The sequence below is a fragment of the Streptomyces sp. NPDC091279 genome, from assembly GCF_044757465.1.
Taxonomy (GTDB): Bacteria; Actinomycetota; Actinomycetes; order Streptomycetales; family Streptomycetaceae; genus Streptomyces.
On the sequence record NZ_JBIVVA010000004.1, the window covers coordinates 89462 to 144822 of the forward strand.

Consider the following 55361-nt stretch of genomic DNA (forward strand, 5'->3'; position numbering starts at 1 on the left):
CGACGCCGATGGGGGCGCGGGGCTGTATCGATTTGCGGCTCCGCCGCGCGGGCGCGCCCGGCCTCTGAGGAACGCGGCCCACCTTCCAACGAGGGCCGCCAGCGACGCCGATGGGGGCGCGGGGCTGTATCGATTTGCGGCTCCGCCGCGCGGGCGCGCCCGGCCTCTGAGGAACGCGGCCCACCTTCCAACGAGGGCCACCGGCAACGCCGATGGGGGCGCGGGGAACTGCGCGACCAGCCCCCACGCACCCGCACCCCGCAACGCACCGATCCCCCCGCCCCTCCCCGGAGGGCCCCGCACCCCGCAACGCACCGATCCCCCCGCCCCTCCCCGGAGGGCCCCGCACCCCGCAACGCACCGATCCCCCCCCACCCCTCCCCGGAGGACCCCGCACCCCGCAACGTGCAAGTCCTCCCCACCCCCCACCCCTCCCCGGAGGGGACCCGCACCCGGTGCCTGACTGGTACCGCGAGTCCCAGGACAGGCCCTCTACTGGCCCCGCCCGCCACCCCGCAGCAAGCTGGACCCCATGACCACCACACTCATCACCGGCGCGAACAAGGGCCTCGGCTACGAAACCGCCCGCCAACTCACCGCAGCAGGTCACACCGTGTACCTCGGCGCCCGGGACGCGACCCGAGGCCACCACGCCGCCGAAACCCTGGGCACCAGATTCGTCCAGCTCGACGTCACCGACGACGCCTCCGTCCAGGCCGCGGCCGAGCAGATCGAGGCCGACGGCGGCCTGGACGTCCTGATCAACAACGCCGGCATCGAGACCCGCGCCACCGACGGCACAGTCGTCAGCGCGGCGGACGCCACCGCCGACGACGTCCGCGCCACCTTCGAGACGAACGTCATCGGCGTCGTCCGCGTCACCCACGCCTTCATCCCGCTGCTGCGCCGCTCACCCGCCCCGGTCGTGGTGAACGTCAGCAGCGGACTCGCCTCGCTGACGCACCTGTCCGACCCGGACCACTTCGCGCACTTCTACCCGGGCCTCGCCTACCCGACGTCCAAGACGGCCGTGAACATGCTGACCGTGCAGTACGCGAAGGCACTCCCGCAGCTGCGGATCAACGCGGTCGAACCGGGGTTCACCAAGACCGACCTGAACGGCAACACCGGGACCCAGACGGTCGAGGAGGGCGCCCGGATCATCGTCAGGATGGCGCAGCTCGGCCCGGACGGACCGACCGGCGGCTACTTCGACATCAACGGGCCGCTGCCCTGGTGAACCGGGGCCGCACCGGTCGTCGTCGCACCGGTCAGCCCGGCGCGGGGACGGACCCGGACCCGGACCCGGACTCGGACCCGGGCTCGGACTCGACGATCCGGTCCCCGCGCGGCAGCAGCAGCGGCGTCGCCAGCAGCAGCACCCCGGCCAGGCCGATCGCCGTCCGGGGGCCGAGGAACCCGGCCAGCACACCCCACGCCGCGGTCGCCGCCGCCGTTGTCACCTTGCTGGTGACCGTCCAGGCCGACAGGGTGCGGGCGACCCGGTCCGGCGCCGTCCGCTCCAGGCGGTAGGCGGCGTACACCGGGTTGAACACCCCGCAGCAGGTGATCAGCGCCAGCTCGACGGCCATGACCAGCACGAGCCCGCCGACCCCGGCCCCGGTGAAGGCCAGCCCCACGGACCAGCAGGCGCGCAGCGCCCCCGCGCCGAGCAGCACCCGGCGCCGCCCGAACCGCGCGACCAGCGGCCCGGCCAGCCGGGAACCGACCAGCCCGCCCAGGCACGGCACGGCGAACGCCAGCCCGTACTGCCAGGGCGCGAACCCGAGATCGTCGACCATCAGGATGAGCAACGGCGGCGCGCTCGCCATGATCAGGGCGTTCACCAGGATCACGTTGAAGAAGAGCGGCCGCAGCTCGGCGTGGGCCAGGAGGTGGCGCCAGCCGTCGAGCAGCGAACCCGCGCCCCGCCCACCGGTCCGCACCGGCGGCTTCTCGGTGCCGCCGATCGCCCCGATGCCCGCCGCCGACAGCAGAAAGCTGACCGCGTTCGCCAGCACCGTCAGGACCGGTCCGAAGAGCCCGATCACGGCTCCGCCGAGCGGTGGCCCCACCACGGAGGCCGTCCACATCGTGGCCTCGAAACGGGCACCGGCCGCGAGCAGGTCGCCCCGGGGCACCAGCGACTTGAGGTACGCCCCGCTCGCCGCCGTGAACCCGATGTCGGCCGCCCCGACGACCACGGCCACAACCAGGAGTTGTACAAAGCTGAGCCCGTCGAACGCGAAGGCGACCGGGACCGTCAGCAGCGCCGCGCACCGCACCAGGTCCATGCCCACCATCACGGGCCGCTTGCTCCGGAACTCCACCCACGGCCCGAGCGGCACCGCCACCACCGCGCCGACCGCGAGCCCGGCGGCGGCCAGCACCGCCACCCGCGTCGGCCCCGCGTGCAGCACCAGCACCGCGATCAAGGGAAACGCGTCGAACGCCAGCCAGGTCCCGAACGTACTGACCGCGAACGCCGCCCACAGCCATCCGAACCGCCGCCCCAGCGGCCGCCCGGCCCCCCACGACCGTCTGGCCCCCATCACCCACGCACCTCCCGCACCCGCCGCCGACCGGCCCCCATCCAAGCCGCCGACCGGCACCGGGATCAAACAACCGACGAGGTCGGCAACCGACAACCGGACGTTGTAGAAAGAGGTCCGTGGATCTCGACGCCGTACGCACGTTTGTCGCCGTCGCCGACGCCGGACAGTTCCGGGAGGCGGCCCTCGCCCTGGAGGTCACCCAGCAGGCGGTGTCCAAACGCGTCGCCGCCCTGGAACGGGATCTCGGCGTCCGGCTCTTCACCCGGACCGCGCGCGGCGCCGTGCTCACCGTCGACGGACAGGTCTTCCTGCCGCACGCCCGCGACCTGCTCGGGGCCGAGGAACGGGCCGCCGCCTCGGTGGGGGCCGGCCGGCGGGCGCTGCGCGTCGACGTGATCGGACGCCGGCTCGCCCCCGCCGACCTGCTGCGCGACTTCCACCGCGCGCACCCCGACCTCGCCCTCGACGTCGTCACCCTCTTCGACGCCGACGCGGCGATCGCGGCCGTACGCTCCGGCACCATCGACGCGTCCTTCCGCGCCCTCACCCGGCAGCCGCCCGACGGCATCCGGGCGGCCCGCGTCCACCACGAGCCGGTCCAGCTCCTGACCGGACCGCGCCACGCCCTCGCCGCCGCCCGCCAGGTCACCCCCGGCGAACTGGCCGGGCACCGCATCTGGATGCCCGGCAACGTCGACGGCACCGAATGGGCCGCGTTCTACAGCGACTTGGCCGCGGCCTTCGGGCTGACCATCGAGGTCACCGGGCCCGACTTCGGCACCGAACCGCTCCTGGACACCGTCGCCGACTCGCCGCACCTGGCGACCCTGGTCGGCGACCGCACCCGGATGGTCTGGCCGGCCGACCACGACCTGCGCCGCATCCCGGTCCACGGCCCGACCCCGGCCTACCCGCACTCGCTGCTCTGGCGCGCCGACAACCCGCACCCGGTGCTGGCCCTGCTCCGCACCCACCTCGGCACGGTCCGCCCGGGCCACGACCTCTGGACGCCGACCTGGGCGCGCTGACCAACCGCCGTGAACGGCAGGTCAGTTGAAGGTGTCCGGGTCCGGGCCGGTGCGCAGGCCCCGGTCGAGACCAGCGATCGCCGTCAACTCCTCGTCCGTCAGGGTGAAGTCGAAGACGTCGATGTTCTCGCGGATGCGAACGGGCGTCACCGACTTGGGAATCACGACGTTCCCGAGCTGAAGGTGCCAGCGCAGCACCACCTGCGCGGGCGACTTGCCGTGCCGCTCGGCGATCCCCGTCAGCACCGGGTCACCGAGGACCGCGCCCTGCGCCAGCGGGCTCCACGCCTCGGTGACGATCCCCGACTCGGCGTGCAGGGCGCGCAGTTCACGCTGCTGGAGGCCGGGGTGCAGCTCGATCTGGTTGACGGCGGGCACCAGCGCGCTGTCCTCGGTGAGCCGACTCAGGTGCGCGGGCTGGAAGTTGGAGACACCGGCCGCCCTGATCCGCCCGTCGGCGGCCAGCTTTTCGAGCGCCCGCCAGGAGTCGCGGTAGCGGTCCTGGGCCGGGGTCGGCCAGTGGATCAGGTACAGGTCGACGTGGTCGAGGCCGAGCTTGGCGAGGCTCGCGTCGAACGCCCGGAGGGTGGCGTCGTGGCCCTGGTCGGCGTTCCACAGCTTGGTGGTGATGAACAGGTCCTCGCGGGCGATCCCCGAACCGGCGAGCGCGGCGCCGACCCCGGCCTCGTTGCCGTAGATCGCGGCCGTGTCGATGCTCCGGTAACCGGCTTCGAGGGCGTGGGTGACGGCGGCCGTCGTCTCCGCGTCCGGTACCTGGAAGACACCGAAGCCGAGCTGGGGGATCTGGACGCCGTTGTTGAGCGTGACGGTGGGGACATGGACGTTCATGTGCGGTGCTTTCCTTGCGAGTTGAGAGATGGGGGAGGGGTTTCGAAAGGGGGTCAGGGCCGCGCGGCGACGGGTGCTTCCGGTGCCCGTTCGGTCACCGCGGGCCGGGAGCGGCGGTCGAGGGACGCGGCCAGGATGGACAGCAGCAGGGCCGTGCCGGAGAGCAGGGCGCCGATCCAGTTGGGCGCCGTGTAGCCGAGCCCGGCCGAGATGACGACCCCGCCCAGCCAGGCGGCCAGCGCGTTGCCGAGGTTGAAGGCGCCGATGTTGGCGGCGGATGCCAGCGTCGGAGCGGCCGACGCCTGGTCCAGCACCCACTTCTGCAACGGCGGAACGGTGGCGAAGCCCAGGGCGCCGACAAGGGTCAGGGTGAGCGCGGCCAGCACCTTGTGATGCGCGGTCGCCGTGAACAGCAGCAGCGTCAGGGACAGGGCGCCGAGCGTCGTGAACAGCATCGGCATCAGCGCCCGGTCGGCGAACCGCCCGCCCACCAGGTTCCCGAGGAACATCCCGGCGCCGAACAGTACAAGCAGCCAGGTCACCGCGCCCGCCGAGTACCCGGCGACCTCGGTCATCATCGGCGTGATGTAGGTGATGGCGGCGAAGACACCGCCGTATCCGAGGACCGTCATGGCGAGCGCCAGCCAGACCTGGACGTTGCGGAAGGCGGCGAACTCGGCGCGGACGTCGGGGGATTCGGGCCGGCCCGTCTCGGGGATCAGCCGGGCCACGCCCAGCAGTCCGACCACGCCGAGCGCGGCGACCAGGACGAACGTGACCCGCCAGCCGGCCGCCTGCCCGACGTAGGTGCCCAGCGGCACGCCGACGATGTTGGCGACCGTCAGTCCCATGAACATCAGGGAGATCGCGGAGGCCTTCTTGTGCGGGGCGACCAGGTTCGCGGCCACCACGGACCCGATGCCGAAGAAGGCGCCGTGCGCGAGCGAGGCGATCACCCGGCCGGTCAGCATGAGACCGAAGGTCGGGGCGAAGGCCGACAGCGCGTTGCCCACGACGAACAGGCCCATGAGGGACATGAGCATCTTCTTGCGGGAGACCCGGGTGCCCAGGACGGTCAGCAGGGGTGCGCCGAGGACGACCCCGAGGGCATAGCCGGAGACCAGCCAGCCCGCGGTGGGGATGGAGACGCCGAAGTCGGCGGCGACCTCGGGCAGCACGCCCATGATGACGAACTCGGTGGTCCCGATCCCGAAGGCCCCGATGGCGAGGGCCAGAAGGGCGAGAGGCATGGAAGGCACCTTCCAGGAGATTGTGTGGGGCGGTTACAGGCGTAAACAATAGTTGCAGACGCGGGATAAGTGCAAGCGCGGTGAGTGGTGGAGGCCGGTAGTGCTCGCCTGCAAGCAGCGGGTCGGGGGTGTGGACGGGCATGCGAAAGCCCCCGTCGGCGAGGCGGCGGGGGCCCGGCGGGGCAGCGGTCGGCGCAGGTCAGGCGGGGGTGCGGAGGGCCTCGACGGTGCGGACCAGCGGGGTCAGTTCCGGGTTCTCGGCGGCCTCGTCCAGGGCTTCGCGCAGGGCGGCCTCGTTGGTCGGACGGGCCTTCTCCAGCAGGGTGAGGCCGGCGTCGGTGACGTTGGTGTAGATGCCGCGCCGGTCGGTGGGGCAGAGGTAACGGGTGAGCAGTCCCCGGTCCTCCAGGCGGGTGACCAGCCGGGTCGTCGCGCTCTGGCTGAGCACGACCGCGTCGGCGACCTGCTTCATCTGGAGGTGGCCGCCCTCGCCGTCGTGCTGTCGGCTCAACACGTCGAGCAGCGAGTACTCGCGCACGCTCAGTCCGTGTCCGGCCTGCAAGGCGCGCTCGATGTGGGCCTCGATCCGGCCGTGCAGCAGGGAGAGCGCGTGCCAGCTCTGTGCGAGGGCGGTGAGTGCCGGGTCTGTCGCGGTCATGGGGCCTGAGTCCTCCGTCCCGGGGTGACTGGCGTCCAGGATAGGGCATCGATGAAATAGTCAGCGTGAGCGGGTAAACGGTGCCTGCAAGCAGTGTCGCCGTCGCGCACGTCCGTCGGCCTCGCCCGACGGGCGCCGGGGCTGATAGACACGGCGGATGGCTGACAACACCATCGACTCCTCCAACGGGTCCAACGGGTCCGGCGGGTCCGGCGGGTCCGGCGGATTCCGGGCCGGGCTCTCCGGGCTCGTCGTGCCGGTGCCCGAGGCGGACCCCGTCGTCGGGCCCTGGCGTGACCGGCTCGACCCGCACGCCCAAGCCGGCGTCCCCGCCCACGTCACCGTGCTCTTCCCGTTCCTCGACGGAAGCCTCGTCGACGACGACGTCCTGGCCGCGCTCACCGGCGAGTTCGCCCGGCACGCCTGCTTCGACGCGCGCTTCGAGAGGTGCGGGCGCTTCCCCGGCCTCCTCTACCTCGCGCCGACCCCGGACGCCCCGTTCCGCCGCCTCACCGAGGCCGTCGTCGCACACTGGCCCCACATCCAGCCGTACGGCGGCAAGTTCGGTGACCCCGCCCCGCATCTCACCCTCGCGCAGGGGCAGCAGGACGCCGTCCTGGACGAGGCCGAGGCCGCCCTGCGCGACGCCCTGCCCGTCGCGACCCGGGTGCGCGCCGTCGACCTCGTGGTCCACGACGGCACCGCCTGGCGCCACCGCGCCTCCTTCGCCCTCGGTACCTGAAATGCCCTGACCCGTAAGAGGGTTGGGAGAGTCCAACGGCCAGGTCGGCGCCGGGATCGAGAGGGCCCCCGAGCCCCGCCGACCCGGACCGGCGAGGCTCCGGCGTTACGCGCGGGCCAAGTTCCGCATGGTCAGGGCGAGATGGAGTCTGAGTCGGCCCTGCGGGGTGCGCAGCTGCCACCCCAGCACCTGCTCCGCATGGGTCAACCGGCCCTGGAGCGTGGAGTGATGGACGTTCAGCTCGGCGGCCGCGGCCCGCTGGCTCGGCGTCGACGACACGGCGTACAGCGTCGCCAGCAGCCAGGGCGTCGCCGTCGCCGCCGTGTCGAGGGCCCGCACATCGGGCGGCGGCGGGGCACCCGGCGCGACCAGTCCCGCGAGCAGCGCGATGCCGCCCAACTCCTCCGCGTACACGACCCGTTGGCCCGGGTCCCGGGCGGTGCCTTCGGCCGTGAAGCGCAGGGCGGTGCGGGCCTCGGACCAGGAACGGGGCAGCTCAAGCACAGGCACCGCGGGGCCCACGCCGAGGCGTCCGGCGGGGAGCGGGTCGGTGTCGCAGGTCAGCACGCGGGGGCGGCCGTCGGCCGATGCCAGGGCCCGCGCCCGGGGCCCGAGGCCGAGGCGGCCGGCCGCGTGCAGCCGGGTCGGCTCCGGGGCCGCCCGGTCCAACAACGTCTCCAGCAGGGCCGGATCGTCGGCGGGGGAGAGCGGGGCGCGACCCCGGGTGCGGTCCAGGACGAGCCGGATCGCGGCGGCGGCCCGCTCCAGGATCACCGCGTCCACGACACTCGGCTCACCCGCAGCCCGCTCCAGCCACAACGCCGGTACGCCACCCGGCTCCAGCGCGGCGCACGGCCAACCGGCGTCCACGGGTGCGTCGTTCTCCTCGCGCACCCCGTCCGTGCGGACCCGCACCCGCACCCGGCGCTCCGCGTCGACGAGCCGCGCCGGGCAGCCGGCCAGCACGGCCGTGCCCCGCACCAGCGCCTCAAGACCGGCCCGCCCCTCGGCGAGCCGGTCGAAGTAGGAGATGACCCGCACGGCGGCGCCCGCGTCCGGGTCCACCGAGGTCAGCCGTCCGGCCAGCTCTTTCATACGTTCATGGTGCGCCATGCGCGGAGCGAACGGGAGCCTCGGCGGCGGTGCGAGGCCCGGCCCGTCCGGGCCGGACTCACTCGCCCAGCAGCCGCCGGACCCACTCGGTCTGGGCCCGCCTGGCCGTCTGGGACAGCGCCGCCTGCGGAGCGGAGCTCTCGAAGCCGTGGAAGCCGCCCGGCCAGACGTGGAGTTCGGCCACGCCGCCCGCCTGCCAGATGCGGGAGGCGTAGGCGACGGTCTCGTCGCGGAAGGTCTCCGCCGAGCCGACGTCCAGGAAGGCGGGCGGCAGCCCGGAGAGGTCCGTCGCGCGGGCCGGTGCCGTGTACGGGGAGACGTCGGGGCCGCCGCGCCGGTCGCCGAGGAGGGCCGTCCAGCCGGTGTGGTTGGCACTGCGATCCCAGATGTCGAGGCCCGTCATCTGGAGGGCGGACGGGGTGTCGTTGCGGTCGTCCAGCATCGGGCTGAGCAGCACCTGCCCGATCAGCGCGGGGCCCCGCCGGTCCCGGGCGAGGAGGGTGAGCCCCGCGCACAGGCCGCCGCCCGCGCTGGTGCCCGCGACGAGGATGCGCCCGGCGTCGGCGCCGAGTTCGGCGGCGTGCTCGGCCGTCCAGAGCAGCCCCGCGTAGGCGTCCTCGATGGGCGCGGGGTCCGGATGCTCGGGGGCCAGCCGGTACGCGACGGAGACGACGACCGCGTCCCGCTCCTTCGCCCACGCCAGCGGCACGGTCACCCCGGACCGGTTGGTGCCGACGATCATGCCGCCGCCGTGCACGTAGTAGACGACCGGCAGCGGGCCCGCGGTGCGCGGTGCCGTCGGGCGGCAGATCAGGAGGGAGAGCGCGGGGGCGCCCGGGGGGCCTGGCACCTCCCGGTCCTCGATCGTGAAGTGGCCGTCCAGGGTCAGGTCCGGATCGGAGAGCCTCTCACTGGCCACGAGCTGCCGGACGGTCGGGATGTGCGTCAGGTCGAGCCCCGGCGGGATCGCGGCCTTGATCAGTTCCAGGGCGGCGCCGAGTTCGGGGTCGAACGGAGGCGGTACGGGGGTCATGGCTTCTCCTCACACGGGCTCACACCGACCATGGTCCACGCCCCGCTCCCGCCCGGCGCCCCGCCGGACGGCGGAACCTCCCCGCCGAACGGCGGGTCGCGCCCGACTCACTCCGGCTGCGGCGCCGCCTGCGCGCGCATCATCACGCAGTCGAACTCGACCACCCGCCCGGTGGCCGCCTCCCGCGTCACCGGATACATCCCGGTCGTCTCGAACCCGCCGCCCTCGTACACGGACACCGCCTCGCTCATCCGCGGACTGCCCTCGTACAGCCGCAGCACCGCCACCTCCGACTGGAGTCCGACCAGATCGGCCACCCGCTCCCCGGCCCCGGCGAACACCTCCAGGTCATAGCCCTGCGTGTCCATCTTGAGGAACGTACGCGGCGCGTCCAGTCCGTCCAGCGCCTCGTCGAGAACGGCGTCCAGGCGCCGCACCCGGATCTCCTCGGTCCGCGTCCGCGTGAAGCGCTGGTAGCGGCCCCGGCCGTAATCGCTGGGCGGCAGCAGGGAGTTCATGGTGTTCCAGCCCGTGTGGATGGCGGCGACGGTGTCCTCGCGGCCCAGACCGAGGTGGTGGACATGCCAGTCGGGATCGTCGGCCGCCGCCTCGGCCAGCCGCGCGAACGCGTCCGCGGTCGGCTCGAACGACACGATCCGGCCCGTGTAACCGAGCCGCCGCAGCCGACGCCCGTACTGCCCGGCGTTGGCCCCGACGTCCAGGACACAGTTCACGCCGTACAGGTCGAGCATCGCGGTGACGTGCTGGGCGCACAGATACTCGGCCGCCGCCAGCTGAAGCCGCCGTTCGTCCCCGCCCTGGCGTTCGTCGACCAGGAGCCGCGCGCCGCTGTCGCCGAGCCGGGCGGTACGCCAGCTGCCGACGCTCTTGCCCCGCGTCACCACCCAGGCGTCCTTGCCCGCGCCGGTCACCGCGAAGCCGCCTCGGGTGAGCAGATCCGCGCCCGGCGCCAGCGCGGTCCTGGTGCGCGCGCCGCGCCGTGAGACCACGGCGTCGCCCGGTCCGAGGTCGGTCACGTGTACGCCCAGTCGGGGCATCAGCCTGAGCAGTCGTCGGTAGAGGGTCTGCATCCGGCCACCTTGCCAGAAGTGGTCTAAAGCGACGGTCGGTTTGTCTGATCTTTATGAGGAAGGTGAGGTTCCGCTGTCCGGCGCGGAACGCCCGTCCGGCCGAAGAGCCTTGACCTGGAGCGCGCTCGAAGGCCTAGCGTCACGAGTGACGAAGAGGACCGGTGGACGGAGTCGGGCATGCGGGTCGGCGTACACATCAACCAGTTCGGCATCAAGGGGGGAGCACCCGCCCTGGGCGCCGAACTCGCCGCCACGGGCCGGGCGGCCGAGGCCGCCGGGGTCAGCTGGCTCTCGGTGATGGACCACTACTTCCAGATGGAGTTCAACGGCGGCGCCGAGCAGCCCATGCTGGAGGCCTACACGACCCTCGGCTATCTCGCCGGGCAGACCTCGACGCTCCAGCTGGGCGCCCTGGTCACCGGCGTGACCTACCGCCACCCGGGGCTGCTCGCCAAGATCGCCACCACGCTGGACGTGCTCTCCGGCGGGCGGGCCACCCTCGGGATCGGCGCCGCCTGGTACGACCGCGAGCACGCCGGGCTCGGGGTGACGTTCCCGCCGTTGGCCGAGCGGTTCGAGCGGCTGGAGGAGACGCTGCGGATCTGCTTGCAGATGTGGGACCCGCAGGCCGACGGCCCGTTCGAGGGGCGGCACTACCGGCTCGCCGAGACGCTCTGCGTACCGGCGCCGGTCAGCCGCCCGCGCCCCGAGATCATGATCGGCGGCAGCGGCGAGAAGAAGACGCTGCGCCTGGTCGCCCGGTACGGCGACGCCTGCAACCTGTTCGCGACCTCGCCCGAGGAGGTCCGGCACAAGATCGACGTGCTGCGCCGCCACTGCGACACCGAGAACCGCGACTTCGGCGACCTCCGGGTGACCGTGACCCATCAGGCCCAGGGCGACCTCGACACCGTCGTGCGGGACGTGGCCGGGTATACGAACCTCGGCATCGACACCGTCATCTTCGGGCCGCGCACCGGTGAAACGGCCGTCTGGATCGAGGAGTTCGCGGCGCCTGCGGTGCGCAGGCTGGCCGAGCTGGAGTGAGCCGGGCACGCCGAAGGGGCCGGGCCGTCGAGCGGCCGCGGCCCCTTCCGCGCGGGTGCGCGGCTGCCGGGCGTCAGGCGGCGACGGCCTCGGTGGTGTGGCCGTGCAGACGGGCGATGACCTCGGTCACCTGGGCGGCGACCTCGGCGTCGTCGGCCGGGTGGGTCTCGGCGAAGCGGGTCACCGAGCCGGGGATGGACAGCTTGATGTCCTCGATGACCTTGGCGCCGGCGATGCCGACGGCCTTGCGGGTCTCGTCCTGCGCCCACACGCCGCCGAACTGGCCGAACGCGGTGCCGACCACGGCGGTCGGCTTGCCGCCGAAGGCACCGGCGCCGTAGGGGCGGGACAGCCAGTCGATGGCGTTCTTCAGGACGGCCGGTATCGTGCCGTTGTACTCGGGGGAGAACAGCAGGAACGCGTCGGCGGACTGGGCGGCGGCGCGCAGTCGGGCGGCGGCGGCCGGGACCGAGCCCTCGACGTCGATGTCCTCGTTGTAGAACGGGATCTCTCCCAGACCCTCGTACAGCTCGACGTCCGCGCCCTCGGGAGCGAGCTTGACGGCGGCCTCGGCGAGCTGGCGGTTGTGCGAGCCGGCGCGAAGGCTGCCGACGAGCGCAAGGATGCGAACAGACATGCGAACTCCAAGAAGATGAAACAGTGCCGTAACGATCCGGACCGGGGTCCGTTTAAAGTTGTACCACTCTAAGCGGACCCCGGTCCAGTTTCCTCCCCGGTACTTTATGCTGTGTTCATGTCCGCCTCATTGCCGTCCTTCCCGGAGCCCGAAGGCTTCGCGGGGGAGCCCGAGTTGCTCCAGGTCAGCACGGTCGGGGACGAACCCGGTCTGCGGGCCGACGCCGCGCGCAACCGGGCCCGGCTGCTGGAGGCCGCCGCCCGCCTGATCGCCGAGCACGGGGCGGCCGGGGTCACCATGGAAGCGGTGGCGGCAGCCGCCAACGTCGGTAAAGGGACCGTCTTCCGACGGTTCGGCGACCGCACCGGGCTGCTGATGGCGCTGCTCGACCACTCGGCGCGCAACCTCCAGGCCGACTTCCTCGGCGGCCCGCCTCCGCTGGGCCCCGGCGCACCCCCGTTGGACCGGCTGCGGGCGTTCGGGGTGGCGGTGCTGTACCGCTCCGCCGAGCAGCTCGACCTGCATCTCGCCGCCCAGCCGGAGGCCCTGCGCCGGTTCGCGCACCCCTCGACGCGGGCGCTCACCACCCATGTCACCGTCCTGCTGCGGCAGATCGTGCCGGACGCCGACGGCGAACTGCTCGCGCGGACCCTGATGAGCTACCTCGACCCGGCCCTCGTCCACCATCTGACCCGGCAGTGCGGGATGCCGTTGGAGCGCCTTGAGGTCGGCTGGATCGACCTCGTCGCCCGGATCACCTGCACTCAATCCCCGCCCCGCTGACGGTCGTTGGGGCGTGCTCGCCGGTCAGCTGTAGCGGGCGAACATGTCCAGCAGGCCCTGCGGGGCGTCGGCGTCGAAGAGCATCTCGCCGTTGTCCGCGGACTCGGCCGCCGAGGCCTCGCTGCGCGGGAACATTTCCTTCTCGTACGCGGTCAGCGCCGCCTCCGGGTCGCCCGGGTGGGCGACGAGCGCCAGCGCCAGTTCGGCGCCGTCGAGCAGCGCGAGGTTCGCGCCCTCGCCCGCGAACGGTGACATCAGGTGGGCCGCGTCGCCGAGCAGCGTGACGCCGGGGACCCGGTCCCAGCGGTGTCCCACCGGCAGGGCGTGGATGCGCCGGGGCACCAGGGGGCCGTCGGCGTCCGCGAGCAGGGCGCGCAGGCTCGGGTCCCAGTCCGCGAACTCCGTGAGCACCGACGCCTTGGCCGCCTCCGGGTCGGTGAAGTCGATGCCGTCGAGCCACGCCTCGGGCGCCCGCACGGCCGTGTACACATGCAGGCTGCCGTCGGGTTCCCGGTGCGCCAGAAAGCCGCGTCCGGCGCCGAGCGCGAAGAGGGCACCGCCGCCGACCACTCCGGCGCACGCCGGATGCCGGGTGTCCGCCTCCAGAAGGTCCGCCTCGACGAACGACACGCCCACATAACGGGGTTGAGCCGGTGAGAGCAGCGGCCGCACCCGGGACCAGGCGCCGTCCGCGCCGATCAGCAGGTCCGTGCCGAGAACGGTGCCGTCGGCGAGCGTGACCTCGTGCCGGGCGCCGCTCAGCGCACGCGCCCCGGTGACCTGGGCGCCCCAGCGGACGGTGCCCTCGGGCAGCGCCTCCAGGAGCAGGTCGCGCAGGGCGCCCCGGTCGACCTCGGGCCGGTCGCCCGAGCCGTCGTCGGACGCCTCGCTGCGGACCACGGCGTCGCGGTCGAGGACCCGCGTCGACTCGCCGTCGGGCAGGACCAGCGCCCGGAACCGCGCGTGCAGCCCGGCCGCCCGCAGCGCCGCCTGGCCGGAGTCGCCGTGGATGTCGAGCATGCCGCCCTGGGTGCGGATGGCGGGGGAGGCCTCCCGCTCCAGGACGGCCGACGTGATCCCGTGCACGTGCAGCACACGGGCGAGCATGAGGCCGCCGAGACCGGCGCCGACGATCAGAACGGGGTGGTGCGTGGTCATGACGGTCTCCTTGACGAGGGGTTCGGGTGTCGGTCGGGGACGGCGGTCCGCTCGATGCCCAAGATCAGCGCCCGCAGCCCCCACGAGAGGCGCTGGCCCGGCTCACCGGACAGCAACTCCTCTGCCACGGCGGCGATATGGGGGTGGTGGTCCGCGTCGATGTCACGGACGGCCCGGCGCAGCGCGTCCCAGTCCTCCGACGGCGCCTGGGTCGCGTGCTCGGCGGCCGTCGCGGTGGCGTGCTGGAGCAGCAGGTCCACGCCCCACGCCGCCCGCGCGGGCGCCACCCCGCCCTCGTCGAGCAGGGCGAGCAGCGTCTCGATCAGCCGCAGATAGTGCGGTCCGCTGGGCCAGGTGGTGAGCGCGGAGCGGGCCAGCGTCGGATGCGCGAGCAGCATCACGGTGTACGCGCTGAGCACCCGTTCCAGCCGCTCCCGCCAGGGGCCGTCGGCCGGGGCCGGGCCGATCTCCCCGAGCAGCTCGTCCAGGACGGCCGCGTGCAGCTCCGCCGTGTTGCGGACGTAGACGTAGAGCGAGGCGGGACCGGTGTCCAGCTCCTGCGCCAGACGGCGCATCGTCACCTTCGCCAGCCCCTCGGCACGCAGCACGGCAACGGCCGCGCCCACGATGGAATCCCTGGTCAGGGCGGGCTTGGCGGGCCGCTCACGGCGGCTGCGCGGGGTGTCGGGTCGGTCGGTCATGCCCCCACGGTAACGAACATGTTCGTTACGAACAAGTTCGGGACGAACGTGTTCGTCCGTGGATGCGCCCAGCCACCGGGAGACCCGCTCACGCACGTCTTCGTCACGGAGCTTCCCCCGCCCGACGCCCCGGGTACAGGTTCTGCAAAGATGCGAGGCGTCATGGTGCAGATACCGAAAACGCCCGCGTCCTCGTCTCCCGCACCGCGCTCCGTGCCCACGAGCGCCGATGTGGCCCGCCTGGCCGGCGTCTCGCGCGCGACCGTCTCCTACGTCCTCAACAACACCAGCACCGTCCGGATCAGCGAGCCCACGCGCCGCCGGGTGCGCGAGGCCGCCGAAGAACTCGGGTACGTGCCGCACGCCGCCGCCCGCACCCTGCGCGCCGGACACAGCCGCCTGGTCCTGATGCCCGCCCCGGCCTTCCCGGTCGGCCCGCTGTACACCCGGTTCATCGGCGAACTCCAGGGGGCGCTGGGCCGCCTCGACTACACCGTGGTGCAGTTCGGCACGGTCGGACTGCACGGCGACGACGCCGCCCGCGCCTGGGCCGAGCTACGCCCCGTCGCCGTCCTGGTGGCCGGCCATGAACTCGGCACCCGGGGCGTCGCCGTCCTGCGCCGCTCCGGCGCCCGCGCCATCGTCACCTTCGGCACCGAGGCCGTCGACGGCACCCACGCGCTGCTCCTGGACCACACCGCCGTCGGCCGCAGCGCCGGGCGGCACCTCTACGACGTCGGACGCCGCCGGATCGGGGTCGTCGTGCCCGAGGAGAGCGGCCTTGAGTCGTTCTCGCAGCCCCGGCTGCACGGCGTGCGGGACGCCCTCGCGGACACCGACGCGACCGTGACCGCGCTGCCGCTCGCCTACGAGGAGGAGTCCGCCGCCCGGCTCGCCGCCCGCTGGCGGGGGCTCGGCCTGGACGCGGTGTTCGCCTACAACGACGAGTACGCGATGCTGCTGATGCGGGCCCTCCAGGACGAGGGCGTGCGTATCCCCGAGGACACCGCCATGATCGGCGCGGACGATCTGATGCTGGGGCGCCTGCTGCGGCCCCGCCTCAGCACTGTCCATCTGGAGGTGCCCTCCGGACGCGACCTCGCCGAACTCGTCGACCGCGTGGTCCGCGCCCCCGGCCGCGCCCCCGAGCAGCACGAGATCCTGGGCGCCGCGGTCATCCACCGCGACTCCACCTGAACGACGGACAGCGCACCGGACACGGCATCCCGCAGGCCCGGAAACGGGACGACGGCGGCGGTGCCGCCCGTCCCCGGGCCCACCGCCACCGTCGTCGCACCGCTGACCGGCCGCCCTGCTGTCGGGCGCCGCGGCCCTGCTGCCGGGCGCCGCGCTACTGGCCGTTCTGCTCGGCCTGCTCCTGCGCCTGCTGCTCGGCGACGGACTTGCGGACCTCGTCCATGTCCAGGTCACGGGCCTGCTTGATGACGTCCGTCAGCGCGGTCTCGGGCAGCGCGCCCGGCTGCGCGAACACGGCGACCTGGTCGCGGACGATCATCAGGGTCGGGATCGACTGGATGTTGAACGCCGCCGCCAACTCCGGCTGGGCCTCCGTGTCGATCTTGCCGAAGACCAGGTCGGGGTTGGCCTCGGCGGCCTTCTCGTAGACCGGCGCGAACTGACGGCACGGCCCGCACCAGGACGCCCAGAAGTCGATCAGGACGAACCCGTTGTCCAGGACCGTCTGGTCGAAGTTGTCCTTGGTCAGTTCCACGGTGCTGCTCATGGTGGTGCATCCCTGCTTCCTCGTCCGATGGTGACGCTGTCGGCTCCAACGCGGCCGTCCGGCCGCGTATTCCGCGCCCCTACCCGTGTGGCCCCACGCCACACCACCCACCAGACTGACCCCATGACGGATACCGAAACCATCGCCTACGACGTCGTGGTGCTCGGCGCCGGACCCGTGGGCGAGAACGTCGCCGACCGCACCCGCGCGGCCGGTCTCACCACCGCGATCGTGGAGAGCGAACTGGTCGGCGGCGAGTGCTCCTACTGGGCCTGCATGCCCAGCAAGGCCCTGCTGCGCCCGGTGATCGCCCAGGCCGACGCGCGCCGCCTGCCCGGCCTCGACCAGGCCGTCCAGGGCCCCCTCCGCACCGCCGCCGTCCTCGCCCGCCGGGACGACTACACCGCGCACTGGAAGGACGACGGCCAGGTCAGCTGGGTCGACGGCATCGGCGCCGACCTCTACCGCGGCCACGGCCGCCTCACCGGCGAGCGCACGGTCACCGTGACCGGACCCGACGGCACCGAAACGGCGCTCACCGCCCGGCACGCGGTCGCCGTCTGCACCGGCACCGGCGCCGCCCTGCCCGACCTGCCGGGACTCGCCGACGTCCGCCCCTGGACCAGCCGCGAGGCCACCAGCGCACAGTCCGCACCCGGCCGGCTCCTGGTGGTCGGCGGCGGGGTCGTCGCCGTCGAGATGGCCACCGCCTGGCAGGCCCTCGGCTCCCACGTCACCCTCCTGGGGCGCGGCAAGGGGCTCCTGGACCGGATGGAGCCGTTCGCCGGGGAACTGGTCGCAGGCGCCCTCACCGCGGCCGGCGCCGACGTCCGCACCGGCACCTCCGTCACCGCCGTGACCCGCGAGAACGGCACCGTCGTCGCCACCACCGACACCGGCGAGCGCGTCGAGGCCGACGAGATCCTCTTCGCCGTCGGACGGACCCCGCGCACCGGCGACATCGGCCTGGAGACCGTCGGCCTGGCACCGGGCTCCTGGCTCACCGTCGACGACAGCCTCCGCGTCACCGGCACCGACTGGCTCTACGCCGTCGGCGACGTCAACCACCGCGCGCTCCTCACCCACCAGGGCAAGTACCAGGCCCGCATCGCCGGTGCCGCCATCGCCGCCCGGGCCTCCGGCGCGACCCCGGGCACCGAACCGTGGGGCGCGCACGCCGCGACCGCCGACCACGGGGCCGTCCCGCAGGTCGTCTTCACCGACCCGGAGGCCGCGTCCGTCGGCCTCTCCCTCGCCGAGGCGGAACGGGCCGGACACCGGGTCCGCGCCGTCGACGTCGACCTCGCCTCGGTCGCGGGCGCCGGTCTCTACGGCGACGGCTACCGGGGCCGCGCCCGCATGGTCGTCGACCTGGAACGCGAACTCCTGCTCGGCGTCACCTTCGTCGGACCCGGCGTCGGCGAACTGATCCACTCGGCCACCGTCGCCGTCGCGGGCCAGGTCCCGATCGGCCGCCTCTGGCACGCGGTCCCGTCCTACCCGACGATCAGCGAGGTCTGGCTCCGCCTGCTGGAGGCGTACCGGGACAACTGAGCTGGGGAGCACGGGAGTCGGCGGGGGCGACGGCAGCCCTGATCTCCGGGGCGGGCCGCGCGGTCACGGCAGGTCGAAGCCGAGTTCCTCGGCGGCCGTCTCCGGGGTGGGCTGGGCCCAGCGGGCCGCCAGGACCTCGTTCAGGGTGAGGGAGCGGGGTTCGGCACGGTCGAGGTAGAGGGTGCCGTCGAGGTGGTCCGTCTCGTGCTGCACGATCCGCGCGGGCCAGCCGTGGAACACCTCGTCGACGGCGCGCCCGGTCTCGTCCTCGCAGCGCAGCCGCACCGAGGCCGCCCGGGCCACCACCGCCTGATAGCCCGGCACGCTCAGGCACCCCTCGAAGAACGCCGCCCGCGCGTCACCGACCGCCTCGTACACCGGATTGACCAGCACCCGGAACGGCTGCGGCACCCGCCCGCGCGCCTCACGCACCTCGTCGGGGACCGTCGCCGGGTCCTCGATCACCGCGATCCGCAGACCCACCCCGACCTGCGGCGCGGCCACGCCCACCCCCGGCGCCGCGTGCATGGTGAGCCGCAGCGCCTCGACGAACCGGGCGAGCAACGCCGGCTCCAGCTGCCCGGTGAAGGGCTCGGCCGGCGTCCGCAGCACCGGTTGACCGGCCGCGACGATGGGCAACGGACCGTCGGCGGCGAGGAGTTCCTCGACCCGCTGGGCAAGAGGCGCGACAGCGCGGGGAGATGACATCGGGCCAGCATGACACGGGCCGACGACGCCACCGAGCACCCCTGTGACGCACACCACGGTCACCCTCGGGAACTCGACGGCCTCCGCCCCCGACTACTGGACCGCACCCGCTCGTCCGACGCCCCCGTCCCCCGGAGACCGCCGATGTCCACCGCTTCCTCGACCACCACGGACGAGGCCCCGCAACCCGCCGCCCCGGCGCCGACCCCCGGCATCTGGCCCGCGCTGCGCCCCCTGGTCCTGCGTCTGCACTTCTACGCGGGCGTCGTCGTCGCGCCGTTCCTCCTGGTCGCCGCCGTCACCGGCCTCCTCTACGCGGGGTCCTTCCAGGCGGAGAAGTGGGTGTACGCCCATGAGTTGACGGTCCCCGTCGGTACGACGCAGGTGCCCCTCTCCGTACAGGTGACCGCCGCTCGAAAGGCGTACCCCGACGGCACCGTCTCCGCCGTCCGGCCGTCCCCGCAGGCCGGTGCCACCACCCGGGTGCTGCTCGCCGGGGTGCCGGGCGTCGACGCGGGCCACACCCTCGCCGTGTTCGTCGACCCCTACACCGGCACCGTGCGCGGCGCGCTCGAACAGTACGGTTCCACCGGCGCGCTCCCGCTGCGCACCTGGATCGACGAGTTCCACCGCGACCTGCGCCTCGGCGAAACCGGCCGTCTCTACAGCGAGTTCGCGGCGAGCTGGCTGTGGGTGATCGCGGGCGGCGGCCTGGTGCTGTGGCTCTCCCGCCCTCGCGCCCGGCGCACGATCCGGGGCACCCAGGGCCGTCGCCGCACCCTCGGAGTGCACGGCACCGTCGGAGTGTGGGCGGCGGCCGGGCTCTTCTTCCTGTCCGCGACCGGCCTGACCTGGTCGACCTACGCCGGCGCGAACATCGACGAGCTGCGCGCCGCCCTCGGCCAGGCCACCCCGTCGGTCTCGGCGGCCGCGAGCGGCGACCACGCGGGCCACGGCACCGCTGCCTCCGCCGGGGACGCCGAACACGGGGTCGGCCTCGACACGGTGCTCGCGGCCGCCCGCGCCCAGGGTCTGGGCGACCCGGTCGAGATCGTGCCGCCCGCCGACGCGACCTCCGGGTACGTGGTCCGGCAGATCCAGCGCAGCTGGCCCGAGAAACAGGACGCCGTCGCCGTCGACCCGACCAGCGGCGAGGTCACCGACGTCCTGCGCTTCGACGACTATCCGCTGCTGGCCAAGCTCACCCGCTGGGGCATCGACCTGCACACCGGCGTCCTGTTCGGCCTCGCCAACCAACTCGCCCTGATGGCCCTCGCGTTCGGCCTGATCCTGCTGATCCTGTGGGGCTACCGGATGTGGTGGCAGCGCGGCCGGGGCAGCTCCTTCGGCCGCCCGGTCCCGCGCGGCGCCTGGCAGCAGGTGCCCCCACAGCTCCTCGTCCCGCTGGTCGCGCTGATCGCCGTCGTCGGCTACTTCCTCCCCCTCTTCGGCATCCCGCTGGCCGCCTTCCTCGTCACCGACATCGCCCTCGGCGAGATCGCCCACCGACGCGCCGCCTCGGCCAAGTAGGGCCAAGCGAAGGGGCGTTGAGGAAGCGGGCGGTTCGCGAGCCGGTGGGGCAACGGCCGCGAGCCGCCCGTTCACCGGTGGGTCAGGCTCGCCCGGTCCCGTCGTCGATGTCGTCGATGTCGTCGAAGTCGCCGGAGAGCGCGGAGGCGATCCGCAGGTGGGTGCGGGCCTCGGCGTGCCGGTTCTGCCGTTCCAGGGTGCGGCCCAGCATCAGACGGGCGTAGGCCTCGACCGGGTCGCGCTCCACGATGACCCGCAACTCACGCTCCGCGCGCCCCAGTTGGGCCGAGTGGTAGTAGGAGCGGGCCAGCAGCAGGCGCGGTCCTGTCTGCTCCGGCACCTCCTCGACCAGCGCGTCGAGCACCCGGGCGGCGGTCGTGTACTCCTTGGCGTCGAAGAACAGCCGCGCACGCTCCCAGCGCTCCGCCGGACTCCCGTGGGCGTAGTAGGCCGCGTCGAATGTGGTGTTCACGAGGAACCTCCTTCGTCCGGTCAGAACCCGCCCAGGTCGTTGAATATTCCAGCAGTCGGGTGGGGGCCGCTCGGAGGACCCGCTGACGCGGTGGCCCCGGCAGGGCTAGGTTGTCGCCCATGAGCAACCTTGATCGCGAGGCCGTGCCCGCCGTGTGCGGTGGCCGCGGCTTCGTCGTGGCGGAACCTGTGCGGGAACTCCTCAGCCCGCGCCACGTCAAGCTCGGCGAGTCCACCGAGGTCCGCCGCCTGCTGCCCAACCTGGGCCGGCGCATGGTCGGCGCCTGGTGCTTCGTCGACCACTACGGACCCGACGACATCGCCGACGAGCCCGGCATGCAGGTCCCGCCGCACCCGCACATGGGCCTCCAGACGGTGAGTTGGCTGCACCAGGGCGAGGTGCTGCACCGCGACTCCACCGGCAGCCTCCAGACCATCCGGCCACGCGAACTGGGCCTGATGACCTCCGGGCGGGCGATCAGCCACTCCGAGGAGACGCCCGCGACCCACGCCCGCTTCCTGCACGGCGCCCAGCTGTGGGTCGCCCTGCCCGACGCTCACCGGCACACCGACGCGCACTTCGAGCACCACGGCGCGCTCCCGCTCGTCACCGCGCCCGGCCTCAAGGCCACCCTCATGCTGGGCACCCTCGACGGGACGACCTCGCCGGGCACGACGTACTCCCCGATCGTCGGCGCCGACCTCGCGCTCACCGGCGGCACCGAGGTACGCGTCCCGCTGGAGCCGGACTTCGAGTACGCCGTCCTGTCCATGTCCGGCGAGGCCCACGTCGACGGGGTGCCGCTGCTGCCGGGTTCGATGCTCTACCTCGGCTGCGGCAGGACCGAACTGCCGCTGCGGGCCGGGTCGGACGCGGATCTGATGCTGCTGGGCGGCGAGCCGTTCGAGGAGGAGCTGATCATGTTCTGGAACTGGATCGGCCGCACCCAGGAAGAGATCGAGCAGGCCCGCGAGGACTGGATGACGGGCTCACGCTTCGGCGAGGTCAAGGGGTACGACGGGGCGCCCCTGCCGGCCCCGGCCCTGCCGCCCGGGACGCTGAAGCCACGCGGGCGGGTGCGCTGACCTGGAGGAACGCCCGCGTGTGACGTCGGGCGATGGCACCTGTGGTCCACCGCTGCTGGCGGTCGACCGCGTTGCCGTCCTGGGCTGGGCCGGGCCGGGGCTCCACGGCCCGGCCGTCTGTGGGCAGTCGCGGCGGGGCTCTCGCCGAGTTGGTGGGCATTGCGCCATCCACGGTCCGTGGGCACGCGCCCTTTTACCAGCCCTGTCAAGGTCTCTCGTCACGTCAACCTCCCGATGAGACCTGGCCCGTGAACAGCAGAGAAGTTAGCGTTCCCCGGGTGGCCATGGATGACCGTCGGGCGGCGGGCGGCTCTTCAACGCGGGAGAGCCCTGGGCGTCTGAAGGCGACGGCCCGACGCGCCACGGGCGACCGCTCCCTCGTCGTCCGGCCGACGCGGAAGCTCTGACAGCTCACCCCTCGGGTCGGCTCCGTGTCTTCTGCGAGCGGAGTCGGCCCCGAACCGGGAGCACTCACGTGATGCGATCCCTTGACTGGCATGACGGGCGCCTCCTCCTGATCGACCAGCGGAAACTGCCCGAGCATCATCACCAGCTCCACATCACCACGGTCGACGAACTCATCGACGCCATCACCTCCCTCGCCGTGCGCGGAGCCCCGGCCCTCGGTATCGCCGGTGCCTTCGGCGTCGCGCTGTCCGCGTTCCGGCACGCCGACTCCGGCCGACCGGGCGCCGATGCCGTGCGGGCGGACGCGGACCGTATCGCCCGGTCGAGGCCGACGGCCGTGAACCTTTCCAGAGGCGTCGCGCGTGCCCTGTCCGCTCTCGATCGCGGGGCGGACGCCGTTCTCGCCGCAGCGCGGGCGTTGCTGGAGGAAGACGAACGGATCAACCGCGCTGCCGCGCGCCACGCCGCGGACTACCTCCTGGAGACGACGTCCCGGCGCCCGCTGCGCGTCCTGACCCACTGCAACACCGGCAGCCTGGCGACCGGTGCGTGGGGTACCGCACTCGGCGCCATCCGTGACCTTCACGGCCGGGGGCTGATCGACGAGGTACTGGCCACGGAGACCCGGCCGCTGCTCCAGGGCGCCAGGCTGACCGTCTGGGAGCTACAGCGGGACGGCATACCCGTGCGGCTCTGCCCGGACGGGGCCGCGGCATCCGCTGTGCAGAACGGCGCTGTCGACTGCGTCGTGGTCGGCGCCGATCGCGTGACGCGCAACGGCGACGTGGCCAACAAGATCGGTACGTACCCGCTGGCTCTGGCCGCGGCCCGGCACGGTGTGCCGTTCGTCGTCGTGGCCCCGCGGTCCAGTGTCGACGAGACGACGGCCACCGGCGCCGGAATCCCCATCGAACAGCGCAGTCCGGACGAGGTCACCTCGCTCGCCGGGACCCGGACCGCCCCGCCCGGGACCTCCGTGTACAACCCTGCTTTCGACGTCACCCCGCACGCGTTGGTGAGCGCGGTCGTCACCGAGTGCGGGGTGCGCGAACCCGGGGCCCCGGCACGGGAGTTGGCGGAGCTTCTGGGCTCCCGCACCGCCGTGGTGGCGGACTTCCCCTTTCTCGGTGTCGCCTTCCAGGACCTCGCGGGCGTCTACCGTCACCCCGGGCTGCTGCGGACAGCGGCGCGTGAGATCGCCGGGCGGGCCCGTGGCCGGTGCAACGTCGTGGTCGGCGTCGAAGCCGGCGGTTTCGTGCTGGCCGCCGTGGTCGCCGCCGAAGCCGGACTGCCGCTCGTCCTCGCGCGTAAGCCCGGCAAGACACCGGGCAAGACCCACTCCGTCAGCTACCGCACCGCCTACTCCTCCGACGCCCTGGACGTACCGGCCGGTGCGCTGGGCGCCGGGCACCGGGTGCTCGTCGTCGACGACGTCCTCGCGACCGGGGGGACCCTGGCCGCAGCCCGCTCGGTGGTGGAGGCGTGCGGCGCCACCGTCACGCGCTGTGCCGTCCTCACCGAGATCGCAGAGTTGAAGGGGGCCGCCCGGCTGGCTCCGACACCCGTCGACGCGCTGCGCACCGCCACCGCAGCGACGCACACCGTTCCAGGAGGAGAACCGTCGTGAAGCCTGCGACCATCCACGAAGACCTCGACCTGCAACGCGGGCACCTCGCTGCCGCCTGCCGCGCCCTGTACCGACTCGGCTGGATGCCAGGAACATCGGGCAACGTCTCGATACGGTCCGGCGAGGGCGTGATGATCACGGCCAGTGGCCGCAGCAAGGGAACGATGGCCCCCGAGGACACCGTGATCGTCGACCCCGTCGACGGGCGGCCGCTGGTCGGCGAGACGGAGCGGCCCTCGGCCGAGACATCCATCCACCTGGCGGTCTACCGGCAGGTGTCCGGTTGCGGGGCGGTCGTCCATGCCCACGCGCCTTACTCCACGGCCCTGGCCACCCTGACCGGCACCGGCACCGGCACCGGCACCGGCACCGGCGGCTCGGTCGGCCGGGTGGTCTTCAGAGAACTGGAGCTGGCGAAGGGCCTCGGCGTGGCCGCCCCCCGCCTGGTCGAGGTGCCCGTCTTCGCCAACTGGCCCGACGTGTCCCGTATCGCCGACGACGTGACGGTGTGCCTCCGCGAGACGCCGGACGTGCCACCCGCCCTGCTCATCGACCGACACGGCGTGACGACCTGGGGAGGCGATCTCGACGAGGCACGCAATCGCCTGGAGTGTGTCGAGGAACTGAGCCGTCTGACCCTGCTGACCGGTGCCTTCGGGCCCGCAGTCGCGAAGGAGACTGCCCGATGACGTTGTTGCAGATCATGCCGGAGGACGCGCCGGGCACCGTGGAACTCCGCACCGGAGACCTGGACGTCATCCGCAAGGAACTGCTCGGGATCGGCGTGCGCCTCGAACGCTGGTACGCCGCCCGCCCACTTGAGGCCGGTGCCGACGACACCGCCGTCATGGCGGCCTACCGGAGCCACATCGACCGCATGAAGGCCGAGGGCGGATACCGGCTCGTCGACATCGCGCGGATGACACCCGCGCCCGCCGACCCCGACTGGCCCGAGCGGGCACGCCCAGCGCGCGAAAAGTTCCTGGAGGAACACTTCCACGACGAGGACGAGGTGCGCTTCTTCGCCGCTGGAACCGGCTGCTTCTACCTCCACACCGCCGGCAAGGTGTACGCGATGGTGTGCACCGAAGGGGACCTGCTGTCCGTACCCGGCCGGACGGTGCACTGGTTCGACATGGGCGAGCGACCGGACTTCACCGCGATCCGCTTCTTCCAGGAGGAGGACGGCTGGATCGGCAGGTTCCTGCCGGACAGCATCGCCTCCCGCTTCCCCACGCTCGACGCCCTGCTGGCAACGCCATGACCGGGGCCGTTGTCCTGGACATCGAGGGCACCACCAGCTCCGCGGCTCACGTCCACGAGGTGCTGTTCCCCTACGCCCGGAAACGACTGGCTCCATGGGTCGCCGCGCATCGCGCCGACCCCGAGGTACGGCAGGTCCTCGCGGAGGTCGGCCGGTTCCTGGGCGCGGGGACAGCCGTCAGCGAGGCCGAGGCCGTTCGGGTACTGGAGACGTGGTCCGACGAGGACCGCAAAGCATCTCCGTTGAAGAAGGTGCAGGGCATGATCTGGTCCGAGGGATATGAGAGGAAGGAACTCAGGGGGCACGTCTACCCCGACACCGTCGAGGCCCTGGACATCTGGCGCAGCCGCGGCACGGACATCCATATCTATTCCTCCGGTTCGGTGCAGGCACAGCAGCAGTGGTTCCAGCACAGTCCGTACGGCGACCTGCGGAACCGGCTCGCGCGTTACTTCGACACCTCCAACGCCGGTCCGAAGAAGTCGGCCGACGCGTACCGGACGATCGCCACCGCCCTCTCCCTCCGGCCCACCGACCTCCTGTTCGCCTCCGACACTCCGGCGGAGCTCGACGCGGCGTCGGCCGCGGGCTGGCGCACGGTGCTGATCCTCCGGACGGCCGAGGGCACACCGCCGACGCCGACCGACGGGCACCACCCCGTCTCCGCCGACCTGGCATCTGTCGCGCGGCTGGAACCGGCATGACGACGGCAGCCGTTCCGCACCTGCCGCGAGCTGCGCCCCACCACGCCGCGAACGCCTCTCGCTCGCCCGCCCGGCTGTCCGGAAAGCACAGGTGAGTGTGGCGTACGTCCTTATGCTGCCTCGGTACTTGATGGTTGACGCAACCATTGCTGGAGCCGGCGAACCGGGGGAGACGTGGACGCTCAGGGCACGCAGGCGGACGTCATCGCGGCGGGCGACGGGCAGGGCGCAGCGGCGCACTCGGTGGGCAGACTCAGGGCCACGGGGATCGGTGCCGTGGCCGTGTTGCTGTGGGCGTCGCTGGCACTGCTGACCACGCTGACCGGGCGGATACCGCCGTTGCAGCTCACCGCGATGGCGTTCGCGGTCGGTGGGCTCGTCGGGCTGCCCCGGGTGGTCCGTGGCGGTGGAGCACTCGCCCGTGGGCTGCCCGGTGGCGCCTGGGTACTCGGCATCTGCGGCCTGTTCGGCTACCACTTCTTCTACTTCCTGGCCCTGCGCAACGCCCCTGCGGTCGACGCCGGGCTCATCGCCTATCTGTGGCCGTTGCTGATCGTCGTCTTCTCCGCGCTGCTGCCGGGCGAGCGGCTGCGCTGGTGGCACGTGGCAGGCGCGCTGGTCGGGCTCGGCGGCACCTTCCTGCTGGTCACCGGTGGGCAAGGCGTGCATTTCCGGGGTGAGTACCTGCTGGGGTACGTGGCAGCGGCGGTCTGTGCGCTGGTGTGGTCGACGTACTCGGTGGCGAACCGCCGGTACCCCCAGGTGCCCACGGACATGGTCGCGTTCTTCTGCCTGGCCACCGCGGCGCTCGCCGCCGTGTGCCATCTGCTGTTCGAAACGACGGTCTGGCCCGACGGCTGGCAGTGGCTCGCGGTGCTGGGCTTGGGTCTCGGCCCGGTCGGAGGCGCTTTCTACGTCTGGGACCACGGCACCAAACACGGTGACATCCAGCTCCTCGGCACCCTGTCGTATTTCGCCCCGCTGCTGTCCACCGCCCTGCTGGTCGCGACGGGACGGGCCGACGCGAGCTGGCCCGTCGTCGGCGCCTGCGTGCTGATTGCCGGCGGCGCCATGCTGGCCTCGGCGGACGCTCTGCGCTCGGTGCGCCGCCGGGAATGAGTCGGTGCTCCGTACGTAATTGTGTGTTCAGCCATCACATTGCGCCAACATGTTGATGCGGTATGGCGCCTGCGACGGGAAATCGGTTAGCGTCGTGCAGGTGGCCATTCCATGGGTATGGGAACTCGGCGTATGCCAGGAGGTTATGTGAGCGTAGAGGCTCACTTATCCGGTCAAGAAACCGAGGCGACGGCCCGCCGTGTGCTGAGCTGTGAACGCTATTTCCCTGATGAGGCCCAGACTTTTCCAGAGCGTGGCATTCCATAGCAGGGCCTGGTTGTGTCCCTCGCGGCCAGCGAACAGGACTTTGTAAGCGCACCGATATGGCCTGAATCTTTCACGTGGCAGTCGCGCCGCTGCGCCGTCCCTCATTCCACGGCATCGTCCGGTGAATCGGTATGCGCCGACCCGGACGAGCCGATCGAAGAAATCGACGTGCTCACTTCTCGCCGACGAGAAGCGCAGGCGGCCGAGTATTTCTCCGGGATCGGCTGAACACAGGCCGGACTCCTGCCACTCCATTCGTCTAACCAAGGGCGATACGTCATGAGTTTACGCGTCATAGCCGTTGCCCCTCCCGGACTCCCTGAAGGCGGACTGGGAAGACATACGTTGAAAAGCGCGGACCCGGCCAGTCTGTTCAACGCGTGCAGGGTCGCCGCGCAGCGCGCCGACGAGGGCGTCGGCGCCTGGGGAAGGTCGAACTGGGCGGTGCCCCGGCAACAGCGTCGCAACCTGCTGCTCCTCATGCACAGCCTCAAGGAGGACCTTCCGGAGTTCGAAGCGCTCCTGGAGCGGGAACGGCCCCACCTGCTCCTGTTGGGGGCCATGACCATGTGCCTGCCGGGCGCGGTGGCCTGCGCGGCGAAGGCCAAGGAGATCCTCGGGGACGAGGTGTGCGTCGTCCTCGGCGGACGGCACGCTTCCGAGACGATCCACCAGAGCGGGGACACGGTCAGACACGAGGTCTCCTCGCCGTGCCGCCTCATGGCCGAGGCCCATGTGCCGGCGGTCTTCGACCTGGTGGTCTCCGGTGAGGGAGAACACCTGATCGCGGAGATCGGCGAGGCGGTGGAAACGCTGATGGAACGCGGGCTTTTGGCCGCCGACCTGCGCAGACGCCTCGACGAGATCAAACAGGCGCCCGGTACCTGGGTGCTGAGCCGGTACACGGACGGCCTGATCGACGACCTCGTCGGACGGAGCGGGGCGATCGACCGGAACCTCCTGCCGCCACCCGCCCGGGTGTTCGGGGTACGGACCGCCTTCGATGTCTTCGACGGCAGACTCACCGGGCACGTCTTCAGCGACACGGGCAACGGCTGCGTGTTCGACTGCGATTTCTGTAGCGAACGGAAGTCCGTCACGGGCGGGCTGCTTCAGTTCGGTACCGGCGCCGACCGCCTGATGCGCCAACTTCAGGCCGTCGTCGATGCCGTCGAGGAGGATTTCCCCGGCCGGGGTGCCAGCGCCTTCGTCGAGGACTCCACTCTGCTGGGTGGCTCCCCGCAGCAGATCGACCGCCTGGCAGGGCTGCTGTCCCGGGCTGAACTCGACATCCGCTTCGGCGGGCAGTTCACGATCGACCAGATCAGGCACCGCGCCGACGACATACGGAAGCTGAGCGAAGTGGGCTTCGACTATGTGTTCATCGGCGTCGAAACCCTGGACCCGTCCATCATCGGAGGGATGAGCAAGGATCGCCGTTCCCGGGCGGGCCAGTGGATGAGCCGAACGGAACAGGCAGTCGAGTCTCTCGCCGACATGGGGGTGCGGGCCGGCTCGGCCGTGCTCTTCGGGCTCGGTGAACGTCAGGAACATCGACTGGCCCTTCTCCAGCAATTGGCCCAGTGGAAAGAGCAATACGGGTCACCCTCCCCGATCAGCCTCAACTGGGCCGCCCAACACCCGCTCCGGAACAGCGATCTCGGCTACCGCTACCATGAGTGGTCGGTTCCGGCGGGGGAGTGGATCGACCTGTTCGAGGATTTCGGGGAAGCCTCGGCTATTTACCCGCTCAAGGGCGTGGAACCCCCTGTGAAGGAAGAGGTCGGTGAAGTGCGCGCGGCCTTCCAGGAACTGTTCGTCAACACATGAGGCGGCGACGATGGAGCTGACATCGATCCGCGAATCCACCACACGGGCACCTACGGGGTCGACCGGACGGGAGTGCGATGATTGATCAATTCTATGCCAGTGGCCGGGGTGACCGGCTGGTCGATGAGTCTTTGCTTCCCGTGGTGATCAGGGACTTCCTGGAACAGGAAGAGCGGCTCCTCGCGGACATCTGCCAGGATTTCGACTGCCTGGTCGAGCTCGGGAGCATGTACGGACTCCATCTGGAGTTCGCGGTGAACAGCGACAAGAAATATCTCGGCCTGGACGTCGTGGACAGGTATGTGGTGGAGGGGAACCGCCGTGTCGCGGCCCTCGATCTCGACCAGGAGGACCACAGATTCCTGACCTGCGGCATTGAAGACATGGGCACCATCGATATTCCGGGAGCGCGGGCGCTGGCCTTCTCCCCGTTCAACTGCCTGGGCAACATCACCGATCTCCCCGGGGCGCTGAACGGCCTGGTCGGCAGCGGACTGCCGTTCCTGCTGAGCTCCTACCGCACTGACGCCCAGGCCACCCATGGCCGCGAGGAGTACTACGACGGCTGCGGCTACACCGAGATCCGGGTCCGCCGCGAGCCCCGCGGAGTCCGGTTCACCGCAGCCGAGGGACTCGACACCGTGGCCTACGAACCCGACCACATGCTCGCCCTGCTCTCCGACGCCGGGACCGAGGCGGACGTGGTGTTCTTCGGCGACATAGGAGCCTGCTACGTCCGCTCCGACCTCGCCCCGCGCGCCCGCGAAGCCGCGGGGAAGCTCCCAGCCGACCACTGACCACCGGGGACGCGGCCCGGCCAGGTCGGGTCGCCGTCCGGGGGCCGTTCGAGAAGGAGGCCGCCAGTCCTTCGACGGTCTGCTCGTGGTCCCCGCCGACCGGAACGGGGTTCGAGGCCGCGCCGGCCCCCCAGTCGGTGCGCAGCCCGCCGGGCACGCGGCGGAGCCGGAACCGGAGCCTGCGAGGCGGCTTTCGCTGGCGGCATGAGCTTCCTTCCGTAGCGGCCGCTGGGGCCGTCAGGCCGGGACCGTGATCGTCTTGTGCTCGACGTACCCGGCCAGGCCGACGGCTCCGTACTCGCGCCCGGTGCCGCTCGTCTTGTAGCCGCCGAACGGGCCGTCGAAGCCGATCGGCGCGCCGTTGACGGTGAACGTGCCGGTCCGGATCAGGCGGGCGAACTCCAGGCCGTGCTGCACGTCGGCCGTCCACACGCCGCCGCTGAGGCCGTACTCGGAGTCGTTGGCGATGCGCACGGCGTCGGCCTCGTCCTCGAACGGGATGACCACCAGGACCGGGCCGAAGATCTCCTCGCGCGCGATCCGCATGCTGTTGTCGACGTCGGCGAACAGGGTCGGTCTGATGTAGTTGCCCCGCTCCAGCCCGGCCGGTGACTCGGGCCCTCCGGTGACCAGCCGGGCGCCCTCCTCGATGCCGAGCCTGATGTAGGACCGCACGCGCTCCTGCTGATCGGCGCGGACCAGCGGCCCGATGAAGGTGTCCTCCTCGGACGGATCGCCCACTTTCAGCCCGTCGAGCAGGTCCTTGAGGGCGGTCACCACCTCGTCGTACCGGCTGCGCGGCGCCAGCACCCGGGTCTGCGCGATGCACGCCTCGCCGTTGTTCGCCAGTGAGGCAAACCGCAGCGCGGGCACGGCCTTGTCGAGGTCCGCGTCGGGCAGGATGATCGCCGCGGACTTGCCGCCCAGCTCCAGGCCGACCCGCTTGAGCTGTCGGCCCGCGACGGCCGCTATGGAGCGGCCCGCGCCGGTCGAGCCGGTGAAGGACACCTTGTCGACGCCGGGATGCGCGACCAGGTACTCGCTGGTCTCCCGGCCGGCCGGGAGGACGCTGACCACGCCCTCGGGCAGCCCCAGTTCGTCGAAGAGGTCGGCCAGCAGCAGCATGCTCAGGGAGTTCTCCGGCGACGCCTTCAGGACCACGGTGTTGCCCGCGAGCAGTGCCGGGATCATCTTCGCCAGCGCCGCGGAGAACGGCGAGTTCCATGGAATGACGGCGGCCACGACTCCGATCGCCTCGCGGCGTACGACGCTGCGGAACGCGGCGCCGGGGACGGAGGGTTCGAGCGTCTCCTCCCAGCCGAACTCGCGGGCGCCCTTGAGATAGCCGAGCGCCTGCCGGGTCAGTCCGCCCTGGCCCGCCCTGTTGAACCACAGCGGATTGCCGCGCTCACTGGTGATCAGCCGCGCGATCTCCTCGGCGCGCGCCTCGCGCAGATCGTTGAGGCGCACGACGAGCTCCTGACGTTGCTCGGGGGTCGTCTGCCGCCACGGTCCCTCGTCGAAGGCGGTCCGTGCCGCCGCGACCGCGCGGTCGACATCGGCCGGCAGGGCCTGCACGGACCGTCCGACGAGCGAGCGGTCGTGAGGGGAACGGATGTCGAGCAGGGTGGCGTCGCTCGGGTCGGTCCACAGACCGCCGATGTAGAGCCGGTCGCGCACGATCATGAGGGTGTCCTGTCGTTGTGTGTGTACGGGGGCCGTGGCTGGTCGGGGCGGACCATGCGGGCGACCTCGGTGTCGGCGAAGTCGGGCAGCCCGTCGTGGTCCGTGGACAGACTCAGGTCGTGCCAGGTGGCGTCCTCGGCCGCTCGTGCCGCCGCGATCCGCGGTGCCAGCCACACCGCGTCCGAGCCGAGCAGCAGCCGGGCCGGCGGGTCGGGCGCGGCCGTCAGGCGCAGGACGGCTTCGGCGATCTTCGCCGGGTCACCGCGCCGCACATCGGGGTTGCGCCGGTAGGTGCGGGCGAAGCGCCCGACGGTCGGCTCGTACTCCGCCTGCCAGCCCTCGGTCGGCACCGCCCTCTCCGCCCATGCCGTCCGGATGCCTCCCGGCTCAAGCACGGTCGCGTGAATCCCGAGCGGCGCGAGTTCGCGGGCGAGGATCTCGAAGAACCCGCCGACCGCCCAGGCCGCCGTCTGGTACGCGGCCAGCCCCGGCTGCGCCCGCCGCCCCCCGATCGTGGAGATCTGTACGAGGTGTCCTGAGCGGCGCGGACGAAGAACCGGCAAGGCGGCGCGGACCAGGTGGATGGTGCCGTACAGGTTGGTGTCGATCGTGCGGCGCCACTCCTCCTCGGGCATGTCCTCGACCGATCCGACACCGCGGTACCCGGCGCTGTTGATCACCACGTCGAGTCCGCCGAAGACGGTGACGGCTTCCCGCACCGCCCGGTCGACAGTGCGGCGGTCGGTCAGGTCGAGCGCCGTGGTGACCAGGTGGCCGGTGGCAGCGGAGCCGCCGGTGAGCGCGGCCGGGGTCAGCGCGGCGAGTCCGTCGGCATCGATGTCGGCGGCCAGGACGTCATGCCCGGCCGCCAGGGCGGTGCCGACCAGGTGCCGTCCGAGACCTCCGGCGGCACCAGCGATGAACCATGTCTTCCTCACGCCATAAACGCTACGCCGATGTGACACTTGATGCAACAAGTGCAATGCTAATGTGGCGACACAGAGCGTGCGCGGGCGACCGACGGCGTTCTCCGCAGACGCCTCGGACAGCACGCCCGAGGCGTGCCGGAACAACGGAAGGTGCGCACTGCCATGAGAGCCGACGCGGCCCGCAATCTGGACGCGGTCCTGCTGACGGGGGCGCGGCTGCTCGCGCGGGACCCGGCGACGACCATGGCCGCGATCGCGGCGGCGGCCGGAGTCGACCGGCGCACGGTCTATCGCCGGTTCGCGAGCAGGGAAGCGCTTCTGTCCGCCGTCTACACGGCGAAGCTCGACGCCTCCGAGGCGGTCCTGGACGCGGCACGCCTGATGGAGGCCCCGGTCGCGATCGCGCTGCACGGATACGTCGAGTCGATCATCCCGGTCAGTCGGCGCTGGCCGCTGGATGTCCGGCGGATGATGAAGGAAGATCCCGAGGCCGAACAGCGGGCCGAGGCCCAGCGCGGGCGGCTGGAGGCGTTTCTCCGGCGCGCGGCCGACGAGGGGTTGATCCGGCGGGACCTGCCCGCCGGATGGGCTATGGCGCTGCTGGGCAGCATGGTCGACAACATGGCCCACGTGTTCGTCGACATCGAACCGGGCCCGGCCGCCGACCTCGTGGTGACCTCGTTCCTTCACGGAGCCGGATAGGACGCTCGTCCCGGCTCACGCCCAGGAGGCCGAGCCGTCGTGGGCGCGGTCCGGCAGCGGTCGGCAGTCCGGGACGGGTGTCGTCCGGTGCGTGTGGTCAGCAGACCAGGGAGCGGCTCAGCGGGCCCGAACGCAGATGACGGCCGCGGGGTTCGGGGTCCGTCAGGCGACCGCTCTCGACGACCGGGCGGCCACCCACCAGGACGGTCTCCGGCCAGCCGGTGACCGTCCGGCCCTCGTACGGCGTGTAGTCGGTCGCCATGTGCAGGCCCGTGCTGCGGACGGTCCGGGTGGCCGTGGGGTCCCAGATCGCCAGGTCCGCGTCCGCGCCCGGCGCGATGACGCCCTTGCGGGGGTACAGCCCGTTGAGCCGGGCCGGGTTGGCGGACATCAACTCGACGAAACGGCCGACCGGCAGGCCGCCCTTGACGACCAGCTCGCTGAAGATCACCGGCATCCGGGTCTCCACTCCCGGCAGCCCGTTGGGCATCGCCCGTACGTCGTGGCTCACCGACTCCTTCTGGGCCGTGTCGTAGCAGCAGTGGTCGCTGCCGACCGTGGCCACCTGGCCCATCAGCACGCGGGAGCGCAGCCCGGCGACCGTGTCGGCGCCGCGCAGCGGGGGGCAGCACACGAACCGCTCCGGGTGCGGGCCCGCGTACGCCGTGTCGTCCAGCACGAGGTGATGGGCGACGGTCTCGGTGAAGGCGCGGACCCCTCGGCCACGGGCGCGCGCCACCAGGTCGACGGCCTCGGGCGTGGACTGGTGAACGAAGTACACGGGAGCCGCGACCGATTCGGCGATGGCGAGGATCTCGGCCACGGACGCGTTCTCGGCCAGTTCCGGCCTGGTGCCGGCGTGGTGGCAGGCGCTGATCGCGTCGGCTGCCTCACCGCGCTCCTGCACGTCGGAGATGATGTGGTCGGCCTCGCAGTGGATGACCACCATGCCGCCGAGATCCCGCAGCGTGGTCATCACGTTGAGGATGGTCTTCTCGTCGGCCATGGTCTCGCCACGGTAGGTGGTGAACATCTTGACCGTGACGATGCCGTCGGCGGTCAGTGAACGGAGCTGCTCGGGAACGGTGTTGTCCCACTCGACCACACAGGCGTGCAGTGCGCTGTCGCACAACCCCTGGGCCGCCTTGGCGCGTTGGGCGGCGGCGACGTCGGCCGGGTGCTCGCCGGGGCGCGGGATCGCGAAGTCGACGATCGTGGTCGTCCCGCCGAAGACGGCCGCCGTGGTCGCCTGCCGGTAGTCGTCCAGGGAGGTGAAGTCGCCCGAGGTGAAGCCGACATGGCAGTGCGGGTCCACCCCGCCGGGCAGGACGAGGCGTCCGGCGGCGGATATCTCGGTGACGCCGGGCGGCTGCGCGGCACGGTACGCGCCCGGTTCCACCACCCCCAGCACCTTTCCGCCGCCGACCAGGACGTCGGCGGCGCCCTGCCAGTCGGCGTTGACCACGGTGCCGCCCCGGACGACGAGATCGACCGGTGACGAAGGGGCAGGGGCAGGGGACATGGCGAGCCTCCAGTGAGCCGGTGGGGGAGTGGTCAGCGGGTGGCGAGGTAGGCGTGCCAGCCGCCGTGGGCGGTGATGTCGAGGACCCCGGGTGCGGTCAGGGCAAAGGCGCGCATCCGCATCGAGAACGAACCCGAGCCGTCCGCCAGGGCGATGACGCCCAGTTCGAGTTCCTCGGGCTCCTCGGGGAGCAGTTGCTCGCGCAGCACCTCGTAACTGACCTCGTAGACCTCGCCGTCGATCGCCGCGCCGCCCTCGGTGACCGGGTGCAGGCCGGGGAACTCGTCCCGTACGGAGAAGAACCGGTAGCCGGGTGCCGTACGGGCGGGGCCGAGCAGCCGGGCGTCCTTGAGGGCGTGGTTGAGGGTGCCTCCGGACATCGCCTGGCCGTTGACGAACATTTTCAGGGTCATGTGCGTGTGCCTTTCAGGGGGAGACGGGAGTGGTGGTGTCGTGCAGCAGGCGGCCGGGGCCCAGGTCGTCCACCGGGTCGGCCGGGGCCTGCCCGGCGATCTGGCGGCACAGCGTGTCGCCCCACACCGGGGCGAGCGTGAACGCGTAGGTGCCGCCCGCGACGAAGAATCCCGGGTGACCGGGGACTTCACCGACCACCGGCATCTCGTCCGGCGTCGCGGCCAGGGGGCCGGCCCACATCCGCAGCAGACGCAGCCCGCCGAGGAACGGCAGGACACGCCCGGCCTGCGCGAGGTTGCCCGCCATGCTGGCCGGGCTGACGGTGCTGCGGCCCGCCATGTCCAGCCGGGCGGCGGGCCAGCCGCCACCGATCAGCAGGTTGCCTGCGCTGACCTGCTTGACGGACATGCCCTCGCCGATGTGCTGGACCAGGTGGTGCATCACCGGCGGCACCCGCACGGTCACATGCATCTGGATCGCGACCGGTGACATCCGGACGTGGATGCCGGCCAGCGCGGAGACCTCGGTGATCCAGGGCCCGGCCACGTTGACGACGATGGGCGCGGTCCAACTCCGTTCTCCCGAGCGCACCTTGTAGTCGGCGCCGACCCGCTCGACGCCGGTCACCGGGGTGAAGGCGTGCAGTCGGGCGCCGAGGCGGCGGGCGGCGGCCAGATAGGCGGGGGTGATCAGGAGCGGGTTGGCGTACCCGTCGAGCGGACACCAACTGGCCGCGCGTACCCGGTCCGAGAGCAGCGGCAGCTGCCTGCGGGCCTCGTCGCCGGTGAGTACTTCGGTGGGGATGCCCGCCCGGAGTTCCCAGGCGTGCTTCTGCCTCAACTCCTCCTCCTGCGCGGCGGTCTCGGCGACCATGAAACCGCCGCCGCGCCGCAACTCCACGTCCGCGTCGAGCCGTTCCTCGATCTGCGCCCAGTGGTCCGACGCCCGGCGTTGCAGCGGCAGCAGGCGCGCGCTGTCGACCGGGACCTCCTGGCCGGGGCGGCGGGTGTGGATCGCCTGGATGTGGAGGTTGCCCGCGGTGGTGCCGGACCCCTCCCGGTTGGGGGCGCCGCGCTCCAGCACCACGACGCGGTGACCGCGTTCGGCGAGATGGAAGGCGGTACTGGCACCCAGGATGCCGGCGCCTATGACGATGACGTCGGGCTGGGTCACCGGGCCTCCTGATCTGGGGCGCTTTCGACCATGGCGGCCATGGGCAGCGGTCGCAGCGGCATCCGGGCCGCGAAGCACTCCGGTGCCCGGTCGGGAGCGGAGCCCCGCGCGGCGAGCGCCGCGACGACGTGGCCGCATTCGCGGCCCTGGCAGGGGCCCATGCCGGCGCGGGTGGCGGCCTTGGTGCCGTGCACGTCGTTCCAGCCGGTGGCGGCGGCCTGCCGGATCTCGCCCGCCGTGACGCCCTCGCAGCGGCAGACCTGGGTGGCGTCGGCGAGGTCGGTCACGGCGTCGGCGGGCAGCGGGTAGAGCCGGTCGGCGAGTTCCGCGAACCGCTCCAGGGCGCGGGCCCGGCGGCGCAGGCCGGTCACCCGGGCGGGCGCGCGTTCGGGTGCCAGGCGGCGCAGTATCGCGTGGGCGGCGAGCTGCCCGCGTACGCCTGCCGCGTGCACGCCCGCGATCCCGGCACAGTCCCCGGCGACGTACAGCCCGTCCACCGAGGTGGCGCCGTCCGTGTCCACGACCGGGAGCTGTTCCGTGCCCGTCGGGTCGGGCTCGGTACGGCAGCCGAGCAGCCGGGGGAGTTCGGTGCTGGGGCGGAAGCCGAAGCCCACGCACAGCGCGTCGGCCTCGACCCGGCGGACGCGGCCGTCGGCGGCGGCGATGTCCACGGCGGTGACCTGGTCCTCGCCGTGGGCCGCCAGCACCCGGGAGCCCTGCTCGACGCGGACGCCGTGCCGGGCGAGGGTCAGCAGATAACGGGCGGCCTCCGCGAGCCTGGCCGGTTGCCGCAGCGCGCCGATCGCGCCGGGCCCGGGGCGGTAGGGGTGGTTCAGTTCGACCAGCGCCGCGATCCCGGCACCGGCCTCCAGCAGGGCGCAGGCCACCGGGAGCAGGAACGGTCCGGTCCCGGCGAGGACCACCCGTCGGCCCACCGGGACCCGGTCCATGGTGGCCAGGTGCAGGGCGAACCCGGGGGTCACCACACCCGGCAGCGTCCACCCCGGAAACGGCAGGGCGCGTTCGTAGGCGCCGGTGGCGGCGAGGGTGGCGCGGGCGCGCACCTGCCCCAGGGCGCCGGTGCGCACGTCGCAGGTGAACAGGGTGCGCCCGGCGTCCTCGGCGCCCCAGACCAGGGTGCCGGTACGGCAGACGACCCCGGCGGCCCGCACCTGGCGGATCAGTTCGGTGCCGCGTGGGCGGAAGTCACCGAAGGCGGCCGTGAGGTGCGGGGCCCGGCGCTTGTAGTACTGGCCGCCGAGGGTGTCGGACTCGTCGAGCAGGACCACGCGCAGCCCGCCCCGGGCGAGGACCAGCGCCGCGTGCAGCCCGGCGGGCCCGCCGCCGACCACGGCGACGTCGGCCTCCGGCTCCTCGATGCGGTCAGCCATGTGCGGCCGTCGGCGTGGGCTCGGCGTGGGTGCGGATGTCGGTGCCTTCGACGACATGGGTGGTGCAACTGCGGGAGAGCGGACGGTCGTCGATCGTCACCTCGCACTCCAGACAGACGCCCATGCCGCAGAACGGGCCGCGCGGCTGGCCGTTGACCGGGTTGCGGCGCAGCGGCCAGACACCGGCCGCGACCAGGACCGCGGTCACGGACTGGCCGGCCCAGGCCTGCCGGGGGGTGCCGTCGACGGTCACGGTGACCGTCTCCGGCAGGGCGCTGGTCTTCATGGCTGCGCTCACAGGGCTCAAGGGGGACGGGGGGTTCACAGAATCCGCTCCAGGAACTGGCGGGTGCGTTCGTGCTCCGGCGCGGAGAAGAACAGGTCGGGGGAGTTGTCCTCCACCACCTGGCCGTCGGCGATGAACACCACCCGGTCGGCCGCCGCGCGGGCGAAGCCCATCTCGTGACTGACGACGATCATGGTCATGCCCTCCTCGCGGAGCCGGACCATGACGTCGAGCACCTCGCCGACCATCTCCGGGTCGAGCGCCGAGGTGGGCTCGTCGAAGAGCAGCAGTTCGGGGCGCATCGCCAGGGCGCGGGCGATGGCCACCCGTTGCTGCTGGCCGCCGGAGAGCTGGGCGGGGTAGGAGCCGGTCTTGTCGGCGAGGCCCACCATGGCCAGCAACTCCCCTGCCGCGACGCGTGCTTCGGCCTTGGACTCGCCGTTGACGTGCACCGGGCCGGACGCCACATTGTCCAGCGCGGTCATGTTCGGGAAGAGGTTGAACTGCTGGAACACCATGCCGGTGCGCCGTCGTTGGACGGCGATCCGACGCTCCCGCAGGGCGATCTGGCGTCCGGCCCGGTCGCCGTAGCCGATGCGTTCGCCGCAGACGCTGACGGTGCCCGAGTCGGGGGTCTCCAGGTGGTTGAGGGTGCGCAGGAACGTGCTCTTGCCGCCGCCCGACGGACCCAGCACGAGCACCACCTCGCCCTGCCTGACGGTCAGGTCGATGCCCTTGAGGACCTCGACCCCGCCGTACGACTTGCGGACCTGGCGCGCTTCGACGACCACGGCCGCGGCTGTCTTCTCGTCGGTCATCGGGTCTCCAGTTCGAGTGCCGGAACGGTGGCGCTCCTGACGCGGCGGCCACGGCTCGGCCCGGTCTGGTGGCCGCGGCCGACCCGGACCTCCAGCCACCGCTGGACCAGTCCCCACAGGGTGGTCATCGCCAGGTAGTACAGGGCGGCCGCGGTCAGGCCCTCCAGGACCCGGAAGTTGGTCTGGACGGCGAACTGGGTACGACGCAGCAGTTCCTCGACGGAGATCACCGAGACCAGCGTGGTCGTCTTGAGCAGGCCGTTGAAGCTGTTGCCGAGCGGCGGGACCATCACCCGCAGCGCCTGCGGCACGACCACCACCCGGAACACCTTCCAGGGCGGCATGCCCAGGGCACGGGCCGCCTCGGACTGGCCGCGCGGGACCGACAGGACCCCGGCGCGGACGATCTCCGAGAGGTACGCCGCCTCGTTGAGGACCAGGCCGGTCAGCGCCGCGCTGATCACCCCGAGGCGCAGCCCCAGCTGCGGCAACCCCGTGTAGATGATGACCAGTTGGACCAGCAGCGGGGTGCCGCGCATCAGCCAGACGTAGAAGCCCGTGACCGCCCGGACCGGTGCGACGCGGGACGCTCTGCCCAGGGCCACGAGGACGGCGAGCGGCAGGGCGAGCGCCATGCTGACCGTGGTCAGCCAGATCGTCGTCCAGGCTCCCTGGATGAGCTGGGGATTGCTGAGGAAGGAGAAGAAGGCATCCCAGGACCACATGGCTCGCGCCCTTCGCTGGTTACTTCGCGCCGATCGCGCCGGTGGTCACCTTGAGGTCGCCGGTGTAGGCCGTGACGCCGTACCTCTTGAACAACGTGGCCAAGTACCCGTTGCCGCGCAGGGTGTTGAGCGCGCTCGCGACCGCGTCGGCGGGCTTCTGCTTGCCGAAGCCGAGGGCGAGCGGGGCGGGGTTCATGCCCTTGACCGCCGTCTGGAAGCGGCCGTCCTTCTGGTAGTAGCTGGTGACCGACTCGACGATGGCGACGCCCTGGACCTGGCCAGCGGACAGCGCCTGGTAGGCGTCGGCGGTGGTGGTGAAGGTGCGGACGGTGACCTGCTTCTTGCCGGCGGCCTTGAGCTTCTTGTTGAGCGCGGTGAGGGTGTCGAACTCGTAGCCCGGGGCTTCCACGGCGATGGTCTTGCCGGACAGGTCGTCCTCGGAGGTGATCTTCGGCGGGTTGCCCTTGGCGACGGAGACGGAGACGCCCTGGATCTCGTACGGGACGAGCTTGACGGTCTTGGCGCGCTCCGGCGTGTAGAACATGCCGGTGTCGATCATGTCCCAGCGCCCGGACTGCACGCCGGGGATCTGCGCGTCGAAGGGGATGTTGACGAACTTCGGGGTGAGACAGAGGAGTTTGGCTATCTCGTCGCCGAGCTCCACCCGCATGCCGACGATCTTGTTGGAGGCGTCCAGGTACTGCATGGGCGGCAGGGTCGCGTTGGTCGAGATCGTCAGCGTGCCCGCCTTGACCAGGTCGCCCTTGGCCACCTTGGGCGTGCAGCCGGTCGGGGACGCGGCGGCGGACGACGAGGACGAGTCCCCGTTGCCGCAGGCCGTCAGCGTCAGAAGCAGGGCGGCGGCTGAGGAGGCCGCGATGAGAAGTCTGCGCACGGTCGGTTCACCTTTTTCCGGTACGGGTGGAACAGGGGTGCAGCCCGGCCTCGCCGAGCGCCTCGGACAGGCCGAGCAGCGCGGTCGGGTCCTCCAGGGGGAGCAGCGGGGGGCGAACGTGCCCTCCGGGCTGCCCGAGCAGCCGCATCGCGGCTTTGAGCTGCGAGGTGGGTGAGGCGAACCGTGAGCTGTAGTCGTCGTTGACGAGCAGGTTCACAAGCCGTTCGTAGCGTGCGGACCAGTCCCGGGCCCGGTCGAGGTCACCGGCCCAGTAGGCCTCGTAGAAGGGGACGGCGAAGCCGGCGCCGAGGCCGCCGCCGTCGATGTTCCCCGCGCCGCCGAACTCGGCCATCACGGCCATGCCCCGGCGGTGGATGAAGCGGCCGAAGACCTGGACCTTCCCGGCCAGGGCGGCGCAGGTGTCCGCGACCTTCAACTCGTCGCCCGAGCTGTCCTTCACGGCCACCACGGTGTCCAACTCGGCCAGTTTCACCAGGGTGTCGACCGTGATGTCCACGGCGGTGCCGCGCGGCCAGTTGTAGACCATGAGCGGCAGGTCGACCGCCCCGGCCAGAGCGGCGTAGAAGGCGTGGATCTCGTCCTGGCTCGGATGGACGTAGGGCGGCGGGGTGGTGAGGATGCCGTCCGCGCCGATCGCACGGGCGTGGGCGCCGTAGCGCGCGGACTCGGCCGCGGTGTACGCGCCGCAGCCGATCACCACCGGGATGTGGCCGGAGAGCTCGGTGACCGCGATCTCGGCCACCCGGCGGCGCTCCTCGGGGGTCTGGGAGAACCACTCGCCGGTCGTACCGTTCACCAGCACCCCGTGGACGCCGTGGTCGGCGTAGAGCCCGAGCAGCGCGCGCCAGGCGTTCTCGTCGAGGGAGCCGTCGGCGGCGAACGGGGTGGGAGCGGCGGGCCAGTAGCCGCGCCAGGAGACGCCGCCCGCGGTGGTCGAAGAGGTCACTGCACGCTCCATGGGATCGATTGCACAGCACGGTGGCAGCGGATCAGGGTGGCGGTCAATCACGTTCTGGTGGGAAATTGCTCGTGAAACGGACTGTTTACGTCGCTGACTTCAACGGATCTGCCATCATGGCGCTCACGACCCGGCCACCTTTCGACTGACGGGCAGGGTCACATGGGATCGATTTCATGATCGGGGGTGGGCCGGTGGCAGTCACCTTGGACCAGGTGGCCGAGGCGGCGGGGGTCTCCAAGAGCACGGCCTCGCGGGTGTTGAGCGGGTCGAGCCGGGTCAGCTCCCAGACCCGGCGGGCGGTGCAGTCGGCGGCCGAACGCCTCGGCTACCGCCCGAACCGGATCGCCAGCGGACTGCGCACCCGGCGCAGCAACCTCATAGGGCTGGTGATCACCAACCTGGTCAACGCCTCCTTCCACACCATCACCGGGGTGCTCCAGCAGCGGCTGGACGAGTGCGGCTACCAGGTGCTGCTGTGCGTCACCGACGCCGACCCGGTGCGCGAACGCCGTTACCTGGAGATGCTGTTGGACCACCGCGTCGACGGCCTGATCATCGTGGGCACCGGCGACAACCTCGCGACGGTCCGTCAGGTCAGCGAGGCCGGCATCCCCGTGGTCAACCTGATGCGGACCCCCGACGGCGCTCCCGGTGACTCCGTGATGGCCGGCGACCGGGAAGGCGCCGAACTCGCCGTCCGGCATCTGCTCGGCCTCGGCCACCGGCGCATCGCCTTCATCGGCGGCCCGGCGGGCGTCGACTCCGGACGTGACCGCCACGCGGGATTCGCCGCCGCCCTGGGCGCCGCCGGACTCGAACCCGATCCCGCCCTGTGCGCACGCGGTCCCTACACCGTGCCGTTCGGCGCGGAGGCGGCGCTGCGGGTGATGGGTGCGGACGACCCGCCCACCGCGCTGTACAGCGCCAACCACGAGGCGACGTTCGGGGCGCTCGGGGCCCTGGTGCAGCTCGGCGTCCGGGTGCCGGAGCAGCTCTCCCTGGTGTGCCACGAGGAGGCACCCTGGTTCCCGTACTGGCACCCGCCGATCACCGTCGTCGACAACGGCGCCCGCGACCTCGGCGAACTCGCCGCGGAGCAGATCCTGCGCCGCATCAACAACCGCCCCCACGGCGACGACCCCGACCCCCAGGGCGTCGGCCGCCTCCTCCGCGTCGGCTCCCGGCTGGTGATCCGCAGCTCGACCACCGGCCCGCGTCATCCGGGGTCAGGGCCGACCGACGGCTGAACCGGCCCTCGCACGGCGGGCCGTGACGGGAGGGGGCGAGGCGCCGACGGCGGGCGCATGGAGGGCCCGTCCGCTCGGCAGGCCCTCCGTGGGGCGGGCCTGTCCGCTCGCCACGGCCGTGTCTACTGCGTCGGGCGGCGCGGTCGGGCAGGTCGGCGCGGGCGGCCAGGGCGGCCGGATCGACTGGCAGGCCGATGACGGCAGGGTCACCGACGACGCCGTCCGCGCGGACATGACCTCCACGCTGGAGACGGTCGCGGACGCACCGGGGGTGGCCGCCGTGGTCAGCCCCTACACGGACGCCGGCGCCCAGCAGATCAGCGAGGACGCCTCGACGGCGTACGCCACCGTCACCTTCGACGCGACGGCCGACGACGCCCGGATCGAGACGGTGCGCACCCTCGCCCTGGCCGAGTCCTCCGGCAGCCTGCGCATCGCGCTGAACGGCCAGGCCTTCACCGCCACCCCGGCCTCGAACCCGGCCACCGAGGACCTCGGCACCGTGCCGGCCTTCCTCATCCTGCTGCTGGTCTTCCGGGCGGTGTGGATGGCGGCGTTGCCCATCATCACGGCCGTCGCCGGTGTCGGCACCGCCGCGCTCACCGTCATGCTGAGTCCCCGGCTCACCTCACGGAGCGGTCTGCCTGCTCCGGGCGCTCCAACTGGGAGGCGAGGACGGCGGCTTGGACGCGGCGTTGGACGCCGAGTTTGGCGAGCAGGCGGGAGATGTGGTTCTTGACGGTCTTCTCGGACAGGTAGAGCTTCGCGCCGATCTCACGGTTGGTGAGGCCGTCCCCGATCAGGGCGAGGATGTCGCGCTCACGCGGGGACAGGCTCGCCAACTCAGGGGAGAGCGCCGGGGGTTCGGCGGGGTCGGCGCGCAGCGAGCGCATCAGACGGGCCGTGGTCGCGGGGTCCAGCATCGACTGGCCCGAGGCGACCGTCCGCACCGCCGAGACCAGGTCGGAACCCCTGATCTGCTTGAGGACATAGCCCGAGGCCCCGGCCATGATGGCGTCGAGCAGGGCGTCCTCGTCGTCGAACGACGTCAGCATCAGGCAGGCCAGCTCCGGCATCCGGCTGCGCAGCTCACGGCAGACCGTGATGCCGTCGCCGTCCGGGAGGCGCACGTCGAGCACGGCCACGTGCGGGCGCAGCGCCGGGCAGCGGACGAGGGCGTGGGCGACGGTGTCCGCGTCCCCGACCACCGAGATGTCCGGCTCGGCGTCGAGGAGGTCGGTGATGCCGCGCCGGACCACCTCGTGGTCGTCCAGCAGGAACACCCGGATCGGGTCCTGCTCCGTGAAGGTGCGTGCGTCGGCCATGACGACCTCTCGTATGTCCCGGTGGCGGATTCGGTACGGGCTGCCCGTGACGACGATCATCACGCGCCGGGTGCGCGTCTGCTAGGGCCGACCGGCCCCCGTCGGCGACGGCCCCCGTCGGCACCGGCGAGGATCGGACCCCCTCAGAGCCGCCCGGCGCCCTCCAACCCCAACCCCCCGTCCGCTGGGCTCAGTTCCCCGTCCGCCAACCCCAACTCCCTTGTGTCCAGCCCCAACGCCCCGTCCGCCAACCCCAACTCCCTTGTGTCCAGCCCCAACGCCCCGTCCGCCAACCCCAACGCCCCGGTGTGAGGCCCCAATTCCCCGTCCGCCAACCCCAACTCCCCGGTGTCCAGCCCCCATCCCCCGTCCGCCAACCCGAACTCCACGTCCACGACGCCTTCGACGGCGCGGGCCAGCCGGGCGGCCACCGGGATCAGCGAGCGGTCCCGCACCTGTCCGGTGAACGTCACCACTCCCTCGCGCACCTCGACGCCGACCACCGGACCGGGCCCGGGGAACAGGCCGGGAAGGAGGCCCCGGCGGATCTCCCGGGCGATCTCCTCGTCGTCCCGCAGGAACACCCCGAGCAGGTCGGCCCGGGTGACGACGCCCTCCAGCAGGCCCACTCCGTTCACCACGGGCAGCCGCTCGACCCGGTTGCGTGCCATGGTCCGGGCGGCCTGGGTGAGCAGGGCGTCCGGGCGGACGGTGAGGGCGGGGGAGGTCATCAGCTCCGCCGCGCTGTTCGCGCCGGACTTCGCCTGATCGGCCAGGTGCCGACGCCGTGCCCGGGGCGTGTTCCCCACCGGGCGGAGCCGCGCCCGGTACGGGCCGGGCGCGTCGGTGCGGAACTCCGCCTTGGGCAGCAGGTCGGCCTCCGAGACGACGCCGACGACGCGTCCCTCCCCTTCGAGCACGGGCAGGGCGCTCACCTTCCAGCCCCGCATCAGCCGCACCATCTCCTTGACACCGGCGTCCCGGCCGACGGCGACGACCGCCCGCGTCATGACGTCGCCGACGGTGTGCGGGGCGCTCACGGCGACCGCTTCCCGCTCCGGTGCGTGGACGACGTTCACCGGTGGCCGCCGGCCCCGTACGGGGCGTACAGGTCGAGCAGCCTGGTCCTGGCGGCGCGCAGGCGGTGGGCCAGCACGTCACCGACCCAGCGGGTGACGGCGTTGCCCATGGCCGGGTCCTGCGCGCACATCACGCGGACCGCCTCGGCGTCGAACTCGTAGGCCCGTACCGGGGTGGTCGCTTCGGCGCCCAGATGCCAGGCGTGCGGAGCGAACAGCCAGGACCAGCCGACGAGTTCGTTGTGCCGGAGGGTCTCGATGACGGCCGCGCGCCGGCCGGGCACGTGCATGTCGAGTTCGACCGTGCCGGTGCGGATGATCCAGAACCGGTCGGCCCGGCCGCCCTCCTCGAACAGGCGCGCGCCTTGCGGGAAGGCGGCCTCCCGGGCGATGCCCCGGAGCCGTTGCCGGTACTCGGCGGGCAGGGCGCGGGCCATGGTGGGCGCGGGGGTGGTGATCACGATGTGACTCCCGGCAGGGTTCGGCGACTGTCACGACCAGCGTGTACCGGGCACCTGACGGCTGCCAGGGGCCGTCCGGCCCAACGAGCGGGCCGCTCGGCTCCGGCCGAGGGCCAACGCGACGCGGCAATGGGCGAGTTCGCGGCGGGGTGTGCTCGACCTTGACGGTCGGTTCGCGGGCGGCGGCCAGGGCGCGGCATCTTGAATCCCCGACGGGACGCACGGCACCCCAGACGCCGGACGTAGAACGAACGCCCCCGACCAACCGGAACCAGCACGGCCCCACCCCAGCAGATCGCGCGCCCCCCCCCGCGCACACCCGGCATCCGACAGCGCGGCGCGAACGACCGTGCGTACACGCCCGGTTCCGTCGGTCAGGCGGCCCGGTGTCCCCATCGCGGCCCCACCGTCTCCCACTCCCGGCCCCACTCGTCGAGGCGCCGTCGGTCGAGCCGTGACCGGACCGCGGCCCCCACGGCCTGGACGACGGCGACGACGGCCAGCCCGGTGAGGATGCCCAGGAAGGCCGCCGAGCCCGCGGCCTCCGTGGGGCTGGCCGGGGCCGTCTTCAGCGCGCCGTCGCCGTCCTGCCAGACCGTGACGCCGGTGCCCGCCGCGCGGCCGGTGGCGACCAGGGTGCGGCCGGTGCGTGGGGAACCGTCGGGGGCTTCCCAACGGACCTTCGCCGGAAGCCTGTCGGCCTCGGTACCCCGCTTCGACGGGGAGACCGGAACGTCGTGGACGAGCACCGCGGTGACCGGACGCAGCTCGGCGCGGTGCTGCACGAAGGCCGCGTCGGCGGCGTGCACCGTGGCAAGGCCCCCGCACAGGCCGCCGATCACGGTCGCCGTCCACACCGCCAGCACGATCCAGGCCTCGATGAGGTCGTCCCGGCGCCGGAGCGGGTTCTTGTGCCAGCGCCAGAACAGTTTCCTCGTGTGCTCGCGGTCGTTCATCGCCTCGGGCCTCCTTCCCGTCGTCGCGCAGTCGACGGTGACAGCCCAGGGGCCGGGGTCACAGGGGACGAACGGGCAGCGCCGATGGGCCGGTCGGGACCGTTTCCCGGCCCGGGAGGGGGCCGTTCGGCCCACGCGGCGGCAGGCCGGACAGCACCTCGAAGGCTCGGCCGAGACCCGTGGCACGCAGCAGCCGCACGACGTTCTTGCCGTCGGTGACCAGCCTGAGCCGCCCGCCCCGGGCCAGCACCCGGTTGCGGGTACGGCACAGCACCCGCAGCCCGGCGCAGTCCATGAAGGACACGGGACGCAGGTCGATCACCAGATCGGGGTGCGGCCCCGAGGTCAGGGCGTCGAGACGGGGCACCAGCGGGTCGGCCGCCGCGAGGTCGATCTCGCCGCGCAGCGTCACCACGGTCGTGCCGTCGACGGTACGGACCGTGTGGCGCGGTGCCGACCTCGTGTGATTCTCGGACATGCTGCGATCAAAACGGCACCGGCGGACAGCGCGAAAGGGCCGAACGTCCCCGCACAGCGGGTCAGTTGGACCCTCGGGGACTGTCCTCCTCGCCCGACGGCGCCCCCAACGGCCCACCAGCGCCGGGGAAGTGGCCGTGCCGGTCGACGGCGACGTCGTTCACGACGAGGCCGTGTTCCGGTCGGCCCGCACGTCGTGGGACGGGGGTGGATGTGACCTGGGGAGCGGGGTGCCGGGTCAGCCGTCGGTGGTGAGGAGGACCCCGGAGACCAGATCGGGGTGGACCCGGATCACCTGGTCCCGCTCCTGGTCCCGGTCGGGCCAGGGGTGCAACGCGGCCTGGCTGCGGGCGAGTTCACCGGGGTCGGTGACGACGCGGGCGTATCCGGTGACCACCACGCTCCAGCCGAGGTGGGTGTCCGGGTCGAGGACGTCGGCCTCGTAGGCGACGACGACACCGGGGCCGTCGGCCTGCCGGGTGTGCGCGGTGAGCGCGGAACCCTCTTCCGTGCGGATCACGATGTCCCCGTCGTCCAGGGCGTGCCGGACCGGGCGCACGGTCGGCAGCGCGTGCCGGGTGAAGACGATCCTCCCCAGGGACACGCTGCCCAGCAGCCGCAGCGCCTCCGCGCCGTCGAGCGGAACACGGCGCGCGGGCGCGGGGGCCCGTCGGACCGGAGGGCTGTCGTCGTTGACCATGGCGGGCTTCCCGTACCGTTCGGTACTCGGTTCTCGAATCGGCGGGTGTGCGGGCGGAGCGACACCGCGGGGGGTCGGTGCCGCTCCTGTGTCCCACTGTCCTCGGCGAAACGGCTTGTTTCCAGGGGCCGTTGGGCCCTGGTCCGGGCCCGGACGGCCCCCGCCCGTGGCCCACCGGCGGCGGCACCGGCCGGGGGTGGCGGGAACCACGTGCCGCGCACCCGGGTCTCGTCCCGGGGCCCGGCGGGCGCGGGTACCGTGATCCCTGTTCGGAGCGGCCAGTGCCCGCCCACTCGCAGAACCGGAGGAGGCACCGGTGGGAACGCCCGAGGAGCCCTGGGACGCTCGCGTACGGCTGCCGCAACTGCGCCTCGACGAGCTGCTGGAGGAACTCCAGGCACGCCTGGACGCGGCCCGCGGCACCCGGGACCGGGTGCACACCCTGCTGGGGGCGGTCCTCTCCGTCGGCCGGGAACTGGACCTGGAACAGGCCCTGCGCAGCATCGTCGAGGCCGCCGCGGTGCTGGTCGACGCCGAGTACGCGGCGCTCGGCGTGATCGCGCCCGACGGCAAGGGGCTCGCCGCCTTCCACACGGTCGGCGTCACCGAGGAGCAGATCGCCCGGATCGGCCCCTATCCGGAGGGGCACGGCATTCTCGGTGAACTGATCCGGCATCCCGAGCCGTTGCTGCTGGCGAAGATCTCCGATCACCCCGCGTCCTACGGGTTCCCGGCCGACCACCCGCCGATGAACACCTTCCTCGGCGTTCCGATCCGGGTGCGCGACCAGGTCTTCGGCAACCTGTACCTCACCGAGAAGCGGGGCGGGGCACGGTTCGACGACGAGGACGAGTCGGTTCTGTCGACGCTGGCCGTCGCGGCCGGCATTGCGATCGACAACGCCCGCCTGTACGAGGAGTCCCGGCTGCGGGAGCGCTGGCTGCGGGCGAACGCCGAGATCACCCACAACCTGATGTCCGGCGGCTTACCCACCGAGGTCCTCGCCCTGATCGCGGAGCGGGCCGGCGAGATCACGGGCTCCGCGCTGGCGGCGGTCGCGCTGCCGATGGAGGAGACCGGGTCGCTGACCGTGGAGATCGCCGTCGGGACGGGCGCCGCCTCGCTCCAGGGGCTCGTGCTGCCCACCGGACGCAGCCTGATGGGGCTGGCCTTCGTCCGGGCCGCCCCCGTCACCGGCACGGACATCGACCACGACGACGACATGTCCCTGGAACCGCCGCTCGTCGAGGGCCTCGGCCCCGCCGTGGCCGTCCCCATCGGTACCCGGGAGGCAGGGGTGCACGGGGTGGTCCTGCTGGCGCGGGAGGCCGGCCGGCCGCCCTTCTCGGCGACCGAGACCGAGACCCTCCAGGCCTTCGCCGCGCAGGCGGCCATCGCCATGGAACTGGCCGACCGGCGCCGCGACGCCGAGGAGATCGCCGTCCTCAAGGACCGCGACCGTATCGCCCGCGACCTGCACGACCTGGCCATCCAACGGCTCTTCGCCACCGGCATGACCCTCCAGAGCGCGGGCCGCTTCATCGACCATCCCGAGGCCGCCGAGCGCGTGGTGCGCGCGGTGGACGACCTCGACGAGACCATCAAGATCATCAGGTCGACGATCTTCGGCCTGCGGTCCCGCGAGGGCACCGGCGGGGACGGGCTGCGCGCGCGTGCCGTGCGGGTCGTCGGTGAGGCCGCCCCGGTGCTGGGCTTCACGCCGAGCCTGCGGGTGGAGGGCCTGGTGGAGACCCGGGTGCCCCGCGAGACCGCCGACCACGTGATCGCCGTGCTCTCCGAGGCCCTCACCAACATCGCCCGCCACGCCCACGCCCGGCACGCCGACGTGTCCCTCAAGGCCGACGCCGGCCAGGTCGCCCTGACGGTCCGCGACGACGGCATCGGCACCCCGCCCGACGGTCGCCGCAGCGGCCTGCGCAACATGGCGGAACGAGCCGGACAGCTGGGCGGGCACCTGGAGTTGGACAGCCCGCCCGGCGGCGGCACCCGACTGGTCTGGCGGGCACCGGCGTCGGGCGAATGACGCCGGTTGTTCTGCACACCGTGAGCCCTGCCCTGTGGAGCGTTGCCCACGTAGGCACCCCGCCCTCCCCTCCCGGCGCCCTGGAGCGGCCCGAGTGTCTCGGGAACCGCCCCTGCACGCACGCGAGTCAGCGGCCGGAGATGTACAACACCCGCCGGGCGCAGGGGACATGACGGCTGTCCGGCCGGTCTCCGCGAGGGAGGCCGACCGGACCGGGCCTCTCCGTCAGCGGGCCGTCGGCCTGGTCAGGAACTCCGTCAGGGTCCGGGTGAGGGTGTTGTGGGCCGGGGCCGCGAAGAGCGGGTCGAGGTGGTTCATGCCGTCGTCGGTCTCGTAAGTGGCGTACGGGATACGGGAGTCGGCCACCACCGCGCGCGCCGCCTCCGTGATCGTGCCGCCCGCGTAACTCGTCCCGAAGGCGTACAGCGGGATGTCGAGCCGCTGGGCGTGGTGCAGTCGCAGGCCCAGGGAACCGGCGAGCGCGGAGTCCGTGTAGGCGTCGGCGACATCGAGGTCGACGGAGAGCCGGGCGGGCCAGTACCACTCCCACACCGCAGGCACCGGACCGGCGTACGCCGCCGCGACCCGGCCGAGCGGGGTGATGCCGCTGTCGACCCAGCCGCGTACGTCCCCGCTGTCGGCGAGGTGGCCGGAGTGCACGGTGATGGCGTTCGGCCAACCGAAGCTCGCGTCCACCAGGAAGCCCAGCAGGCCCGCGTTGCTGACCGGGTACGGCAGGCGCAGCGCCTCGGGCAGACGGGGCTGGAGGACGGAACGGCCCTCGGGGTCGCTCAGCGCGTAATGCCCGGCCAACTGGTACCAGATCTGCGTGCTCTCCGCGCGGCTGCCCAGGCCCACCCCGCTCAGGGTCCGATCGAAGACCGCCCCGGCGTCGATGGCCGCCAGCCGCTCCCGCACCTCCTGCGGCGAGTCCGCGACCGGGTCGCCCGTGCCGTCGAACGCCCCGCGCACCCCGCCGTCGACGACCACCAGCCCGGCGAGCCCCTGGTAGCCGGGGCTGCCGTCGAAGTCCCAGGCCGCGTACGCCAGCGCGGTCGTCGCTCCCCAGGAGTGCCCGCCGAGCACCACCCGCCGATCACCCCGGCCGGCGGCCTGGACGACCACCCGGAGATCCGCGAGGGCCAGCGCCAGGCCCCAGTCGGCGGCGAAGGGGGACGCGGCCGGGTCCTGCGTGCGGTACCCGCCGTCCAGGTAGTAGCCGACGGGGTCAGGAGCGGCGAACCCCGAGCGGTCGGCGAGGTTCTCCTCCCGCCGGTCGAGGGCCCACACCTGTAAGCCGGGCACGGCCGCGACCAGATCACGCGCCAGGAGACGGAAGTCGCCTGCCGCGCCGAACATGCCGGGCACCAGCACCAGGACGGTGCCCGCCGTGTCGGGACCGACCTTGAGGACATGCACCCGGTCCGACCCGGCGGGCCCGCCGCCACTGCCCACGGCCACCGGCACATACGGCTCCGGTCCGACGGCACCCGGTACACGTCCCACGGCCCACCCGGAACCGGCCCCCGTGCCCATGGCGGCCGAGGCCAGGGCCAGCCCGCCCAACATTCCGCCCAGCACCGCGCGGCGCGGCAGACGCTTCGTCATGTCACTTACCTCCAGCGAGAGTTGATCACCACAGCTTCCCTCGCTGCTCCGGCACGCCTCGCACCAGGGGCCCGGTCATCTCCGTCCCTCGCCACGCCCGACGACCCTCCGGTGAGGGCACGGCCATACCACGTCGGTCCGATCGACGCGCTCCACGCGTCCGGCACGCACGCCGTCACGACCGGCTCCGGCGCTGAACGACGACGCCCTCAGCGGCCGCCCGAAGGGGACGCGGCTGATCGTCCGCCGCGAGGAACGGCCCCTGTCCGGGCCCCAGTTGGGCTTCACCTAGGCTGACGAGCTGCGGCTCGCCTGGTTCGCCACCAGCACGCCGGGCGACAGGAACGACGACGTTCGCGGATCTCCCGCGCGTCGAGGCCGTAGACGGGGGAGCCGAAACGGTCGACGGATACGCCCCTCGGCCTCCGGGCACGCGGAACGGGCCCAGCCAGCAAGGCTGTTGGCGTTGGCGTCCGCGTCCGCATCGGCGCCGTCGAGGAGCCGGGACCCCAGTACCGGGGAGTCCCAGGGCGAGGAAACGGTCATGGTCGGCGTCCCTCAGCCGATCAGCAGCGCCAGGCACGCGAGGACGGCCCCGACGCCGGTCACCCGCAGGACGTCGACGTACCGGGGACGCGAGCCGCGCCGGGAGTGCGTGCGCTCCCGTGCCGTATCCAGGTCGGCGGCGGGCGCCGAGAACTGCGGGTCGACGGTGAGAGCGGTGACGCCCAGCGGCGCGGCGAGGGCGCGCAGCGCGGGTTCGGAGAGCCTGATGCCGGCCGGGTCGCTGCCCAGCGTGGCGGTGAGCGCGGCCGCCGAGGTGAAGCCGACGGCGGTACGGCCGCCCAGCGGGGTGCGGAAGAACCGAGCCGCCCAGCTCGCTATTTGCGTATAGGTGCAAGTAGCTGGCACACTGCTCCCGGCACGCACCCCGCCACGCCGTGCGGACCAGGTGCGATGCCACATCCGACGCACGCGTCACCGAACGGAGGCAGCCATGGGCGAAGACCCTCCCAGTCCGCGCTGCCTCCTCGGCAGCCTCTGATCACTCACCCCCTCTGAACCGCGGCCCCCGAGCCGCGTCGGCGGGGCGTCGCCTCCGTGGGAAGCCGTGCGAAACGGCCCCCGGCGGCCCTCCCTTTCTCCGCTGTTCTGCCTTTTTCTCTCCACGCCGGGCCCAGGCGCGCCCGGGCGCCCCCGCGCGCCCGGCCGACGCCCGCGCCCACCGCGTGGCCGGAGGTTGTGTGATGTCGTTCCGGACGAGCACCGATGCCCCACAGGCGCCGCTCTCCTCCCGTCTCGCGGGCCGCCTGTCCCGTGCCACCTGGGTGGACGTGGTGGTCGCCGCGGCCGTCCTGGTCCTGCTCTATCTCGTCCTGCGGGTCGGACAGGGCACCACGGTCCGCTTCTCCACCGGCCAGAACGTCCACGTGGACACCGACCCGTCACGGCTGCCGTACGACGCGGCACGCTCGCTGCTGCGGATGTTCGTCGCGCTCGCCCTCTCGACGGTCTTCACCTTCGGGTACGCCTACGCCGCCGCCAAGAGCCGTCGCCTGGAGCGGATTCTCATCCCGGCCCTGGACATCCTCCAGTCCGTCCCGGTGCTGGGCTTCCTGACCGTGGCCGTGACCGGGTTCATCGCCCTGTTCCCCGGCTCCATGCTGGGCCTGGAGTGCGCGTCGATCTTCGCGATCTTCACCTCGCAGGCCTGGAACATGACGTTCGGCTTCTACCACTCCCTGACCTCCCTCCCGCGTGAACTCGACGAGCTGTCACGGTCGTTCAGGTTCACCCGCTGGATGCGGTTCTGGAAGGTCGAGGTCCCGTCCGGGATGATCGGCCTGGTCTGGAACGGCATGATGAGCTTCGGCGGCGGCTGGTTCTTCCTCGTCGCGTCCGAGGCCATCAGCGTCAACAACAAGGACTACGCCCTGCCCGGCGTCGGCAGCTACGCCGGTGCCGCCATCACCGACGGCGACCTGGGCAAGGTCGGCTGGGCCATCGTCACCATGGCCGTCCTGGTGATCGGCGTGAACTTCCTGTTCTGGCGCCCCCTGACCGCCTGGGCCGAGAAATTCAAGAACGAACAGTCCGAGGCCAACGAGGTCCAGCGCTCCGTCGTCCTGAACTTCCTGCGCCGCTCCAGCTGGCCCCGCCTGCTCGGCAGGCTGCTGCGCCCCGTCGGCCGCGCGCTGAGCAGGGCGGCCCGCGTCCTCGGCACGGACGACCGCCCGCTGACCGTCGACCGGGCACGGCGGCGCACCGGCGACCTCACCTTCGCCCTCGTCGCGGGCGGGCTGATCCTGTGGGGCCTGGTCGACCTCGGCCGCTACCTCCACGACCGCACCGGCCTCGGCGTCTTCGGTGAACCGCTGCTGCTCGGACTCGTCACCCTCGCCCGCGTCGTCGTCCTGGTCGCCGTCGCCACGGTGATCTGGGTGCCGATCGGCGTGAAGATCGGCTTCTCCCCGAGGCTGACACGCATCGCCCAGCCGGTGGTCCAGGTCCTGGCGTCCTTCCCCGCCAACTTCCTCTTCCCGCTCGCCGTCTGGTTCTTCCTGAAAACCGGCCTGTCCATCGACGTCGGCGGCATCCTGCTGATGGCGCTCGGCGCCCAGTGGTACATCCTCTTCAACACCATCGCCGGTGCCATGTCGATCCCGTCCGACCTGCGCGAGGCCATGGACGACCTCGGCGTGCGCGGCCGGCAGCGCTGGCAACGGCTGATCCTGCCGGGCATCTTCCCCGCGTACGTCACCGGCGGCATCACCGCGTCGGGCGGTGCCTGGAACGCCTCCATCGTCGCCGAGGTCGTCACCTTCGGCACCACCACCCTGACCGCCACCGGCCTCGGCGCCTACATCGCCAAGGCCACCGCCCACGGCGACTTCCCGCACCTGATCGCGGGCGTCGCGGTGATGAGCCTGTACGTCGTCGGCCTCAACCGCCTGCTGTGGCGGCGCCTGTACCGGCTCGCCGACAGCCGTTACGCCCTCTGAACCACCCACCGACTTCTCCCTCTTCCGGAGGCCGTCATGGCACTCAAGATCCTGCGCAGGCTCCGCGCCTGTGCCGCCCCCGCCCCCACGGCACCCCGCGCCGCCGACGGCGACGTCCTGCTGGAGACCGCCGCCCTCACCAAGAGCTACGCGGGCGCCGACGGCGCACTTCCCGTCCTCGCCGGCATCGACCTCCAGGTACGCGCCGGTGAAGTGGTCGCGCTGCTCGGCAAGTCCGGCTCCGGCAAGTCCACGCTGCTGCGCTGCCTGGCCGGTCTCATCCCGGCCAGCTCCGGCACCGTCTCCTACCGGGGCAGGCCGCTCACCGGCGCCAACCCCGGCACCGCCATGGTCTTCCAGACCTTCGCCCTGCTGCCCTGGCTGACCGTCCAGCAGAACGTCGAACTCGGCCTTGAGGCCCGTGGCATCCCCGCCGGTCAGCGCGCCGAGGCCGCCGTGCAGGCCATCGACCTCATCGGACTCGACGGCTTCGAGTCCGCCTACCCCAAGGAACTGTCCGGCGGCATGCGCCAACGCGTCGGCTTCGCGCGGGCGTTGGTCGTCGAACCGGACGTCCTGATGATGGACGAGCCGTTCTCCGCCCTCGACGTCCTGACCGCCGAGAACCTGCGCGGCGAGCTGATGGAGCTGTGGGAGTCGGGACAGTTCCCCACCCGGGCCATCGTGCTGGTCACCCACAACATCGAGGAGGCGGTGCTGATGGCGGACCGGATCGTCGTCCTCGGCTCACGGCCCGGCACCATCAAGGCGACCTTCGAGGTCGGCCTCGACCGGCCCCGCGACCGCGACGCGCCCGCCTTCGAGGACCTCATCGACCGCGTCTACCGCGTGATGACCGGCCGCGCCAAGGAGACCCGCGTCCCCGGCCGGCCCGAGGGCGTCGAGCTGGACAAGCGCACCGCCGCCAACACGCCCCTGCCGCCGGCCAGCGTCGACGGCCTCTCCGGCCTCGCCGAGCTGGTCGCCCACCACGACGGCCGCTGGGACCTGGCCGACCTCGCCGACGACCTCGGCCTGGAGATCGACGACGTCCTTCCCCTGGTCGACGCCCTCGACCTGCTCGGCTTCGCCAGGATCAGCGACGACGACCTGATCCTCACCGCCAACGGCACGGCCTACGCCGGGGCCGACGTCCAGGAGTCCAAGGCCATCTTCGCGGAGGCG

At 72.4% G+C, this 55361-nt stretch carries 53 protein-coding genes and 1 pseudogene (1 of these 54 cut by a window edge); 22 read left to right on the forward strand and 32 right to left on the reverse strand.

Translation table 11 applies throughout. The annotated features are described in order from the left end of the window. Positions 1 to 532 precede the first annotated feature (532 nt). Positions 533 to 1240: an SDR family oxidoreductase gene (locus ACIQOU_RS10810; protein WP_401535931.1), complete on the forward strand. Its 708-nt coding sequence runs from the start codon at positions 533 to 535 to the stop codon at positions 1238 to 1240. A gap of 31 nt (positions 1241 to 1271) precedes the next feature. On the opposite strand, the gene ACIQOU_RS10815 is transcribed toward ACIQOU_RS10810, so the two are convergent. Next, entirely contained in the window at positions 1272 to 2552 is a 1281-nt protein-coding gene (locus tag ACIQOU_RS10815; protein ID WP_401535932.1) for an MFS transporter, read from the reverse strand. A gap of 119 nt (positions 2553 to 2671) precedes the next feature. On the opposite strand from ACIQOU_RS10815, the gene ACIQOU_RS10820 reads away from it, so the two are divergent. After that, positions 2672 to 3583, forward strand: coding sequence for a LysR family transcriptional regulator (locus ACIQOU_RS10820; RefSeq protein ID WP_401535933.1), 912 nt, complete (start codon positions 2672 to 2674; stop codon positions 3581 to 3583). 21 nt (positions 3584 to 3604) lie between these two features. On the opposite strand, the gene ACIQOU_RS10825 is transcribed toward ACIQOU_RS10820, so the two are convergent. The 3 genes from ACIQOU_RS10825 to ACIQOU_RS10835 form a co-directional block, all read right to left on the reverse strand. Further along, the gene (locus ACIQOU_RS10825) at positions 3605 to 4432 is read right to left on the reverse strand and encodes an aldo/keto reductase (protein WP_401535934.1); all 828 of its coding nucleotides are present in this window, start codon (positions 4430 to 4432) and stop codon (positions 3605 to 3607) included. A gap of 53 nt (positions 4433 to 4485) precedes the next feature. Next, a complete protein-coding gene (locus tag ACIQOU_RS10830; protein ID WP_401535936.1) occupies positions 4486 to 5682 on the reverse strand; it encodes an MFS transporter in 1197 nt (398 codons plus the stop codon). Positions 5683 to 5881: 199 nt separating this feature from the next. Next, the gene (locus ACIQOU_RS10835; protein ID WP_401535939.1) at positions 5882 to 6340 is read right to left on the reverse strand and encodes a MarR family winged helix-turn-helix transcriptional regulator; all 459 of its coding nucleotides are present in this window, start codon (positions 6338 to 6340) and stop codon (positions 5882 to 5884) included. A gap of 157 nt (positions 6341 to 6497) precedes the next feature. Here ACIQOU_RS10835 and ACIQOU_RS10840 point away from each other — a divergent pair, with 157 nt between their 5' ends. After that, positions 6498 to 7082 carry a 2'-5' RNA ligase family protein gene (locus ACIQOU_RS10840; protein ID WP_401535941.1) on the forward strand — a complete coding sequence of 195 codons (585 nt, stop codon included), beginning with the start codon at positions 6498 to 6500 and terminating at the stop codon, positions 7080 to 7082. A 105-nt stretch (positions 7083 to 7187) separates the two neighbouring features. Here the strand turns inward: ACIQOU_RS10840 and ACIQOU_RS10845 are convergent, their stop codons facing one another. The 3 genes from ACIQOU_RS10845 to ACIQOU_RS10855 all read right to left on the reverse strand — a co-directional run bounded on the left by ACIQOU_RS10845 (position 7188) and on the right by ACIQOU_RS10855 (position 10319). Next, on the reverse strand, positions 7188 to 8177 hold the full coding sequence (locus tag ACIQOU_RS10845; protein WP_401535943.1) for a helix-turn-helix domain-containing protein: 990 nt from the start codon (positions 8175 to 8177) through the stop codon (positions 7188 to 7190). Positions 8178 to 8253: 76 nt separating this feature from the next. Beyond that, positions 8254 to 9228, reverse strand: a complete 975-nt coding sequence (locus tag ACIQOU_RS10850) for an alpha/beta hydrolase (RefSeq protein ID WP_401535945.1) — start codon at positions 9226 to 9228, stop codon at positions 8254 to 8256. 107 nt (positions 9229 to 9335) lie between these two features. Beyond that, complete coding sequence (locus ACIQOU_RS10855; RefSeq protein WP_401535947.1) at positions 9336 to 10319, reverse strand: FkbM family methyltransferase; 984 nt, start codon at positions 10317 to 10319, stop codon at positions 9336 to 9338. A 177-nt stretch (positions 10320 to 10496) separates the two neighbouring features. Between ACIQOU_RS10855 and ACIQOU_RS10860 the strand changes: the two genes are divergently transcribed. Beyond that, positions 10497 to 11366, forward strand: a complete 870-nt coding sequence (locus ACIQOU_RS10860) for an LLM class F420-dependent oxidoreductase (protein ID WP_401535949.1) — start codon at positions 10497 to 10499, stop codon at positions 11364 to 11366. A gap of 73 nt (positions 11367 to 11439) precedes the next feature. On the opposite strand, the gene ACIQOU_RS10865 is transcribed toward ACIQOU_RS10860, so the two are convergent. Then, on the reverse strand, positions 11440 to 12003 hold the full coding sequence (locus tag ACIQOU_RS10865; protein ID WP_401535951.1) for an NAD(P)H-dependent oxidoreductase: 564 nt from the start codon (positions 12001 to 12003) through the stop codon (positions 11440 to 11442). A gap of 117 nt (positions 12004 to 12120) precedes the next feature. Between ACIQOU_RS10865 and ACIQOU_RS10870 the strand changes: the two genes are divergently transcribed. Then, the gene (locus tag ACIQOU_RS10870) at positions 12121 to 12786 is read left to right on the forward strand and encodes a TetR/AcrR family transcriptional regulator (RefSeq protein WP_401535953.1); all 666 of its coding nucleotides are present in this window, start codon (positions 12121 to 12123) and stop codon (positions 12784 to 12786) included. A 24-nt stretch (positions 12787 to 12810) separates the two neighbouring features. On the opposite strand, the gene ACIQOU_RS10875 is transcribed toward ACIQOU_RS10870, so the two are convergent. Together ACIQOU_RS10875 and ACIQOU_RS10880 are read right to left on the reverse strand one after the other, a co-directional pair. Next, positions 12811 to 13944: an FAD-dependent oxidoreductase gene (locus tag ACIQOU_RS10875; protein ID WP_401535955.1), complete on the reverse strand. Its 1134-nt coding sequence runs from the start codon at positions 13942 to 13944 to the stop codon at positions 12811 to 12813. Further along, positions 13941 to 14645: a TetR/AcrR family transcriptional regulator gene (locus tag ACIQOU_RS10880; RefSeq protein ID WP_401535957.1), complete on the reverse strand. Its 705-nt coding sequence runs from the start codon at positions 14643 to 14645 to the stop codon at positions 13941 to 13943. Before ACIQOU_RS10880 ends, ACIQOU_RS10875 begins: the two co-directional genes overlap by 4 nt. A 162-nt stretch (positions 14646 to 14807) precedes the next feature. Here ACIQOU_RS10880 and ACIQOU_RS10885 point away from each other — a divergent pair, with 162 nt between their 5' ends. Continuing rightward, positions 14808 to 15842 carry a LacI family DNA-binding transcriptional regulator gene (locus tag ACIQOU_RS10885; protein ID WP_401535959.1) on the forward strand — a complete coding sequence of 345 codons (1035 nt, stop codon included), beginning with the start codon at positions 14808 to 14810 and terminating at the stop codon, positions 15840 to 15842. A gap of 154 nt (positions 15843 to 15996) precedes the next feature. Here ACIQOU_RS10885 and trxA read toward each other — a convergent pair whose 3' ends face one another. Then, positions 15997 to 16389, reverse strand: a complete 393-nt coding sequence (trxA, locus tag ACIQOU_RS10890; RefSeq protein ID WP_401535961.1) for a thioredoxin — start codon at positions 16387 to 16389, stop codon at positions 15997 to 15999. Positions 16390 to 16512: 123 nt separating this feature from the next. Here trxA and ACIQOU_RS10895 point away from each other — a divergent pair, with 123 nt between their 5' ends. After that, entirely contained in the window at positions 16513 to 17943 is a 1431-nt protein-coding gene (locus ACIQOU_RS10895; RefSeq protein ID WP_401535963.1) for a dihydrolipoyl dehydrogenase family protein, read from the forward strand. Positions 17944 to 18006: 63 nt separating this feature from the next. On the opposite strand, the gene ACIQOU_RS10900 is transcribed toward ACIQOU_RS10895, so the two are convergent. Then, on the reverse strand, positions 18007 to 18651 hold the full coding sequence (locus tag ACIQOU_RS10900; RefSeq protein WP_401535965.1) for a peptide deformylase: 645 nt from the start codon (positions 18649 to 18651) through the stop codon (positions 18007 to 18009). A gap of 144 nt (positions 18652 to 18795) precedes the next feature. Here ACIQOU_RS10900 and ACIQOU_RS10905 point away from each other — a divergent pair, with 144 nt between their 5' ends. Beyond that, positions 18796 to 20181: a PepSY-associated TM helix domain-containing protein gene (locus tag ACIQOU_RS10905; RefSeq protein ID WP_401535967.1), complete on the forward strand. Its 1386-nt coding sequence runs from the start codon at positions 18796 to 18798 to the stop codon at positions 20179 to 20181. An 82-nt stretch (positions 20182 to 20263) separates the two neighbouring features. On the opposite strand, the gene ACIQOU_RS10910 is transcribed toward ACIQOU_RS10905, so the two are convergent. Continuing rightward, positions 20264 to 20653 (reverse strand): tetratricopeptide repeat protein, encoded by a 390-nt coding sequence (locus ACIQOU_RS10910; RefSeq protein ID WP_401535969.1) that lies wholly within the window; start codon positions 20651 to 20653, stop codon positions 20264 to 20266. Positions 20654 to 20772: 119 nt separating this feature from the next. Here ACIQOU_RS10910 and ACIQOU_RS10915 point away from each other — a divergent pair, with 119 nt between their 5' ends. The 8 genes from ACIQOU_RS10915 (at position 20773) to ACIQOU_RS10950 (ending at position 29754) form a co-directional block, all read left to right on the forward strand. Beyond that, positions 20773 to 21738, forward strand: coding sequence for a pirin family protein (locus tag ACIQOU_RS10915; RefSeq protein WP_401535971.1), 966 nt, complete (start codon positions 20773 to 20775; stop codon positions 21736 to 21738). A gap of 478 nt (positions 21739 to 22216) precedes the next feature. After that, a complete protein-coding gene (gene mtnA / locus ACIQOU_RS10920; RefSeq protein WP_401536711.1) occupies positions 22217 to 23773 on the forward strand; it encodes an S-methyl-5-thioribose-1-phosphate isomerase in 1557 nt (518 codons plus the stop codon). Continuing rightward, positions 23770 to 24462 carry a methylthioribulose 1-phosphate dehydratase gene (gene mtnB / locus ACIQOU_RS10925; RefSeq protein WP_401535973.1) on the forward strand — a complete coding sequence of 231 codons (693 nt, stop codon included), beginning with the start codon at positions 23770 to 23772 and terminating at the stop codon, positions 24460 to 24462. The genes mtnA and mtnB overlap by 4 nt, the downstream gene beginning before the upstream one ends. Then, positions 24459 to 25037 (forward strand): 1,2-dihydroxy-3-keto-5-methylthiopentene dioxygenase, encoded by a 579-nt coding sequence (locus ACIQOU_RS10930; protein WP_401535975.1) that lies wholly within the window; start codon positions 24459 to 24461, stop codon positions 25035 to 25037. Before mtnB ends, ACIQOU_RS10930 begins: the two co-directional genes overlap by 4 nt. Beyond that, on the forward strand, positions 25034 to 25741 hold the full coding sequence (gene mtnC, locus ACIQOU_RS10935; protein WP_401535977.1) for an acireductone synthase: 708 nt from the start codon (positions 25034 to 25036) through the stop codon (positions 25739 to 25741). The genes ACIQOU_RS10930 and mtnC overlap by 4 nt, the downstream gene beginning before the upstream one ends. 174 nt (positions 25742 to 25915) lie before the next feature. Further along, a complete protein-coding gene (locus tag ACIQOU_RS10940) occupies positions 25916 to 26860 on the forward strand; it encodes a DMT family transporter (protein ID WP_401535980.1) in 945 nt (314 codons plus the stop codon). A 546-nt stretch (positions 26861 to 27406) separates the two neighbouring features. Continuing rightward, positions 27407 to 28957 carry a B12-binding domain/radical SAM domain-containing protein gene (locus ACIQOU_RS10945; protein ID WP_401535982.1) on the forward strand — a complete coding sequence of 517 codons (1551 nt, stop codon included), beginning with the start codon at positions 27407 to 27409 and terminating at the stop codon, positions 28955 to 28957. A gap of 77 nt (positions 28958 to 29034) precedes the next feature. Beyond that, positions 29035 to 29754 (forward strand): hypothetical protein, encoded by a 720-nt coding sequence (locus ACIQOU_RS10950; RefSeq protein ID WP_401535984.1) that lies wholly within the window; start codon positions 29035 to 29037, stop codon positions 29752 to 29754. Between the two features lie 237 nt (positions 29755 to 29991). Here the strand turns inward: ACIQOU_RS10950 and ACIQOU_RS10955 are convergent, their stop codons facing one another. Together ACIQOU_RS10955 and ACIQOU_RS10960 are read right to left on the reverse strand one after the other, a co-directional pair. Continuing rightward, positions 29992 to 31440: an aldehyde dehydrogenase gene (locus ACIQOU_RS10955; RefSeq protein WP_401535986.1), complete on the reverse strand. Its 1449-nt coding sequence runs from the start codon at positions 31438 to 31440 to the stop codon at positions 29992 to 29994. Next, the gene (locus tag ACIQOU_RS10960) at positions 31437 to 32378 is read right to left on the reverse strand and encodes an SDR family NAD(P)-dependent oxidoreductase (RefSeq protein ID WP_401535989.1); all 942 of its coding nucleotides are present in this window, start codon (positions 32376 to 32378) and stop codon (positions 31437 to 31439) included. The genes ACIQOU_RS10955 and ACIQOU_RS10960 overlap by 4 nt, the downstream gene beginning before the upstream one ends. A 153-nt stretch (positions 32379 to 32531) precedes the next feature. Between ACIQOU_RS10960 and ACIQOU_RS10965 the strand changes: the two genes are divergently transcribed. After that, a complete protein-coding gene (locus ACIQOU_RS10965) occupies positions 32532 to 33071 on the forward strand; it encodes a TetR/AcrR family transcriptional regulator (protein ID WP_401535991.1) in 540 nt (179 codons plus the stop codon). A 97-nt stretch (positions 33072 to 33168) separates the two neighbouring features. On the opposite strand, the gene hydA is transcribed toward ACIQOU_RS10965, so the two are convergent. From hydA to ACIQOU_RS11010, 9 genes are read right to left on the reverse strand one after another with little or no spacing between them, the layout of a single operon-like run. Then, the gene (gene hydA, locus ACIQOU_RS10970) at positions 33169 to 34593 is read right to left on the reverse strand and encodes a dihydropyrimidinase (RefSeq protein ID WP_401535993.1); all 1425 of its coding nucleotides are present in this window, start codon (positions 34591 to 34593) and stop codon (positions 33169 to 33171) included. Between the two features lie 32 nt (positions 34594 to 34625). After that, positions 34626 to 35006, reverse strand: a complete 381-nt coding sequence (locus ACIQOU_RS10975) for a gamma-glutamylcyclotransferase (protein WP_401535995.1) — start codon at positions 35004 to 35006, stop codon at positions 34626 to 34628. Between the two features lie 13 nt (positions 35007 to 35019). After that, positions 35020 to 36180, reverse strand: a complete 1161-nt coding sequence (locus tag ACIQOU_RS10980; protein WP_401535997.1) for an NAD(P)/FAD-dependent oxidoreductase — start codon at positions 36178 to 36180, stop codon at positions 35020 to 35022. Beyond that, positions 36177 to 37571 carry an FAD-dependent oxidoreductase gene (locus ACIQOU_RS10985; protein ID WP_401535999.1) on the reverse strand — a complete coding sequence of 465 codons (1395 nt, stop codon included), beginning with the start codon at positions 37569 to 37571 and terminating at the stop codon, positions 36177 to 36179. The genes ACIQOU_RS10980 and ACIQOU_RS10985 overlap by 4 nt, the downstream gene beginning before the upstream one ends. Continuing rightward, on the reverse strand, positions 37564 to 37869 hold the full coding sequence (locus ACIQOU_RS10990; protein ID WP_401536002.1) for a (2Fe-2S)-binding protein: 306 nt from the start codon (positions 37867 to 37869) through the stop codon (positions 37564 to 37566). The genes ACIQOU_RS10985 and ACIQOU_RS10990 overlap by 8 nt, the downstream gene beginning before the upstream one ends. Positions 37870 to 37892: 23 nt before the next feature. After that, positions 37893 to 38675 (reverse strand): amino acid ABC transporter ATP-binding protein, encoded by a 783-nt coding sequence (locus ACIQOU_RS10995; protein WP_401536004.1) that lies wholly within the window; start codon positions 38673 to 38675, stop codon positions 37893 to 37895. Further along, positions 38672 to 39400, reverse strand: a complete 729-nt coding sequence (locus ACIQOU_RS11000; protein ID WP_401536006.1) for an amino acid ABC transporter permease — start codon at positions 39398 to 39400, stop codon at positions 38672 to 38674. Before ACIQOU_RS11000 ends, ACIQOU_RS10995 begins: the two co-directional genes overlap by 4 nt. A 19-nt stretch (positions 39401 to 39419) precedes the next feature. After that, positions 39420 to 40295 carry an ABC transporter substrate-binding protein gene (locus tag ACIQOU_RS11005; protein ID WP_401536008.1) on the reverse strand — a complete coding sequence of 292 codons (876 nt, stop codon included), beginning with the start codon at positions 40293 to 40295 and terminating at the stop codon, positions 39420 to 39422. Positions 40296 to 40302: 7 nt separating this feature from the next. After that, entirely contained in the window at positions 40303 to 41262 is a 960-nt protein-coding gene (locus ACIQOU_RS11010; protein ID WP_401536010.1) for a dihydrodipicolinate synthase family protein, read from the reverse strand. A 206-nt stretch (positions 41263 to 41468) separates the two neighbouring features. Between ACIQOU_RS11010 and ACIQOU_RS11015 the strand changes: the two genes are divergently transcribed. Both ACIQOU_RS11015 and ACIQOU_RS11020 read left to right on the forward strand, forming a co-directional pair. After that, positions 41469 to 42524 carry a LacI family DNA-binding transcriptional regulator gene (locus ACIQOU_RS11015; protein ID WP_401536012.1) on the forward strand — a complete coding sequence of 352 codons (1056 nt, stop codon included), beginning with the start codon at positions 41469 to 41471 and terminating at the stop codon, positions 42522 to 42524. Positions 42525 to 42642: 118 nt separating this feature from the next. Continuing rightward, the gene (locus tag ACIQOU_RS11020; protein ID WP_401536014.1) at positions 42643 to 43263 is read left to right on the forward strand and encodes an MMPL family transporter; all 621 of its coding nucleotides are present in this window, start codon (positions 42643 to 42645) and stop codon (positions 43261 to 43263) included. On the opposite strand, the gene ACIQOU_RS11025 is transcribed toward ACIQOU_RS11020, so the two are convergent. The 6 genes and pseudogenes from ACIQOU_RS11025 to ACIQOU_RS11050 form a co-directional block, all read right to left on the reverse strand. Next, the gene (locus ACIQOU_RS11025) at positions 43148 to 43849 is read right to left on the reverse strand and encodes a response regulator (RefSeq protein WP_401536016.1); all 702 of its coding nucleotides are present in this window, start codon (positions 43847 to 43849) and stop codon (positions 43148 to 43150) included. The two genes, ACIQOU_RS11020 and ACIQOU_RS11025, sit on opposite strands and share 116 nt — an antisense overlap. A 371-nt stretch (positions 43850 to 44220) precedes the next feature. Further along, positions 44221 to 44859 (reverse strand): annotated as a pseudogene (locus ACIQOU_RS11030) (CBS domain-containing protein); the annotation flags it as partial. A 65-nt stretch (positions 44860 to 44924) separates the two neighbouring features. Further along, the gene (locus tag ACIQOU_RS11035; protein ID WP_401536018.1) at positions 44925 to 45389 is read right to left on the reverse strand and encodes a Crp/Fnr family transcriptional regulator; all 465 of its coding nucleotides are present in this window, start codon (positions 45387 to 45389) and stop codon (positions 44925 to 44927) included. Between the two features lie 374 nt (positions 45390 to 45763). Further along, the gene (locus tag ACIQOU_RS11040; RefSeq protein ID WP_401536020.1) at positions 45764 to 46345 is read right to left on the reverse strand and encodes a hypothetical protein; all 582 of its coding nucleotides are present in this window, start codon (positions 46343 to 46345) and stop codon (positions 45764 to 45766) included. Between the two features lie 58 nt (positions 46346 to 46403). After that, on the reverse strand, positions 46404 to 46823 hold the full coding sequence (locus tag ACIQOU_RS11045) for an STAS domain-containing protein (RefSeq protein ID WP_401536022.1): 420 nt from the start codon (positions 46821 to 46823) through the stop codon (positions 46404 to 46406). A 237-nt stretch (positions 46824 to 47060) separates the two neighbouring features. After that, positions 47061 to 47522, reverse strand: a complete 462-nt coding sequence (locus ACIQOU_RS11050) for a pyridoxamine 5'-phosphate oxidase family protein (protein ID WP_401536024.1) — start codon at positions 47520 to 47522, stop codon at positions 47061 to 47063. Positions 47523 to 47838: 316 nt separating this feature from the next. Here ACIQOU_RS11050 and ACIQOU_RS11055 point away from each other — a divergent pair, with 316 nt between their 5' ends. After that, the gene (locus tag ACIQOU_RS11055; RefSeq protein WP_401536026.1) at positions 47839 to 49566 is read left to right on the forward strand and encodes a GAF domain-containing protein; all 1728 of its coding nucleotides are present in this window, start codon (positions 47839 to 47841) and stop codon (positions 49564 to 49566) included. Positions 49567 to 49791: 225 nt separating this feature from the next. On the opposite strand, the gene ACIQOU_RS11060 is transcribed toward ACIQOU_RS11055, so the two are convergent. Together ACIQOU_RS11060 and ACIQOU_RS11065 are read right to left on the reverse strand one after the other, a co-directional pair. Beyond that, on the reverse strand, positions 49792 to 51174 hold the full coding sequence (locus ACIQOU_RS11060; protein ID WP_401536027.1) for an alpha/beta hydrolase: 1383 nt from the start codon (positions 51172 to 51174) through the stop codon (positions 49792 to 49794). Between the two features lie 558 nt (positions 51175 to 51732). Beyond that, the gene (locus ACIQOU_RS11065) at positions 51733 to 52140 is read right to left on the reverse strand and encodes an SAV_915 family protein (RefSeq protein ID WP_401536028.1); all 408 of its coding nucleotides are present in this window, start codon (positions 52138 to 52140) and stop codon (positions 51733 to 51735) included. A 281-nt stretch (positions 52141 to 52421) separates the two neighbouring features. Here ACIQOU_RS11065 and ACIQOU_RS11070 point away from each other — a divergent pair, with 281 nt between their 5' ends. Continuing rightward, on the forward strand, positions 52422 to 54176 hold the full coding sequence (locus ACIQOU_RS11070) for an ABC transporter permease (RefSeq protein WP_401536030.1): 1755 nt from the start codon (positions 52422 to 52424) through the stop codon (positions 54174 to 54176). Positions 54177 to 54212: 36 nt separating this feature from the next. Beyond that, positions 54213 to 55361: the 5' portion of a nitrate/sulfonate/bicarbonate ABC transporter ATP-binding protein gene (locus ACIQOU_RS11075; RefSeq protein ID WP_401536031.1), read on the forward strand. The gene runs 240 nt beyond the window's last position; only the first 1149 of its 1389 coding nucleotides appear in the window; the start codon lies at positions 54213 to 54215; its stop codon lies beyond the right edge, outside the window.

Excerpts from the sequence above, each read along its gene's own strand:
- ACIQOU_RS10810 (WP_401535931.1), top strand. The coding sequence starts at position 533 with ATGACCACCACACTCATCACCGGCGCGAACAAGGGCCTCGGCTACGAA.
- ACIQOU_RS10815 (WP_401535932.1), bottom strand. The coding sequence starts at position 2,552 with ATGGGGGCCAGACGGTCGTGGGGGGCCGGGCGGCCGCTGGGGCGGCGG.
- ACIQOU_RS10825 (WP_401535934.1), bottom strand. The coding sequence starts at position 4,432 with ATGAACGTCCATGTCCCCACCGTCACGCTCAACAACGGCGTCCAGATC.
- ACIQOU_RS10830 (WP_401535936.1), bottom strand. The coding sequence starts at position 5,682 with ATGCCTCTCGCCCTTCTGGCCCTCGCCATCGGGGCCTTCGGGATCGGG.
- ACIQOU_RS10835 (WP_401535939.1), bottom strand. The coding sequence starts at position 6,340 with ATGACCGCGACAGACCCGGCACTCACCGCCCTCGCACAGAGCTGGCAC.
- ACIQOU_RS10840 (WP_401535941.1), top strand. The coding sequence starts at position 6,498 with ATGGCTGACAACACCATCGACTCCTCCAACGGGTCCAACGGGTCCGGC.
- ACIQOU_RS10845 (WP_401535943.1), bottom strand. The coding sequence starts at position 8,177 with ATGAAAGAGCTGGCCGGACGGCTGACCTCGGTGGACCCGGACGCGGGC.
- ACIQOU_RS10850 (WP_401535945.1), bottom strand. The coding sequence starts at position 9,228 with ATGACCCCCGTACCGCCTCCGTTCGACCCCGAACTCGGCGCCGCCCTG.
- ACIQOU_RS10855 (WP_401535947.1), bottom strand. The coding sequence starts at position 10,319 with ATGCAGACCCTCTACCGACGACTGCTCAGGCTGATGCCCCGACTGGGC.
- ACIQOU_RS10860 (WP_401535949.1), top strand. The coding sequence starts at position 10,497 with ATGCGGGTCGGCGTACACATCAACCAGTTCGGCATCAAGGGGGGAGCA.
- ACIQOU_RS10865 (WP_401535951.1), bottom strand. The coding sequence starts at position 12,003 with ATGTCTGTTCGCATCCTTGCGCTCGTCGGCAGCCTTCGCGCCGGCTCG.
- ACIQOU_RS10870 (WP_401535953.1), top strand. The coding sequence starts at position 12,121 with ATGTCCGCCTCATTGCCGTCCTTCCCGGAGCCCGAAGGCTTCGCGGGG.
- ACIQOU_RS10875 (WP_401535955.1), bottom strand. The coding sequence starts at position 13,944 with ATGACCACGCACCACCCCGTTCTGATCGTCGGCGCCGGTCTCGGCGGC.
- ACIQOU_RS10880 (WP_401535957.1), bottom strand. The coding sequence starts at position 14,645 with ATGACCGACCGACCCGACACCCCGCGCAGCCGCCGTGAGCGGCCCGCC.
- ACIQOU_RS10885 (WP_401535959.1), top strand. The coding sequence starts at position 14,808 with ATGGTGCAGATACCGAAAACGCCCGCGTCCTCGTCTCCCGCACCGCGC.
- trxA (WP_401535961.1), bottom strand. The coding sequence starts at position 16,389 with ATGAGCAGCACCGTGGAACTGACCAAGGACAACTTCGACCAGACGGTC.
- ACIQOU_RS10895 (WP_401535963.1), top strand. The coding sequence starts at position 16,513 with ATGACGGATACCGAAACCATCGCCTACGACGTCGTGGTGCTCGGCGCC.
- ACIQOU_RS10900 (WP_401535965.1), bottom strand. The coding sequence starts at position 18,651 with ATGTCATCTCCCCGCGCTGTCGCGCCTCTTGCCCAGCGGGTCGAGGAA.
- ACIQOU_RS10905 (WP_401535967.1), top strand. The coding sequence starts at position 18,796 with ATGTCCACCGCTTCCTCGACCACCACGGACGAGGCCCCGCAACCCGCC.
- ACIQOU_RS10915 (WP_401535971.1), top strand. The coding sequence starts at position 20,773 with ATGAGCAACCTTGATCGCGAGGCCGTGCCCGCCGTGTGCGGTGGCCGC.
- mtnA (WP_401536711.1), top strand. The coding sequence starts at position 22,217 with ATGCGATCCCTTGACTGGCATGACGGGCGCCTCCTCCTGATCGACCAG.
- ACIQOU_RS10930 (WP_401535975.1), top strand. The coding sequence starts at position 24,459 with ATGACGTTGTTGCAGATCATGCCGGAGGACGCGCCGGGCACCGTGGAA.
- mtnC (WP_401535977.1), top strand. The coding sequence starts at position 25,034 with ATGACCGGGGCCGTTGTCCTGGACATCGAGGGCACCACCAGCTCCGCG.
- ACIQOU_RS10945 (WP_401535982.1), top strand. The coding sequence starts at position 27,407 with ATGAGTTTACGCGTCATAGCCGTTGCCCCTCCCGGACTCCCTGAAGGC.
- ACIQOU_RS10950 (WP_401535984.1), top strand. The coding sequence starts at position 29,035 with ATGATTGATCAATTCTATGCCAGTGGCCGGGGTGACCGGCTGGTCGAT.
- ACIQOU_RS10955 (WP_401535986.1), bottom strand. The coding sequence starts at position 31,440 with ATGATCGTGCGCGACCGGCTCTACATCGGCGGTCTGTGGACCGACCCG.
- ACIQOU_RS10965 (WP_401535991.1), top strand. The coding sequence starts at position 32,532 with ATGAGAGCCGACGCGGCCCGCAATCTGGACGCGGTCCTGCTGACGGGG.
- hydA (WP_401535993.1), bottom strand. The coding sequence starts at position 34,593 with ATGTCCCCTGCCCCTGCCCCTTCGTCACCGGTCGATCTCGTCGTCCGG.
- ACIQOU_RS10975 (WP_401535995.1), bottom strand. The coding sequence starts at position 35,006 with ATGACCCTGAAAATGTTCGTCAACGGCCAGGCGATGTCCGGAGGCACC.
- ACIQOU_RS10985 (WP_401535999.1), bottom strand. The coding sequence starts at position 37,571 with ATGGCTGACCGCATCGAGGAGCCGGAGGCCGACGTCGCCGTGGTCGGC.
- ACIQOU_RS10995 (WP_401536004.1), bottom strand. The coding sequence starts at position 38,675 with ATGACCGACGAGAAGACAGCCGCGGCCGTGGTCGTCGAAGCGCGCCAG.
- ACIQOU_RS11000 (WP_401536006.1), bottom strand. The coding sequence starts at position 39,400 with ATGTGGTCCTGGGATGCCTTCTTCTCCTTCCTCAGCAATCCCCAGCTC.
- ACIQOU_RS11025 (WP_401536016.1), bottom strand. The coding sequence starts at position 43,849 with ATGGCCGACGCACGCACCTTCACGGAGCAGGACCCGATCCGGGTGTTC.
- ACIQOU_RS11040 (WP_401536020.1), bottom strand. The coding sequence starts at position 46,345 with ATGAACGACCGCGAGCACACGAGGAAACTGTTCTGGCGCTGGCACAAG.
- ACIQOU_RS11045 (WP_401536022.1), bottom strand. The coding sequence starts at position 46,823 with ATGTCCGAGAATCACACGAGGTCGGCACCGCGCCACACGGTCCGTACC.
- ACIQOU_RS11050 (WP_401536024.1), bottom strand. The coding sequence starts at position 47,522 with ATGGTCAACGACGACAGCCCTCCGGTCCGACGGGCCCCCGCGCCCGCG.
- ACIQOU_RS11060 (WP_401536027.1), bottom strand. The coding sequence starts at position 51,174 with ATGACGAAGCGTCTGCCGCGCCGCGCGGTGCTGGGCGGAATGTTGGGC.
- ACIQOU_RS11065 (WP_401536028.1), bottom strand. The coding sequence starts at position 52,140 with ATGTGGCATCGCACCTGGTCCGCACGGCGTGGCGGGGTGCGTGCCGGG.
- ACIQOU_RS11070 (WP_401536030.1), top strand. The coding sequence starts at position 52,422 with ATGTCGTTCCGGACGAGCACCGATGCCCCACAGGCGCCGCTCTCCTCC.